The sequence below is a fragment of the Trichocoleus sp. FACHB-40 genome, from assembly GCF_014695915.1.
GTDB lineage: Bacteria > Cyanobacteriota > Cyanobacteriia > Cyanobacteriales > FACHB-T130 > Funiculus > Funiculus sociatus.
In genome coordinates this window covers 57462-115132 of sequence record NZ_JACJPF010000041.1, presented here as the reverse complement: position 1 = coordinate 115132, position 57671 = coordinate 57462, and the positions used below count along the sequence as shown (strand labels likewise).

Here is a 57671-nt window from a genome sequence, read left to right as displayed (position 1 = left end):
GGGAACACCATCAATCAAAATGGAAGCGTTACGACCCCGCAAAGTTTGACCATTTGAACGGTTTTGTTGATTGGGAGGGCCAAATCCGGGAACTAACTTGGCAATAGTTTCCCCTAAGTCCCTCGTCAAGGCTGTCTGGCGCTGGATCTGCTCGCTGGTGATTACGGTGACAGAACGCGGTACATCTTCTAGGGCTTCTTCTGTGCGCGTTACCGTTACGATTACTCTATCCGGCAATATTTCGTTACTTCCCGGTGTCCCCCCTGGTCGAGAAGCATCCGGTACAGTTCCAGCAGGTGGCGGCGTTCCCGGTTCAGTTACCGGAGTCTCGGTTGAAGGTGTTGTCGGAGTTCCAGTTGAAGGTGCTGTCGGAGTTTCGGTTGAAGGTATTGTCGGAATTCCAGTTGTTGGTGTTGTCGGAGTTCCAGTTGTTGGTGTTGAAGGTGTTGTCGGAGTTCCAGTTGTTGGTGTTGTTGGTGCTGTTGGAGTTCTGGTTGCAGGTGCTGTCCTTCGCGGAGGCACAACAGCTGTCCCTGATGGTGGCGTTAAATTGAAAACTAAATTTTGGTTGCTTTGAGTTAGTTGTGCTGTAGGTATACCATCTGTACCGATAACTTTAATCCGAATACTATTAGCATCTAATTGCTGTACTGTCACCGATGCAACATCTTCTGTGGGGTTACTGACACTAAAGCTTTGTCCGGTGGGTAACTTTAGTCGAGTGTTGATGACATCAGTAAAGAACGTGTTGCCATAACGACCAGTAAAGCTTTGCGCTTCGTTGCCATTGTTAGTTTTGAGGATGACTTGCAAACCATTCGCCGTTTGCTTGAGTTGCACACCTGTTACTTGTACTGTTTGCGCGATCGCAGAAGTGGCCGCTAACAGGGTAGCGGAGCCTGTCAGCAACAGGCTAGAGAGTAATTTATGTAGTTTCAATCCGGTTTCCTCAACACCAATCGATATAGTCAGGTCATAGTGGATGACCCGGCTACTTATTGAAAGTTATTTGCACTAACTTAGTAAAAATAAAATGACTCTACTACCAATGTCAATGGTTATACAAATTTATTTTATTGAGAATTACTATCAGGGTGAGCTGGGGAACCTGCTCACCTCATCCTCTAGCAGCTTTGAACTACTAAAAGAGCTAAGACTGATGGACTGGCACTTTTAACGTTCCAATTGTGGGGAGCCAAACAGATAATTTCGCCAAAAAGAAGCCGAAATGAGGCATTAAGGAAGTTTTTCGAGTCTCTCTTTTAAAGACAATTGGTGAAGAAGTGTTAACTAATCAGATGCGATTGCCCAAATCCAAAAAATGGCTGGGTAACTTTTCCTTGAAGAAGCCGACACCCCCAAAGGGACTGTGGCGCGGCGAATAGAGCCGCGTTTGCCACGAAGGTAAAGAAAATCCATTTACTCTTAAACTTATTACCTAGCATCTACCAAAAGATGTAGAAGATTTAGAATAGCCAAACTCGATTATATTGAATACAAATGATAAAAATTATCTATTGCTAGTTGCCAAAAGGGGATAAAGTTGTTTACTGTAATTGAGACTTATCGAAAATTAGTCGCAATAAGAGCAAAGAATTCACGGTAAAAAACTATCAAGCACTAGGATTGGCTATGACGGCAGCATCGCGAATCCCTGCGATGCCCACTAGCAAGCTTTCATCGATACAGCGCTACAAAAAACCTAGCGACACAGTAGCGTCTCCAAATGGGAATTGCTCCAATGGCGCAATTGTTCAAAAAACGTGAAGCGTCAAGCTAAGCGCTTCACACAAAAAGAGATTTTCTAGGCTTTGAAGAGATTTGGTTTGACTAGAGTCGCCGCATCCGCTCAGGGTTGCATAGAGTACCAACAGCAATATGGCTCAAGCTTTTAATAACTTTCCCAGAATCCCCCACAGCTGTTCAACTTTAGTAGAGTTACTGCGCTACAGAAGTGCTACACAGCCGGAGCAAATAGCTTTTACCTTCCTCCAAGAAGGCGAAACTCAGGAAATTAGCCTAACTTATCGAGACTTGGACGGAAAAGCACGAGCGATCGCATCCCAACTTCAGACTTTGGGTTTAAGCGGCGAAAGAGCCTTACTGCTTTACCCACCAGGTTTAGATTATATTGCTGCGTTTTTAGGTTGTTTGTACGCGGGAGTAATTGCTGTTCCCGCTTACCCACCGCGCAACCAACGCAACACCCCCAGAATTTTGTCGGTGTTGACAGATGCTCAAGCCGCGATCGCGCTGACGACAACAGCCATCCTCTCCAAAGTACAATCCCTAATTATCAAAACTAACCCAGTCCTCAAGTGGCTCGCTACCGATAACCTCACCCCCGAAATGGAAACCACTTGGCAAGAGCCTTTGATTGAAGGGGATACTCTAGCGTTTTTACAATACACTTCCGGTTCTACTGGAACGCCAAAAGGCGTAATGGTAAGTCATAGCAACTTGCTACACAACGCCACCATGACTTACCAATTCATGGGAAATTCGCCCAGCAGTATATATGTCTCCTGGCTACCTGTTTACCACGACATGGGACTGATCGGCTGCGTACTGCAAGCCCTGTATGGCGGTTTCCCCTGCATTATGATGTCGCCAGCTTCATTCCTCCAGTCTCCTTACCGCTGGCTACAGGTAATTTCCCATTATCGGGCAACCACCAGCGGCGCTCCTAACTTTGCCTACGAACTGTGCATTCAGAAAATTACCCCCGAACAACGGTCAACCCTAGACTTGTCCAGTTGGAGTGTTGCTTTTAACGGTGCTGAACCAATTCGTCAGGAAACTTTAGAGCGTTTTGCCCTCACCTTTGCTGAGTGCGGTTTTCGTCCAGAGTCCTTTTATCCGTGTTACGGAATGGCAGAGGCAACTCTGATGGTTTCTGGTGGTGCTAAGGCGGCGTTACCGATAACCAAAACTGTTCAAAAAACTGCTTTTTTAAGCAACCGTATAATTGACGCTCAACCTGATGACCAGAATTCCCAGCGTCTAGTTAGTTGCGGTCAAACTTTACCAGAACAGCAGATTCTTATTGCCAATCCGGAAACCTTAACCAGTTGTTCTGAGGATGAAATTGGCGAAATTTGGGTTTCTGGCCCTAGTATTTGTCATGGCTATTGGAATCGCCCTTTTGAGACAGAGCAAACATTTCACGCTTATCTTTCAGATACAGGTAAAGGGCCGTTTTTGCGGACTGGGGACTTAGGGTTTTTGCAAAATGGCGAACTATTTGTTACAGGTCGAGCCAAAGATTTAATTATTATCCGGGGTCGCAACCTCTACCCGCAAGACATTGAACTGACAGCAGAACGCAGCCATCCAGCGTTGCGTTTGGGTAGTGGTGCAGCCTTTTCAGTGGAAGTAAAGGGCGAAGAACAGCTGGTAGTCGTCCAAGAGTTGGAGTTTCGCGCTAAACCGAATGTTGAAGAAGTTATTGCCGCAATTCGTCAGGCAATAACTGAAGAACATCAGGTGCAAGTTTATGCAGTAATTTTAATTAAAGCGGGCAGTATTCCCAAAACTTCTAGCGGTAAAATTCAACGTCGCGCTACTCGTGCAGCATTTTTGGCAGACACCTTGGAGGTTGCCGGAAGCAGCATTTTAAACAGTACCCATTTAGGGAAAGAAATTAGGCTGACCCGTGAATCTTTAGTTGCGATCGCGTCCGAAGAACAAGCATCAGCTCTGACAACTTATCTTCAGGAAGTAGTCGCCCAAGTCTTGGGAGTTCCGCCATCCCAAATCAATCCTCAACAGCCTCTTAGTAGTTTAGGACTCGACTCTTTAAGAGTTTTTGCGCTCAAAAATCGGATTGAGAGCGACCTAGAAGTTATTGTATCTGTATCAGACATATTTGAAGGCTTGTGCATTACTCAACTGGTGGCGCATATCCTCAGTCAACTGACAGGGGAAGCTTCTCGTGCGTCGCTGCTTTTTCCCATTGAAAAGCCTGCTTCAGGACATCCACTTTCCTTTTCTCAACAACAACTGTGGTTAGTCCATCAGTTGGAACCGAATAACCTCGCTTATAACATTCCTATAGCCATTCACCTCAAAGGTGAGTTGAATGTAACAGCATTAGAACAAAGTTTAAACGAAATTATCCATCGCCACGAAATTTTGCGGACAAATATTAGAGTTGTGGACGGTCAACCCGTGCAAGCGATCGCGCCCACGCTTAGCTTAAACTTGCCAAAGATAGACTTGCGATCGCTATCTCAGACTGAACGGGAAACCGAAGCACAACGCCTCACCATTGAAGCAGCTAAAATTCCCTTCGACTTGTCACGCGATCGCCTTTTTGTCGCTAAACTTCTGCACCTTACGGAAACAGAATACATTCTAATTCTCACCTTGCACCACATTATCTCAGATGGTTGGTCAATGGGAGTATTACTCAAAGAACTGATAGAAATTTATACAGCTTTTGCCACTGAAAAAACCTCCCCACTCCCCAAACTTCCGATTCAATATGTAGATTTTTATTATTGGCAACGACAGTTGCTACAAGGTGAAATTTTAGCGTCTGGGCTAAACTACTGGACGCAACAATTAGCCGGAAACCTTCCCGTCCTGAATTTGCCCACCGACCGTCCCCGACCAGCTATTCAAACCTTCAAAGGTGCGCGACAAAAGTTTATCTTGCCCAAAGCGCTTACTGAGGCAATTAAGCTACTAAGCCAGAAGGAAAATGTCACCTTATTTATGGCTTTGTTGGCAGCTTTTAAAACGTTGGTACATCGATATACAGGGCAGGAAGATATTATTATAGGTTCGCCGATTGCCAACCGCAATCGGGTTGAATTTGAACAGTTAATTGGCTTTTTTGTCAACACCTTGGTGTTGCGTACTGACCTCGCTGGAAATCCCAGTTTTCGGGAGCTTCTGCGACGGGTACGCGAAGTTGCACTGGGTGCTTATGCCCATCAAGATTTATCCTTCGAGCAACTGGTGGAGTCGCTGCACCTGGAGCGGAACCTGAGCCATAATTTTCTGTTTCAGGTAATGTTTATTCTTCAACCTGCTCTAAAGTTAACCGCAGAAATTTCGGGGTTAACTTTGGATATTGAAGAGATTGATAATGAAACAGCCAAGTTTGATTTGACGCTATCAATGGAGGAATCCCAATCAGGATTAACCGGGTTTGTAGAGTACAACACTGATTTGTTTGATGTCACTACCATTAGTCGAATGTTAGGGCATTTCCAAACTTTGTTAGAAGGGATAGTTGCCAATCCTGACCAACATCTCTCGGAATTGCCTTTACTAAAGGTAGTTGAACGAGATCAACTGCTAGTCGAGTGGAATCGTACTCAAACTGATTACCCCAAACAATGTATCCACGAACTATTTGAGGCTCAAGTAGAGCGATCGCCAGATACCGTTGCCGTCTGTCAAGACCAGCAATTGACCTATCAAGAGCTAAACCAACGCGCCAATCAACTAGCACACCATTTGCGAAGTTTGGGCGTTAGTACGGAAGTGCAGGTAGGGATATATGTAGAGCGATCGCTTTCTATGGTCGTAGGGCTTTTGGGTATTCTCAAGGCGGGTGGAGCCTATGTACCGCTAGACCCTGCCTATCCACAGGAGCGATTGAATTTCATCTTGCAGGATTGTCAAGTGTCAGTGTTACTGACAACTCAGCATCTAGTCGAACGGCTTCCGCAACATGAGATGCAGGTAGTCTGCATAGACGCATGGGATTACAGCCAACACAGTAAGGAGAATCCAGTCAGCAAGACTACAGCTGACAACTTAGCTTATGTGATCTATACCTCTGGCTCTACCGGAATGCCCAAGGGAGTCCTGGGTTTACATCGAGGTGCTGTTAATCGCTTTCATTGGATGTGGGAAACCTATCCCTTTATGCCGGGAGAGGTTTGTTGCCAGAAGACATCTTTAAGCTTTGTAGACTCAGTGTGGGAAATTTTCGGCCCCTTACTACAAGGCGTGCGGACAGTGATTATTCCCGACCGAGTTATCAAAGATCCGCAACAATTTATCGAAACCCTGGAACGCGATCGCATTACGCGGATTGTCCTCGTACCCTCCTTGCTGCGTGTGCTATTAGATACCGACAGCAACATCCAACGCTTGCCCAAATTGAAGTTTTGGGTGGTCAGTGGAGAAGCGTTAAGTGTCGATTTATGGCAGCGCTTTCGAGAAAATCTGCCAGAGAGCATTCTCTTAAACCTTTACGGTTCCTCAGAAGTTTCTGCTGACGTTACTTGCTGCACAAATCAACAAAGCAGCCTTTCTATTGGTCGCCCCATCGCTAATACACAGGTTTATTTACTAGACGCTCATTTGCAACCTGTGCCGATTGGAGTTCCGGGCGAACTCTACATCGGCGGTGCCGGATTAGCTAGAGGATACCTGAACCGTCCCGATTTAACAGCTGAAAAATTCATCCTGCATTCCTTCACTGATGAACCCAAAACTCGGTTGTACAAGACTGGCGATATCGCCCGCTACTTGCCTAATGGTGATATTGAATACATCGGGCGAAGTGACCATCAGGTAAAAATTCGCGGCTTCCGCATCGAGTTGGGAGAAATTGAGGTAGCTCTCAGACAACACCCAATGGTCAAAGAAGCTGTAGTTCTAGTAAAAGAAGATAAACCGGGCGATAAGTACCTGGTAGCTTGTGTTGTCCCGACAGAGGAGACACCGACAATTAGTTGCCTGCGTCGCTTCTTGAAATTGCCAGAATACATGATTCCAGCAACGTTTGCGATGCTGTCGGAACTACCGAGGACACCCAACGGTAAGGTTGATCGTCAGGCGTTGCAAGCACTGGAGACAAGACGGCAACACTCAGATTTTGTGGCTGCGCGCACCTACTTAGAAGAAATAGTCGCCGGAATTTGGGCGAAGATTCTGGGACTGGAACAAGTAGGTATCTATGACAACTTCTTTGAATTAGGCGGACACTCCTTACTAGCTACTCAGGTGGTCTCTCAGTTGCGGCAAGTCTTGGAGATAGAACTACCTGTGCGCTGTTTGTTTGAGTCGCCGACAGTCAGCGAACTCTCCCATCGCATCGAGGCGACGATGAAGCTGGGGCAAAAACTGGAGATGCCTATTGAGCGCGTTTCACGGACAATCAATTTGCCCCTATCCTTTGCTCAAGCTAGATTGTGGTTTCTAGAGCAATTGCAGCCTGGTACTGCTGTTCATAACATTCCCGCCGCCGTGCGACTGAGTGGTTCGCTGAATGTAGCGGCGTTGGAGCAGAGTTTTAACGAAATTATCAAGCGTCACGAAGCCTTGCGAACGGTTTTTGTAACGGTGGATGGACAACCATTTCAAGCGATCGCTCCCAGCTTAACCTTAACCCTACCTGTGGTAGACCTGCGCCGGTTGCCCACAATAGAGCAGGACAATGAAGTTCAGCGACTAGCCACCCAAGAGGCGCAGCGCCCCTTTGACCTAACACAGGGAATGTTGCTGCGTGGCACTTTATTGCAACTCGATGAGACAGAATATGTGCTGCTATTGACCATGCACCACATTATCTTTGATGCTTGGTCGATTGGAGTGCTGATTGGAGAGTTAGCAGCTTTATACAAAGCTTTCTGTGCAGGCGTTCCCTCACCACTCCCCGACCTGTCAATTCAGTATGCAGACTTTGCCGTTTGGCAGCAGGAGCGATCGCATCTTGAAGTCTTAGAATCTCAGCTTGCTTATTGGAAAAAGCAGCTGGCGGGATTGCCCGTGTTGGAGTTACCTGGCACCAAGCGACCAGCTTCATTAACTAATCAGGGTGCCACTCATTCCTTCCTCGTCTCCTCTGTCCTATCACAAGCGCTCAAGACACTTTCGCGCCAGGAAGGTGTCACCTTATTTATGACCTTGCTGGCAGCATTTGAGGTACTGTTACAGCGTTACACTGGTCTAGAAGATATCGTTGTAGGCACTGATGTTGCTAACCGTAACCGAGCTGAAACAGAACCACTAATTGGTTTTTTTGTCAACTTGCTAGTCTTGCGGACTAATCTAGCTGGCAACCCAAGTTTTCGAGAATTGCTAGGGCGAGTGCGTGAGGTAGCGCTACAAGCATACGCCCACCAGGATCTACCCTTCGCAAAGCTGGTAGAGGCACTGCGGCCGGAGCGCAAAGGAAACCACACACCCCTATTTCAAATATTATTTGTTCTGCAAAATGCCCCGATGCCAGCCTTAGAGCTTCCAGGCTTAAGCTTGAAACTGTTGGATATCGACAGTGGCACGGCGAAGTTTGATTTGGCTTTGCTTGTGAGCGAAACCGAGCAGGGAATTGTTGGCACTTGGAACTATAGAACCGACCTTTTCGAGAAAAGCGCGATCGCTCGGATGTCAGGTCATTTAGAAACGCTACTAGAGTCCATTGTGGCTCAACCAGATGCCCGAATAAACACCTTAGAAATGCTTAACGTCGTGGAAAGAACTCAACAAGCTGCTTCCAAAAAAGAGCGCAAAGAATCCAAGCTCAAGCAGTTGATGAACATCCAGCCCAAGGCTGTTAGTTTCTTACCGGAGAAATTAATTCAAACAGAGTTTTTAGGTACTGAAGAAACCCTCCCTCTGGTGATCAAGCCAAACGTTGACGATATCGATCTCATCGACTGGGCTAAGAGCAACCGGGAATTCCTAGAAACAAAATTGCTGCATCACGGTGCGATTCTTTTCCGCAACTTCCGCATCGCTTCTGTGCTTGAATTTGAAAGTTTTGCTCAGGCAATTGCCACAGAATTGTTCGCTGAGTATGGAGACTTACCGCGTGTGGAAGTCAGCGGCAAAGTTTACGGCTCAACACCTTATCCGCCGGAACAACCTATTTTGTTCCATAACGAAAGTTCCCATCTGCATTGCTGGCCCTTGAAAATCTGGTTCTTCTGCGTGCAACCAGCGCAGCAGGGCGGCGAAACGCCAATCGTGGACTGTCGAAAAGTTTACCAGTTGCTTGACCCCAGGCTGCGAGAAAAATTTCAACAAAAGCAACTAATGTATGTTCGCAACTATACCGAGAACTTTGACGTAAGTTGGCAAGAATTCTTTCACACCAACGATAAAGCTGTAGTAGAGGAATATTGCCATCAAGCGGGCATCGCTTTTGAGTGGCTTTCGGGCAATGGTTTGAGAACTCGCCTGGTTCGTCCAGCAGTGGCTAAGCATCCGAAGACGAATGAGTTGGTGTTTTTTAATCAGTTGCAGTTGCACCATGCCTCATGCCTAGATCCAGCAGTCCGCGAATCCTTATTATCCTTGTTCGGAGAAGACCAGTTGCCACGTCACGTTTATTACGGAGATGGTTCGCCCATTGAAGACTCGGTAATAGCAGAAATTCGAGCGGTTTATCAAGAAGCCGCGATCGCTTTCCCTTGGCAACAAGGAGACGTATTGATGCTAGACAATATGCTCGCCGCACACAGTCGCAACCCTTATGTAGGTTCCCGGAAGATTGTAGTGGCATTGGGGGAATTAATGCGTAGCGCAGAAATTAAATACAAAGCAATGGTGAAAGCAAATGCACAGTAAAACCCTCGGCGGCTTTCGGCTTTCTCCTCAACAGAAGCGTCTTTGGTTGTTACAACAAGATAGCGCTGCTTACTGCGCCCTTCTTCTAGAAGGCAATCTGAAAGTAGATGTCTTAAAAACAGCTTTAGAGCAAGTCGTCAATCAACATGAGATTCTGCGGACAACCTTCCACCGCCTACCTGGGATGAAGATTCCAGTTATGGTTGTAGCGGATAGCAGCGTTCCTTTGTGGCAAGAAATTGATTTAAGCGATCAGGAACCCCAGCAGCAGGAAGCCAAAATTACGGCACTTTTTCAAGAAGCGAAACGGGCAAATTTTGACTTAGAGCAAGTTTCATTACACTTGTCTTTATTAAAGCTATCAGCAGAAAAGTATATTTTGCTGATCAGTTTGCCTGCACTGTGCGCGGATAGCTGGACGCTTCAGAAATTGGTTGAGAAAATCAGCTTGGCTTATGCTGGGGATTTTTCAACTGAGGAAGTGCAATATGTCCAATTTTCAGAATGGCAGCATCAATTATTAGAAGAAGAGGATGCGACAGGTAAGGAATATTGGGAACAGCAGGATTTTTCTAGTTTAGACAGGATTAAACTACCTTTTGAGCGCAATCTGAAAACCTCAGAATTTGCAATTGATTGTGTTAGTTTAACGCTTGATTCTAAAGCGGTTGCTAAGCTGGAAAAATCTGATATTGCTCTCGATATCTGTTTGCTAGCATCTTGGCAAGTTCTGCTGTGGCGGCTCACCGGAGAGGAAAATATTGTTGGCGCAGCGGTGGATGGCAGAGAATTTGAAACGCTGCATTCGGTTTTGGGACTATGTACAAAATGGTTGCCAATTAAGAGCTGTTTAGCGGTAAAATTGCGCTTTCAAGAAGTTTTGGAACTGGTAAGCCAAGCACTGCGCGAGGCTTCTGAATGGCAGGAGTATTTTGTCTGGGAACCTTTTGATGGGGTGACTAGCAAGGCGCAATTTGCGGTTGGTTTCGAGTTTGAGCAAAGCGTTTTAAAACGTTTTGGCGCAGGGGTGTCATTTTCGTTGTTGAATTTCTATAGCTGCATTGAGCGGTTCAAAATAAAACTGGTTTGCACTCGCGAAAAGGCAGATTTTTACTATGATTCCAACTTGTTCTCAGCCGAGACAATTCAACGGTTGGTAAAGCAATTTCAGACATTGTTTGCCAGTGCTACGGAGAATCCGGAAGTTGCAATTAGTCGGTTAGAGATTCTACAGCCTAGCGATCGCGCTCAACTTTTAGCCCATAACAACACTCAAACCGATTACCCCGAACAGCAATGTATTCACCACCTGTTTGAAGCCCAATCCGCACAAACGCCGGATAATATTGCCGTTGTTTTTGAAGATCAACAACTTACCTACCGCGAACTCAATGCTCGTGCCAATAAAATTGCCCATCACCTACAGATGTTGGGAGTAAAACCAGAAGTGGTGGTGGGGCTTTGTTTGGAGCGATCGCTAGATATGGTGGTGGGAATGTTGGGCATCCTGAAAGCAGGCGGAGCCTATCTTCCCCTCGACCCGGCTTTACCCCAAGAGCGTCTGGATTTCATGTCGCAAGTCGCTCAGATTGTATTGACAAAAAGGCGATTTTGTGGTAAGAGTTATGAGGGAAAAACAACGGTATGTTTAGATGAAGATTGGGAAGCGGCTCAACAGAGCAATGCCAATCCCACCAGCGAGGCGAACAGTAAAAATTTAGTTTATGTGCTGTTTACCTCTGGCTCAACAGGCAAACCCAAGCCAGTTGCCATCGAACATCAGCAACTCCTCAATTACCTGAGAGCGATTCTAGACAAACTGAATTTACCGACTGGTGCCAGCTTCGCACTTGTATCGACCTTCGCAGCAGACTTAGGTAACACCGTTATATTTCCCGCCTTGTGTACGGGCGGGTGCCTGCATATAGTGTCCGCAGAACGCGCTACCGACTCAGCCGCCCTAGCAGACTACTTTGGCCGCTATCCGATTGACTGTCTGAAAATTGTTCCTTCCCACCTAGCCGCGCTTTTGGCATCTTCGCACTCAGCGCAAATTTTGCCACAGCGTTTAGTTTTGGGTGGTGAGGCGTTGAGTTGGCAACTAATCGAGCAAATTCAGCAACACAAACCTGAGTGCCAGATTCTCAATCACTACGGCCCTACAGAAGCCACTGTCGGCGTACTCACTTATCAGGTAGACAAAGCCGATCGCCCTGATTCTGAGACTGTTCCCCTCGGTCGTCCTCTAGCTAACACCCAGGTCTATGTGCTAGATCGGCATCTCCAGCTAGTGCCAGTCGGCGTTTCCGGCGAATTATACATCGGCGGTGCGGGGTTAGCACGGGGTTATCTCAACCGAGAAGATTTGACCGCCCTCCGGTTCATATCAAATCCCTTTAGCGACACCGAGGCGCGGCTTTACAAAACTGGCGACCTGGTTCGCTACTTACCGGATGGCAATTTGGAGTTTCTTGGTCGGACTGACGACCAAGTGAAAATTCGAGGCTTCCGCATTGAGTTGGGAGAAATTGAGACACTGCTGAGTCAAGACCCATCTGTTCGCCAAGTTGTCATCTTGGCGCGGGAGGATCAACCGGGAGATCGGCGGTTAGTAGCCTATGTAGTTCCGCATCCGGGACAAGTTACCAATACCAATGATTTACGCCACTTCCTGCAACAGAAGCTGCCAGAGTATATGGTGCCATCTGTCGTAATATTGAAGGCTCTGCCACTGACAGCTAATGGGAAAGTAGACCGTGGAGCTTTGCCAGTTCCAGACCAGATCCGACCTGAGTTGGGAGATTTTGTTGCTCCTGGTACTTCTACAGAGCAAGCGATCGCTAAAATCTGGGCGGAAGTCCTGGGTATCGAACAGGTGGGTATCCACGATAACTTCTTTGAGTTGGGCGGACACTCTCTACTTGCTACCTTAGTTATTTCTAAGTTGCGCCAAGCGTTCCAAGTAGAACTACCTCTGCGCGACTTTTTTGAAATGCCAACTATTGCTGGAGTCGCCAAGAAAATTGAGGAGGCGAAGGACAAAGGTGCCTACCTTAATGAACCAGAAATCGTAGCAGTTTCGCGAACGGCGCACCGGGTGAAGCTTTCTTCTTTGAAAGATGGTGATCCTCTCACCTTGTGACTTACGCACTCAACGCTGGGAAATTGATTTCCCAGCGCAAAGCTCAAGTCAGTGGAAACTGACTGAAAACGCAAAAACAACCCATTTCAATGGGTTTTAGCTTTCAGCCGGAACTTCAGTTTCCGGGAAGACAGCTTCACAGCTCAAGTCAGGTATGGTGACGATGAAAGTAGATTTTTCCTCTGATGTTAATACTTCCGAAGAAGATGTCTTTGTATTTCCGGCCTCTTTTGCCCAGCAGCGGTTGTGGTTTTTCGATCGATTGGAGCCAGGTAGCCTTCAATACATTAGCCCTGTCGCCATACAACTGACGGGTGCGCTTGACGTGCCAGCGTTAGAGGAAAGTTTAAACGAAATTGTGCGCCGTCATGAAGCCTTGCGAACTACGTTTGTTATGGTTGATGGGCAACCTGTTCAGGTGATTGCGCCAAGTCTGAGGTGGAAACTTCCGCTGGTGCTTGTGCGATCGCTGTGTGATCGCGATCGCGATGTTCAGGTGCAAAACGCGATCGCACAAGAAACCCAACAACCTTTTGACTTGTCCCAAGGGCCTTTACTGCGGACAAAGTTGCTACAGCTGGATGAAGAACAGCACGTATTGCTGCTAACGATACACCACATTATTAGCGATGGTTGGTCTAAGGGTGTGCTGGTTCGCGAAGTAGCCGCCCTCTATGAAGCCTTTTCTCAAGGTCGTCCTTCACCGCTTCCCGAACTGCCCATCCAGTACGCTGATTACGCTATCTGGCAGCGGCAAAGGTTGCAGGGACAAGTGCTAGAAGCTCAGATGTCTTACTGGAAGCAGCAGTTGAGTGGCAACTTATCCGTACTAGAGTTACCTAGCGATCGCCCGCGACCGACAGTTCAAACTGGTCAAGGTGCCACCCAATCTTTCGGATTACCTACTAACCTCTCTGAGCAACTCAAGACACTTTCGCAGCGAGAAAATGTCACCCTGTTCATGACAATGCTTGCTGCATTCAAAACCTTACTTTACCGTTACACTAGGCAAGATGATATCCTTATCGGCTCCTCGATTGCTAACCGTAACCGAGCTGAATTTGAGGGGATAATTGGATTTTTTGTCAATACTTTGGTGATGCGGACTGACCTATCAGGCAACCCAAGTTTCCGAGAAATTTTGCATCGAGTCCGCAAAGTAGCTTTGGAGGCATACGATCATCAAGATTTGCCTTTTGAGCAACTGGTAGAAAAACTTCAGCCAACACGTAACCTGAGCTATCATCCGCTGTTTCAAGTGTGGTTTTCGTTGAATAATGCCCCGATGCCAGCCTTGCAGCTTTCAGGTCTAAGCGTGAGTTTGTTAGAGGTTAAAAGTAATACGGCGCAGTTCGATTTGAGCTTCGACATAATGGAGACACCACAAGGGCTTATCGGGACGGTGGAGTACAGCACTGACCTGTTTGTTCCCGCTACAATTAGCAGCATATTAGGACATTTTCAAACTTTATTAGAAGGCATTGTTGCCAATCCTAACCAGCGTCTATCAGATTTATCCTTGCTAAAAAAATCTGAGCAGCACATTACTTTCGTGTTAGAAAAAGAAGCGACTTTTAACTTCGATTTTGCTCTTAACTAATTGTAGGTTGGGTTGAGGAAGGAGTCCCAATACTAATCAGTAATTGTACTAACGAAACCCAACATTAACCAGCCTAATTAAGCTTTTGTTATTCCCTCTCACAGCGACCCAATTGCCCAAGGAGAAGAATTAGATGAATATCTTTGAAGAACGCGAGTCAAATGTCAGAACTTATTGTAGAAATTTTCCCGATGTTTTCCATAAAGCTGTAGGTTCTACCGTTTATTCGGAATCAGGCGTAGAGTTTATCGACTTTCTTGCTGGTGCTGGCGCTCTTAATTATGGACACAACAATCAATACATAAAACAAAAAGTTATTTCATATTTAGAATCGGATGCGATCGCTCATGGTCTAGACTTACATACAATGGCTAAACGCGACTTTTTAGAAAAGTTTTCCGAAGCCGTTTTAATACCCAAAAAACTCGATTACAAGATTCAATTTTGTGGTTCTACCGGAACAAATGCTGTTGAAGCCGCTTTAAAACTGGCAAGAAAAGTCAAGCAAAGAACTGGTATATTCTCATTTATGGGAGGATATCACGGCATGACTTTAGGCAGCTTAGCTATTAGTAGCAATAACGGTATTCGCTTAGGGGCAGGAGTAACATCAAACCATGTAACTTTTATGCCGTTTCCCTATGGATATATGGAAAATTTCGACACCATAGAGTATATGGAAACGGTACTGACTGATGTTAATTCTGGGGTGGAAAAACCAGCAGCAATTATATTTGAAACGGTACAAGCTGAAGGTGGTGTTGTTGTAGCACCGATCGAGTGGATGCAAAGGCTCAGGAATTTGTGCGACCGCCATGATATTTTATTAATTTGTGATGATATTCAAGTCGGCTGCGGTCGCACAGGCCCGTTCTTTTCGTTTGAAAGAGCGAATATTGTTCCTGACATAGTAGCTATCTCAAAATCTATCAGTGGTTACGGGTTTCCCATGTCTTTGTTATTGATTAAGCCAGAGTTTGACATTTGGGAACCAGGCGAACATACAGGCACTTTTAGAGGAAACCAATTGGCATTTGTGGGAGCATCGGCGGCTATAGAGTACAGAGAAAGTATTAATCTTGAATACGAGGTCAAACTTAAAGAATCTTTTTTGAATACTTTCCTTAATAAGGAGATAGCTTGCTTAAGTGAAAAAATAGTTATTCGCGGGATCGGCATGATTTGGGGAATCGATCTGTCGGATAGAGGCGCAAGTTTTGCGAAAGCGATCGCGCAGCGTTGCTATGAACTAGGATTAATCGTTGAAAGGGTGGGAAGAAATGATACGGTGATTAAAATTTTGCCTCCTTTGAATATTGAAATGCCTGTTTTAAGAAAGGGCTGTTCAATTATTAAGCAAGCTTTTTTTGACTGCATTAACTAGCAATCCGATTTTATTTATGAAAGCTGCCTTTTTTTAATAATCGCCTTGGCGTGCGCTTAAGGTAATTGGTGAAGATTAATGAACGGCAGAACTGACATTTTTAGGCAGGAGATAGACGTAAACGATGACTAAAAATATTAGAAATATTCCTCTTTCTGAAGACTTGTTTACTCAGAAAATATATTGGTTACACAAGTTATCCGGAGAATTACCGGAAACTACTTTGATTGCGGATTATCTAAGACCAGTACCTTATGGCAAGAAAAACCAATCTATCAGTTTCGAGTTGTCAGAAAATTTATCGGAGGCAATTTTTAAGTTAACTAATCGTTCCTATTTGTCTATCTATTTAGTTCTTTTATCAGCGCTGAAGATATTGCTAAACAGATATACTGGCAATGATGATGTAATTGTCGGTTCACCTGTTTATAAAATAGGAGAGGGTAAGAAGTTAAATAATAATTTTGTTACCCTGCGATCGCAGGTAGCAGATAGCCTGACCTTTAAAGATTTTCTTCTACAAGTAAAAGATACTGTTATTGGTGCTTATAGCCATCAAAACTATCCTTTTGGTGAATTAGTAGGCTTGTTAAAGCTGCCGCAAAGTGAGAATCGGTGTTCAATATTTGACATCATCCTTTTGTTGGAGAACATCCACAATCAGCCTTGCTTGGCAGAAATAAAAAATGATATTACATTTTCTTTTGTAGTTACTGAGAATGGCTTGAAAGGAAAAGTTGAGTATAGTTCGCTTCTTTTCAAAGAGGAAACTATCAATCAAGCGATCGCGCACTATATCAACATTCTTGAAATCGCTCTTTGTGACATAAACATTCCTCTAGCACAGCTTGATTTTCTAACAGCAGCCGACAGAAAGCAATTATTAGAAGAGTTTAATGATAATACCAAACCTTATCCCGTCACTAAAACAATTCATGCTTTATTTGAAGAACAAGTAGAAAAAACACCGGATCGGATTGCGGTGGTTTTTGAAAACACTCAATTAAAATACTGCAAACTGAACGACCAGGCAAGTCAGCTTGCTTTATTTTTGCGTAAACTGGGAATCACAAATGGTAGCTTTGTTGGAATTTTAAAGGAACGCAATCCAAATTATTTAATAGCAATACTGGCTATCTTAAAAGCTGGCGCAGCTTACGTACCTATTGATGTAACTTATCCAGCGGATAGAATCAGATATATGCTATTGAATAGCGAAGTTCAGGTTCTATTAACAGAGTCTTCATCTCTGAATATATTGCCGGAAGTTATATCTGAATGTTCTTGCTTACAATCAATTATTTGCCTAGATGCTATTTCCGATGAGAGCAACCAAAAAATAACCGGAGTAAATTTATATCAGCAAAGCGATTTCCAGCATTTACCGACAGCGATAGATGCTATTAATCGGGGAATCGATGCTGCTTACATGATATATACTTCCGGTTCAACTGGATTTCCTAAAGGTGCAATTATCAGACATGGTGGCGCTATTAATCATATTTATGCCCAATATGATGCTTTAAATCTTCCGGAAAACCTTAGATTCCTGCAAAGCGCCCCGGCTTCATCGGACATTTCTGTATGGCAATTTTTAGCGCCAATCTTAATTGGTGGGACGACAGTTATTGTAGACACGGAAACAGTCTGTAATCCTGAGAAATTGTTTCATGAGATTAAAAATAAAAAAGTTACTATTATTGAAATCGTCCCAGTTGTTTTAACAAGCTTACTAGAATATACTTCCCAACTGTCGAGCGACCAAAGACTGTTACCAGATTTGAAGTGGATGATGGTGACAGGAGAATCTGTTTCGGTAGATCTGGTAAATCAGTGGCTTAGTCTGTATCCCTCAATTAAAGTTGTAAATGCTTACGGCCCTACTGAAGCAGCAGATGATATCACTCAGTTGATAATAGACAAGCCTTTAGAGGAACGAACAGTTTCAATTGGTAAACCTTTAGCTAACTTAAATATCTATATTCTTGACCGCAAAATGCAGTTAGTACCTGTTGGGGTTCCTGGGGAGATTTGCGTATCAGGATTTGGTGTTGGTGTGGGGTATTGGAAGAATGAAAAAAGTACCCAGTTAAGCTTTGTTCCTAATCCTTTTCCAAATACTGCAAAATGTTTGCCTGGTACTAATAAAGATTTAATTTATAAAACAGGAGATTTAGGAAGGTGGCTTCCCGATGGAAATATTGAATTTTTGGGACGCATTGACCACCAAGTAAAGATTCGTGGCTTCCGGATTGAACTTGGAGAAATTGAGGCTCTACTGAGTCAACACCCAACTGTACGACAAACTGCGATCGCATTCAGGGAAGATGTATCAAACCAAAAGCGTTTGGTAGCTTATGTTGTTCCGAGTCCGGATAACCAAGTGCAAAGCGATCTAGTATCGCAGCTTCGGAGCTTTCTGAAACAGAAGCTACCTGAGTATATGGTGCCATCTGCGTTTGTGCTGTTAGAGACTCTACCCCTGACACCCAGCGGCAAAGTAGACCGTCGAGCTTTGCCAGCACCAGATCAAACGCGGTTAGCACCCCAAGAAACGTTTATGTTGCCTCGCACTCCCGTTGAGGAAATCTTAACTCAGGTTTGGGAGCAGGTTTTGGGTATCGAACGGGTAGGCATCCATGACAACTTTTTTGAATTAGGCGGCGATTCTCTTCTCAGCATTCAGGTGATTGCCAAAGCTCATCAAGCAGGAGTTCAGCTGACCCCGAAGCAAATGTTTCAGCACCAGACAATTGCAGACTTAGCAACGGTCGCTGACACAACTGGCGCAATTCAGGCAGAACAAGGTTTAGTTGTGGGTTCCCTACCACTTACACCGATTCAACACAGCTTCTTTGAGCAAAATTTACTTGACCCGCACCACTGGAATCAATCTCTGTTGCTAGAAGTGCAGCCAGATGTTGACCCGAAACTGTTAGAACGGGCTGTGCAGCAGTTGTCAATCCATCACGATGCTCTCCGCCTGCGGTTTATACAAACTGAGTCTGGTTGGCAACAAATTAATGCTAATTCTGATGATTTGGTGCCTTTCTCCTACGTGGATTTGTCAGACTTGCCACCAGAAAAGCAAAAATTCGCTCTGGAGACAGCCGCCACTGAACTACAGAGCAGCTTAAACCTATCGCAAGGGCCTCTGGTACAAGCGGCTTTCTTTAAACTGAGTGGAGAAAGTCGCCTGCTGTTAATAATTCACCACCTGGCGATAGATGGTGTTTCTTGGCGAATTTTAGTTGAGGATTTGCAGACAATCTATCAGCACAACACAAAAGCGAGTGCCAACGACACAGCAGCGCTTGCCTTACCATTGAAAACAACCTCCTTCAAGCAATGGTCGCAACAGTTGCTTGAGTATGCTCGCAGTAAGGCTTTGCTGGAACTGGATTATTGGTTAGCGAAAAAGAGCAAATCGGTTTCACGTCTACCAGTGGACTTTCCTGGGGGGTCTAATACAGTAGGTTCCGCCCGGATTTTATCAGTTTCCCTGAGTGTTGCAGAAACCAAAGCTTTGTTGCAAAAGGTGCCTGCTGCCTATCACACCCAGATTAATGATGTGTTGTTAACGGCGTTGGTGCAAGCATTTGCACAGTGGAAGGGAGAACAATCGCTACTTGTTAACTTAGAAGGTCATGGACGGGAGGAAATTTTTGACAATGTGGACTTGTCCCGTACTGTGGGCTGGTTTACATCAGTTTTTCCAGTGTTGCTGTTGGGAGATGCTGATCCTGGGGAAGCGTTGAAAGCTATCAAAGAGCAGTTGCGGAGTATTCCCAATCGAGGGATAGATTATGGTATTCTGCGCTATCTGAGTAATGATCCTTTTATAGTCGAATCGCTGCGATCGCTTCCTCAAGCTGAGGTGTGTTTCAATTACTTGGGTCAGTTTGACCAGACGCTTTCATCACCTCTATTTAAGTGGTCTTCAGAACCTCGCGGGATAGAACGCAGCTTGCGAGACAATCGCAGCGAACTCTTAGAAATCAATGGTTTTGTAGTTGGCGGTCAGTTGCAACTAGATTGGACTTACAGCCAGAGTGTTCATCACCAATCCACAATTGAGGCTTTGGCGCAAGGGTTTATCGAGGCGTTGCGATCGCTTATCGCCCATTGCCAATCTCCGGAAGCTGGAGGCTATACTCCTTCTGACTTCCCATTAGCAAAACTGGATCAGCAAACACTTAATGAGTTGTTTGTCCAATCGCAGATAGAGGATATTTACCCGCTTTCGCCTATACAACAGGGGATGCTTTTTCATACCCTTTACGATCCCGACTCCGGAATTTATTGCGAACAGTTTAGCTGCACCCTCAAGGGAAACTTAAATATCTCAGCCTTCAAGCAAGCCTGGGAGAGAGTTGTAGACTTATACCCAGTTCTGCGAACCTCTTTTTACGGAGAAATTGATACACCGCTTCAAGTCGTCCATCGACAAGTGGAATTACCTTGGGAACAGCAAGATTGGCGGGGATCTCTAACCAACCAGGAACGTCTGGAAGCTGTTCTAAAGCGCGATCGTCAAGGCTTCGATTTGTCGCAAGCACCGCTAATGCGCCTAATTTTAATCCAGCTGACCGACAACACCAGCCTATTCATCTGGAGCCATCATCACCTATTGCTAGATGGGTGGTCTATGCCCATCGTTTTCAAAGACGCGATCGCATTTTACCAAGCATTCTCTCAGGGACAAGACTTAAATCCCAAACGCCCCCGTCCTTACCGGGACTACATTGCATGGTTACAGCAGCAGGATCTATCCAAAGCTGAGGTATTTTGGCAGCAAATGCTCAAAGGTTTCACAACACCAACCCCCCTAGAAATCAATCCAGTTTCCCAAAAATTGCCCAGCTTAAAAGAAAGCGAAAATAAACAGCAAATCCAGCTTTCAGAAGCCACCGCCGCCGCCTTACTACTGTTTACCAAACAGCATCAATTAACTCTAAATACCTTAATTCAAGGAACTTGGGCTTTGCTGCTGAACCACTATAGCGGTGCCGAAGATGTAGTTTTTGGTAGCACCGTTTCCGGCCGTCCGCCCAACCTCGCTGGTTCGGAATCAATTGTCGGGGTTTTTATTAATACTTTGCCAGTGCGAGTACAACTGATTCCTGAAGATTTTTTTGTCTCTTTGCTCAAGAAAATTCAGTCCCAGCAAGTTGAAGCCCGTCAGTACGAACACACTCCTTTAGTGCAGTTGCACAAATGGAGCGATATGCCAAGGGACTTGCCTCTATTTGAAAGTATTGTTGTCTTCCAAAACTATCCAGTAGATCCATCCTTACGTCAAGGCTTCCGAGAATTTGAATTTGGCAATATTCGCTCTTCCTCAAAAAATAATTATCCTCTGACTGTCAGAGTTCTGTTACCGGACTTGTCGCTGCAAATTTTATACGATTCTTGCCGCTTTCAGCCGGACGCGATCGCTCAAATTTTAGAACATTTCCAATTTATGCTACACCGGGTTTCGGAACAACCTGATGCTAATATTCGCGCCCTTAAAGAAGCACTGATAGAAGGCGACAAACAACAACAAATTCTGAAACAGAAAGATTTCCAAGCGGTTCGTCGTCAAAAAATAGGAAATGTCAGGCGCAAGACGATCAGCGTTGCAACTGAACAATTAGAACGGGATAACCACTGATGAAAGAATCTACAAACCTCAACACGATGAAGCCAAGCAATGTCAGGCGAAAAACCGTCAGCATCTCCCCAGAGAAATTAATTCAGATAGAGTGCCTTCAGCCTGAAAATCCTCTACCCTTGGTAATTAAGCCAGCGGTAGATGGGTTGAATTTGATTACTTGGGCAACAAATAATCGCTCATGGATCGAGACACAGTTATTAAAACATGGTGGCTTATTGTTTCGGAAGTTTGATCTTAAAGAATTACCCGAATTTGAGCAATTTATCCAAGCAATTTCCGGAGAATTACTCGAATACTACTATCGGTCAACACCCCGAACTCAAGTAAGTGGCAACATATATACGTCAACTGAATATCCTGCCACCCAAGTTATTCCTTTACATAATGAGATGGCTTATTCCTTAGAATGGCCTTTGAAAATTTGGTTCTTTTGCGTCAAATGTGCCGAACAGAAAGGAGAGACACCGATTGCCGATAGTCGTAAGGTTTTTGAACGCATTGATAATAAAATTAAAAATAAATTTATTCAGAGAAAAGTGATGTATGTCCGCAATTATGGTGATAAACTAGACCTTGACTGGCAAAATGTTTTTCAAACAACAAATAAAACTGAAGTTGAAAATTATTGCCGGAGTAAGGGAATTGAGTTTGATTGGAAGGGAAATCAGCTAAGAACTCGTCAGGTTTGCCAAGCTGTCGCCACCCATCCCAAAACTGGCGAACTGGTGTGGTTTAATCAAGCTCATTTGTTTCACGTCTCAAGCCTAAATCCAGAAGTTTATCAATCCCTGCTGGCAACCTTTAAAGAGGAAGATTTACCTCGTAATGCTTATTACGGTGATGGCTCTCCGATTGAAACTTCTGTTTTAGATGAAATTCGGGAAATTTATCAGCAGGAAACAGTTATATTTCCTTGGCAAGAAGGAGATATATTGATGCTGGACAATATGCTAACGGCTCATGGACGTATGCCGTTTGTTGGCTCCCGAAAAGTAGTAGTAGGGATGGCAGAACCTTTTACTAATCAAAACAGCGGAGCTTAAGGATATGCAAGAATTATCTATAGAGGGGTTTGAGCTTTCCCCACAGCAAAAAAATTTGTGGTTGTTACAGCAAAACCAGAGTCAGCCTTATCGGGTTCATTGTGCTGTTTTAATAGAAGGAAATCTTAAGATAAACGTTCTAGAGGCAGCTTTACAAAAGGTTGTAGAAAGACATGAGATACTCCGGACAAGTTTTTGCTGCCTAAGCGGGATGTCAATTGCTTTACAAGTAATAAGCGATCGCAATCTACCTGAAGTTAACAAGTGTGATTTAAAGCACTTAGAATTTGAGGAACAAGAAGCAAAACTAGAGGTACTTTTTCAAGAAGCAAAAAAGCATCCTTTCGATTTATCTCATGGCTCAAACTTACAAGTATCTTTAGCAATTATTTCCCCGGAAAAGCATATCTTATTACTTGGCTTACCAGCTCTTTGTGCAGATAGGATAGCAATTAATAATTTAGTAGGTGAAATTAGCCAATCTTACGCAGCTTGTATCCAGAATAGTCCTCTGGGTGACGAACCTTTGCAATATGCAGATATTGCGGCATGGCAAAATGAGCTGTTTGAAGCTGAAGAGGCAGAAACGGGAAAAGAGTATTGGCGCAATTTGGATTTAAACTTTATCCAAAATACGCTTCCTAATGAAAAGCCGTTGATATCAGTATTTAAACCAGAGTCTATTTCCTTAAAATTAAATACTGACATAAAGACAAAAATTGCAGCTTTAGCGAATAAAGAGACATATACTGTTTCCAGCTTTTTACAGGCTTGCTGGCAGATATTACTGTGGCGTATTACGGGTAAATCTGAGATAGGAATTGCTTGTGCTGGCAGAAACCATGAAGAGTTAGAACCTGCAATAGGTTTGCTGGCAAAATATTTACCAATCCAGGGCTGTTTGCAGGGAGAACTTAAATTTTATGAAGTGTGGCAGCAGCTTAACAAGATAACCAGCGATGCTTTGAAATGGCAAGAATCCTTTAATTGGGAATATCTTGTTAAAAGTAACATCCAAAATAAAGAAACACCGTTTTTCCCCTTTTGCTTTGAATTTGAATCCCAGCCCCCTCAATATTCTGCGGCAGACCTATTATTTTCCATTTACAAGTCTTACACCTGCATCGACCGATTCAAAGTAAAACTTTCTGTAAAAGAGCAGAATGATTCTCTGACAGCAGAATTGCACTATGACGCTAACTTATTCGAGACAGAAGAAATCGAGCGGTTAGCGGCACAATTTGAAACCTTGCTAACCCATGCCATTGAGAATCCAGAAGTAGCGATCGCGCAATTAGAAATCCTCAACAGCAGCCAACGACAGCAACTATTAGTCGAATTCAACAATAACAAAACCGCTCCTCCCCCCTATTCCTGTCTTCACCACTGGTTTGAAGCACAAGCACAGCTTACACCCAACAACATTGCCCTTGTGTTTGAAGATCGGCAACTCACCTATGCCGAACTCAACATTAAAGCCAATCAACTTGCTCATTACCTACAGCGACTCGGAGTTAAACCCGAAATCATCGTCGCCCTGCACCTGGAAAGATCCCCAGAACTGATCATCGGTTTGCTGGGAATTCTCAAAGCAGGCGGAGCATATTTACCTTTAGATCCGGCATTACCCAAAGAAGCCTTAGCCTTGCGAATGCAAGAAGCACAGGCAACCATCCTGTTAACACAACAGCACCTTATTGAACTTCAACCGCAAGCGCAAGTAGTGTGTCTGGATAATTGGGATGCGATCGCTAAAGAAGACCACTCCAATCCCATCAGCCATACCACCGCCCAAAACTTAGCCTACGTCATATACACCTCCGGCTCCACTGGCAAGCCCAAAGGAGTTGCTATTGAGCATCGGCAACTCCTCAATTATCTCAACGCCATCCTAGAAAAATTGGTACTGCCAAGTGGTGCCAGCTTCGCCACCGTCTCCACCATCGCCGCCGACCTCGGCAACACAGCCATCTTCCCAGCCCTGTGTACGGGGGGATGTCTGCATATCATCTCTCAGGAAAGAGCTACCGACCCAGTAGCACTAGCCCAATACTGCCGCCGCCATCCTATTGACTGTCTCAAGATAGTCCCAACCCACCTAGCAGCCCTGCTAACGACCGCCCATCCAGAGCAAATTCTGCCCCGTCAGTGTCTAATCTTGGGCGGTGAAGCCGTCAGCTGGAATTTGATCTCACAGGTGCGACAACACTCCCCATGTCAGATTCTCAACCACTACGGCCCGACGGAAACCACCGTTGGCGTACTTACCTATTCAGTAAAAAGCTTGCCAACCGAGGCGAATAGAGCAACCGTTCCTTTAGGCCGTCCCCTAGCCAACACCCAGATTTATTTATTAGACACCCATCAGCAACCCGTGCCGATTGGCGTACCGGGCGAACTCTACATCGGCGGTGATAGCGTAGCCAGAGGCTACCTGAATCAACCTGAACTGACTGCCCAGAGATTTATACCCAACCCCTTTAATCAGGAAACTCAAGAACGACTATACAAAACTGGTGACTTAGCAAGATACCGACCAGATGGCACCCTAGAATTTTTGGGTCGCCTAGACCGTCAAGTCAAATTGCATGGCTTCCGCATCGAATTAGAGGAAATTGAAGCCGTACTGAGTCAACATCCAAAAGTGCGCGAAGTTGTCGTACTGGCGCGAGAGGATGAGCCTGATCACAAGCGTCTTGTCGCTTATGTTGTTCCGGATTCCCATACCGCTACCATCAGCGACCTAAGTAGCTTTCTGAAGCAGAAATTACCTGAGTATATGGTGCCTTCTGCCTTCGTACTGCTCAAAGCCTTGCCCCTAACACCCAATGGCAAAATAGACCGCCACAACCTGCCAGCGCCGGACGCGACTAAGCCAGAATTTAATCCAGGTTTTTCCGCACCTCGCAATCCCCAGGAAAAGGTGTTGGCGGAAATTTGGGCGCAAATCTTGGGTTTAGAGCAAGTTGGTATCTATGACAACTTCTTTGAGTTAGGCGGAGATTCCATTCTCAGTATTCAGGTAATTGCTAGAGCCAATAAAGCAAACTTGCGGCTGACCCCCAAGCAAATATTTGAACATCCGACGATTGCCCAATTAGCAGCAGTGGCGGATATCACCCAAACCATCGAAATTGAACAAGGTCTGGTAACGGGGTTTGTTCCTCTTACCCCGATTCAACACTGGTTTTTTGAGCAAAATTTACCCGATTCCCATCACTGGAATCAAGCTGTTCTCCTGCAAGTACAGCATTTAGATCCCAAGCTATTAGAGCAAGTGGTGCAGCATTTGCTGAAACATCACGATGCTCTGCGTCTGCGGTTTATTCCAGAAGCATCGGGTTGGCAAGCTGTTAATACTGATTATCAGCGAGTAGTGCCAGTAACTGTGCTGGATTTATCGACACTCTCACCCAGCGAACAAACCGCAGCTATTGAAGCTGCTGCTGGGGAACAGCAAGCTAGTCTGAATCTGTCAGCAGGATCGTTGATGGCCGTAACGCTCTTTAACTTGGGGCCTTCTAAACCGAGCCGCTTGTTACTGATTATCCACCACTTAGCTGTTGATAGCGTCTCCTGGCGGATTTTGCTGGAAGACTTGCAAACGGCTTATGAACAGGTAAGCCGGAATGAAACGATACAGCTGCCAGCGAAAACAACCTCGTTCAAGCAGTGGGCTGAATGCTTGCAGGAGTATGCACAATCAACGACTCTACGAAAAGAGGAAGATTATTGGTTAGCTCCCCGTCAGCGATCGCATTTGCCTGTGGACTTTCCAAACCGCGCGAATACGGTGGAGTTAGCTCGCACAGTTTCCGTATCGTTGAGTGAGTCCCAGACGCAAGCACTGTTAAAAAAGGTGCCATCGGCGTATCAAACGCAGGTGAATGATGTGTTGCTGACAGCACTGGTGCAGACTTTTGCCGATTGGACTCAACAGCGATCGCTTTTAGTTAATCTTGAAGGTCACGGACGAGAGGAAATTATCAAGGATGTGGACTTGTCGCGCACAGTCGGCTGGTTCACGACTTTATTCCCGGTGCTATTGGAGTTAGAAGCAGCGTCTGAACCGGGAGAGGCGTTGAAAGCTATCAAAGAGCAATTGCGCCAGATTCCAAATCGAGGAATTGGCTACGGTGTGCTGCGATATCTCCAGCCAGACACGTCAGTAAAAGAGCGATCGCGCCAGCTTCCTCAACCCGAAGTTTGTTTCAACTACCTGGGCCAGTTTGACCCAGCTTTACAACAGTCCTCTTTGTTTACCTTAGCCCCGGAATCGACCGGCGCGGCGCGGAGTCCCCAAGGAAATCGCCCTCACCTGCTGGATGTCACTGGCTTTGTTGTCAACGGAAAGCTGCAACTAGATTGGACATACAGTGCCGCAATACATAAAGATTCAACTGTGTCAAGCCTAGCGCAAAAATTTCTCACAGCTTGCGCGTCGCTCATTGCTCACTGCCAATCTGCGGAAGCGGGAGGCTACACCCCAACTGACTTCCCAAAAGCCCAACTGAATCAAAAAGACCTGGACAAGTTGCTTGCCAAAATCAACCGCACCAGTGAGAAGAAAGCCAAATGAAAGTAGAAAATCTTCAAGATATTTACGAACTATCACCAGCACAGCAGGGCATACTCTTTCACAGTTTGTATACCCCCGAATCTGGAGTATATTTCCTACAGTTGCACTATACCTTGCAGGGTTATCTTGATGTTTCTGCCTTCGAGCAGGCATGGCAGAAAGTCATAGCTCGTCACCCCGCCTTGCGTACTAGCTTTCATTGGGAAGACCTAGAAAAGCCATTGCAAGTCGTACATCAACATATTAAAGTGCCGCTGGTGCAGCATGATTTACAAAAGCTTTCTCCCTCAGAACAGCAAGAACATCTCCAAACCTTGCTAGAAATAGATCGTCAAGGCTTCGACCTGTCCGAAGCACCTTTAATGCGCTTGAATTTGCTGCAACTTGGCGAAAAAAGTTACCAGTTCATCTGGAGCAAGCACCATCTAATTCTGGATGGATGGTCAACAGCATTGGTACTCAAAGAAGTCGTTGAAATTTACGCAGCCCTTTCTCAGGGACAACAGGAGCCAGATTTGCCCATCAGTAGCTATGGGGACTACATCGCTTGGTTACAGCAGCAAGACTTGTCAAAAGCCGAGGCATTCTGGCGAGAAAAGCTCAAGGGATTTAATCCATTCACAAAGCGCTTAGGGTTAGATGTTAGCTCCCGCCTCCAAAAAGACTGCAATCAACAAGTGCTTCAGCTTTCGTCAACTACCACAGCAGCCCTGCAATCCTTGGCACGACAGCATCAACTAACCCTAAATACCCTAGTTCAGGGAGCATGGGCGTTGCTTCTGAGTCGAAGAAGTGGCGAGAACGACGTAGTTTATGGAGCCACGGTCTCTGGTCGTCCAGCCGACTTAGCAGGAGCCGAGTCTATGGTAGGGCTGTTGATCAATACCCTGCCTGTGCGGGTACAAGTAAAGCCGGAACAGCCTCTGTTGGCTTGGCTCAAGCAACTTCAGGCTCAACTGGTGGAGATGCGTCAGTACGAGTACAGTCCCCTGGTAGAGGTGCAAGGGTGGAGCGAAGTGCCACGAGGTCAACCTTTGTTCGAGAGCATTTTAGTGTTTGAGAACTACCCAGTAGATCGAATTTTACAGGAGTGGAAAGTCAATCTAGAAATTCAGAATTTTACTGTCTTTGAAAAGACGAATTATCCTCTAACTGTATTCGCCATCCCAGGTTCAGAGTTGGAGCTGAGGATATTGTACGATTGCTGCTGCTTTGATGCCGCCGAGATCATCCGGATGCTAAATCATTTCCAAACTTTACTCGCAGGCATGGCAACCAATCCCCAACAGCGCTTGTGTGACTTACCGCTGTTAACAGAAGCGGAAGTTCATCAACAGCTAGTTGAGTGGAACAACCAAAAGGCAGATTACCCGAAAGAATGTTTGCATCAGCTGTTTGAAGCTCAAGTAGAACGCACACCCGATGCCATTGCCGTGGTTTTTGAAGACGAAAAACTGACTTACCGGGAGCTAAATGAGCAGGCTAATAAAATAGCGCACTACCTGCTGCGGCTGGGCGTGAGAACAGAGGAATTAGTTGGCATTAGTGTAGAGCGATCGCTCCATACTATCATCGGCATATTCGGCATTCTCAAGGCTGGAGCAGCTTATGTTCCCTTAGATCCCGCCTACCCCAGTGATCGTCTAGCTTTCATGCTCAACGATGCTCAAGTGTCAGTTTTACTAACCCATTCTGCACTCAAAGATCGATATTCTGACAAAATTCCTTCATCCTGCCGTTCTGTGTGCCTAGATACCGACTGGGACAGGGACATTGCCCAAGAAAGCTTTCAAAACCCTACTAACCGAGTGACATCTGACAATCTAGCTTATGTCATTTATACCTCTGGCTCCACCGGAACTCCCAAGGGTGTCCTCGGTCGGCACCAAGGCGCAGTCAATCGCTGTTACTGGGCAGCCTATCCCTTCAACACAGATGATATTTGTTGCCAAAAAACCTCTTTAAACTTTGTAGATTCTGTCTGGGAAATTTTTGCCCCATTACTGCACGGGTTGCGAACAGTAATCATTGCTGATGAAGTTGTAAAAGATCCGTACCAGCTAGTACAAACTCTCTCTGAACAGCAGGTTACGCGCATCATCTTAGTTCCGTCGTTGCTGCGCGTCATCTTAGACACGTTCGCCGATTTGTCCAGCCGCCTTCCCAAACTGAAGTATTGGGTCAGCAGCGGCGAAGCCCTTAGCATTGAACTATGCCAACGCTTTCGCCAGAGGATGCCTCAAAGCCGACTGATCAACCTTTATGGCTCCTCGGAAGTGTCTGCTGATGTTACTTGGTACGACACAACAGAAAACGCGCTAGATTCTTGCGTTTCCATCGGTCGCCCGATTGCCAATACGTGTTGTTTTCTGCTGGATAGCAACCTGCAACTTGTCCCAATTGGCGTACCGGGAGAGCTATATATCGGCGGTGATGGCTTAGCACGCGGCTACCTAAACCAGCCTGAACTGACCGCCGAGAAATTTATTCCCAACCCTTTTAATCAGGCAATCAAAAGTCAAAAGTCAAAAGATTCTTCCCTTTTAGTTTCTTCAGACCGCTTGTATAAAACTGGAGACTTGGGGCGTTACCTGCCCACTGGGGATATTGAGTTCCTCGGTCGGCTGGATCATCAGGTGAAGATTCGGGGGTATCGCATCGAAGTCGGCGAAATCGAGGCGTTGTTGGTTCAACACCCAGCAGTTCAGGAAGCGGTAGTTCTGACACGGGAGGACGAGACTGGTGACAAGCGGCTGGTAGCTTATGTTGTTCCTGACGACCAACTCATCAATTCAAAATCGAGCCAGCTGCGCCAATTTCTCAAAGAGAAGCTACCAGAGTACATGGTGCCATCAGCTTTCGTAATCCTTCCTGTCTTGCCGCTAACGCCCAACGGAAAAGTGGATCGCAATTCACTGCCAGCACCAGAAACTTTCTCAGCCGAACGGGAAACAGTTTTTGTAGCCCCGCAAACTCAAACTGAAAAAGAACTTGCCGAAATTTGGAGCGCAGTGCTAGGGGTACAGGCGGGAATTTATGACAATTTCTTCGATTTAGGGGGTCATTCTTTGATAGCAACGCAGTTGTTATCGCGGGTACGAACCAATTTTGGTGTAGATATATCATTGCGAAATTTTTTCGCGTCTTCCACGATTAAGAATTTAGCTGAGATGGTGGAAGAAGCTCTTTTGCTATCAAGTTCCACAGATATCGATAAAATGCTAGACCAATTGGAAGGGCTAGAGGAAGACGAAATACAGAAGATTTTAATTGATTGTCAAAATGAGGGAAATTAGCAAGTAGTTGAGGTAATAAGACCCAACAAACCTAATATTAACGTTGGGTTTTTATTACCTCAAACGCCGCGCCCCTCAACGTAGATTTTTCCTGTAAGTCTTATAAATTTTGTAGTTTTAGCTTGAAAAGGAAGTGTCTTTAGATGAAAGAAACAATTAAAGTGCCAAGCTTACCAAATGAAAAACTAGCTTCTGAACGCAACTTGGAGCAAGTCGAAAGCCAATTAATGGAATTATTTTCGGTTTCCGAAGATGGAACCCCGACAGAAATAGAAGCCCGAATTACAGCGATCGCGCAAAGTTTTCTGCATACTAAAAACGTCAGCACTGATATTGAGCTGGATTCAATAGTCGAAAAATTTACAGATAGTAAAATTCCGGTCGAGCCATCTGATGTGGGAGATTATATCGATTACTTGACTGAAAGTGTAGTTGCCCATTCAATTCATACATCCTCCCCACGATATATCGGTCACATGACCTCGGCACTGCCCCATTTTGTCCTGCCCTTGGGGAAGCTGATCGCAGCCATGAATCAAAACGTAGTTAAGGTAGAAACTTCAAAAGCTTTTAGCCCTTGCGAACGTCAGGCTTTAGCGATGATGCACCGATTGATTTACAAATTTTCTGATGATTTCTATCATCAACATATTCAAGAAAGCGAGAGTACCTTGGGCGCGATCGCAACTGGCGGGACTCTGGCAAATATAACAGCAATGTGGTGCGCTCGTAACGCTTCATTAGGGTCAAAAGATGATTTTACTGGGGTTGAAAATGAAGGCTTACCAGCGGCTCTAAATTTTTATGGATACAAGGAAGCGGTAATTATTGGCTCTACCTTGATGCACTACTCTTTTGAGAAGGCTGCGGGGATGATGGGCATTGGCGATCGCAACTTGATAAAAATCCCTGTAGATCGTAACCATCGGATTGACTTACTCGCTCTACGGCGAACTGTTGCCGAGTGTCGCGCCCGTAACCAACTTATTATCGCCATCGTGGGTATTGCTGGGTGTACGGATTCGGGAGCGGTAGATCCACTTTTAGAGATGGCGGAGATTGCCCAAAACGCAAATGTTCACTTTCATGTAGATGCGGCTTGGGGTGGGCCAGTTCTTTTTTCAAAGCAACACCAACATAAACTAGCTGGCATCGAAAAAGCGGATTCTGTCACCATCGACGGACATAAACAAATGTATCTGCCAATGGGAATTGGTATGGTATTTTTCCGCAATCCCCAAATGGCAAATGTTATTGAAAAAACAGCCCGCTATACTGTCCGCAAAGGGTCAATTGATTTAGGAAAGCGCACCTTAGAAGGCTCTCGTCCGGGAAACAGTTTATTTCTACAAGCGGCGCTGAATATTATCGGACATCAAGGTTATGAATTTTTGATTGATAGCGGTATCCAGAAAACTCAATACATGGCAAATTTAATTTGTCTGCGACCTGAATTTGAATTGCTGGTAGAGCCGGAAATTAATATTCTTCTATATCGCTACATTCCAGAACCTTGGCGACAGAAAGTTGCTAAAGGCGAGTTAACTGAAGCCGACCAACAATCAATTAATCAATTTAATGAACTGCTTCAGAATGCTCAGCGCCAGGCTGGTCATACATTTGTTTCGCGGACAACATTAGATACCACCTGCTATGGGAAAGGTAAATCTATTGTGACGTTGCGTGCAGTGTTGGCAAATCCACTCACTACTGAAAGTGATATTGATGCAGTTTTAGACGATCAGATAGCGACGGCTGCAAAGCTACCCGTGTTAACAGGATATGACCAGCTGGCGAGGAGTGTTGCTAATGACGACTAACGATCGCTTAGAACGGCTAAAAAATCTCTCGCCAGAGAAACGCGCCTTGGTGCTTAAGGCATTGCGAGAACAAGCTGTGCGAACTGAGGAGTCTAAAGTTATTCCTCGACGCGCTCGCCAGCAGCCTGCGGTTCTTTCTTTTTCCCAGCAGCGATTGTGGTTTCTCGATCAATTGGAGCCGGGACGCTTTACCTATAATATTCCTGCTGCTGTGCTACTCTTGGGTTCGCTGAATATAGCGGCATTGGAGCAGAGCTTTAATGAGGCGATCCAGCGTCACGAAGTTTTGCGAACCACGTTTGCAACTCACCAGGGGCAACCGATTCAGGTAATTGCCCCCAGTTTAAAGTTAACTCTACCTGTGGTAGACCTGCGGCATCTGGCGAAAAGTGAGCGAGATGCAGAGATCCAAAGGCAAGCGACGCTAGAGGCACAGCAACCCTTTGATTTAGGGCGCGAACCTTTACTGCGTGGTACTTTGCTCCATCTGGACGAAGCCGAGTATGTGCTGCTGTTTACAATGCACCACATCGTCTCTGATGGCTGGTCAATTGGAGTCCTGATCCGAGAATTAGCGGCACTCTACGAAGCTTATGTTGACGGTCAGCCTTCACCGTTACCGGAACTGCCGATCCAGTATGCAGACTTTGCTGTTTGGCAACGGCAATGGCTTCAGGGAGAAGTGCTGAAAACGCAGCTATCCTACTGGAAGCAACAGCTTAGGGGCAATTTGCCAGCCTTGCAGTTACCGACTGACCGACCGCGATCGCCTGTTTCGACTTTTCGGGGTGCCAGCCAATCTTTCGTGTTACCAGCGAGTCTTTCTGAGGCACTGAAGGCGCTCTCGCAGCGGGAGAATGTCACCCTATTTATGACTCTGCTGGCAGCGTTTAAAGCTCTCCTGTACCGCTACACGCGACAGGATGACATCCTGGTAGGCACACCAATTGCTAACCGCAACCGAGCGGAAATAGAAGGGTTAATTGGTTTTTTTGTGAATACTTTAGTGATGCGTACTGACATTTCTGGCACCCCCAGTTTTCGGGAGTTGTTGGGGCGAGTACGGGAGGTAGCTTTGGGAGCGTATGCCCATCAGGACTTGCCTTTTGAGCATTTGGTAGAGGAACTTCAGCCAGCGCGAGACTTGAGCTATCACCCGCTATTTCAGGTGGCGTTTGTGCTACAAAATGCTCCAAAAGAGGTGCTGAAGCTGCCAAACTTGAGCCTCAGCTTTTTAGCGGTGGAAAGCGCGATCGCTAAGTTTGATTTAACCCTAACGATGTCTTTCGCCGAGGAAGGACTGATCGGATCGTTAGAGTACAACACTGACTTATTTGATGCCACAACAATCAAGCGGATGTTGGGGAATTTCCAAACAATGCTTGCAGGTATTGTTGCTAATCCGGAAGCCCGGATTTCGGAATTACCCCTGCTGACTGAAGCTGAACGTCAGCAACGACTGACGATAAATCAGACTTTGCTAGTTCCGCCTTCGTTGTGTTTGCATCAGCTGTTTGAGGCGCAAGTAGAGCGATCGCCCGACGCGATCGCAGTAGTCTTTGAAGAGGAGCAGTTAACCTATCGGGAACTGAACCAGCGGGCGAACAAAATCGCTCACTACCTCCAGTCGTTGGGAGTCGGTGCAGAGACATTGGTAGGGATATGTGTAGAGCGATCGCTTTACACAGTAGTCGGGCTAGTGGGCATTCTCAAAGCTGGTGGCGCATATGTTCCCTTAGATCCCGCCTATCCCAAAGAGCGTCTAGCTTTCATGCTAGAAGACTCGCAAGTGCCAGTGCTGTTAACTCAGCAGTCGTTGGTAGAAGCTTTACCGACATCTAAAGCTAAAGTAGTCTGTTTGGATACATGGGGCATTGGCCAAGAAAGCGACGCTAATCCAGTCAGTCAGACGACAACTGACAACCTGGCTTATGTTATCTACACCTCCGGCTCTACAGGACAGCCGAAGGGCGTATTAATCCCGCACGGGAATGTCGTCCGGCTGTTTGACGCGGTGCAGTCGTGGTATCAATTTAGCGATCGCGATGTGTGGACGCTCTTTCACTCCTATGCTTTCGATTTCTCTGTTTGGGAACTTTGGGGCGCTCTCCTTTTTGGTGGGCGGTTGGTGGTAGTCCCTTACTGGGTGAGTCGTTCGCCGGAATTGTTTTACGACTTATTGTGTAAGCAGCAGGTAACTGTCCTTAACCAAACTCCCTCAGCCTTCCGCCAACTAATTCGAGCAGAAGAATTGGCTAATCCGACACAGGCGTTGTCTTTGCGTTTGGTAATTTTTGGTGGGGAAGCTTTAAACCTCCAAAGCTTGAAGCCTTGGTTTGACCGTCATGGCGACCAGTTTCCTCAGCTAGTCAATATGTACGGCATTACAGAAACCACCGTACACGTAACCTATCGTTTGCTGACAGCTGCCGATCTGAATCTGGTTTCCGGAAGTGTAATTGGTTGTCCAATTCCAGATTTGCAAATCTACATACTCGATAGTCATCAGCAGCCAGTTCCTATCGGAGTTCCGGGCGAGATGTACGTTGGTGGCGCGGGTTTGGCGCGGGGATATCTCAACCGTAGCGATCTGACTTCGGAACGGTTCATCTCCAATCCCTTCAAAATCCACAATCCACAATCGGAACGCCTTTACAAAACTGGCGACTTAGCACGTTATCTAGCCAATGGAGACATTGAATACTTAGGACGAATTGACGACCAAGTCAAAATTCGCGGCTTCCGGATTGAGCTAGGAGAAATTGAGGCGGTGTTGACTCAACACCCGGCTGTTTCTGAAGGGCTGGTTGTAACGCAAGGCGAAAATTCTGGGGAACAACGTTTGGTAGCTTATGTTGTCCCTTACCCAGAACAAGCGATTACTATCAGCGAACTGCGTAGCTTTCTAGCTCAATTGCCCAACTACATGATACCCGCCGCCTTCGTACTACTCGAAGCCATACCTCTAACGCCGAATGGTAAGGTAGATCGGCGGGCATTGCCAACCCCCGTCGCCACACCTGAGCGGGATGTCGCCTTTGTCGCTGGGCGCAACTTTGTTGAACAGGTACTTACCGAAATCTGGGCTGAAGTTCTGGGCGTGCAGTCTGTGGGCATCCATGATAACTTTTTTAACTTGGGGGGAGACTCGATTCGGAGTATCCAAGTTCGCACTCAAGCTCAGAAAAACGGGATAGATTTTTCTATCGAACAACTATTCCGTTATCAAACGATAGGCGAACTGGCTCAACACGCCAATCGGACAGAATCCAGCTTACCTATATCAGACACAGAACCATTTAGCCTGATTTCCTCAGCAGATCGGTTAAGTTTGCCGGAAAATGTGGAAGATGCCTATCCCCTGGCGATGCTTCAGATGGGGATGCTGTTCCACAGTGCCTATAGCCAGGATTCTACTCTCTTTCATGACATCTTCAGCTTCCACCTGCAAACGCCTCTCGACCTTCAGGTTTTGACGGCGGCTATCGAGCAATTGTTAACCCGTCATCCTGTACTGCGTACTTCTTTCAATCTGACAAACTTCTCCGAACCCCTGCAACTGGTGCATCGGATGGTGGAGATTCCTTTGCAGATAGAAGACTTGCGCCACCTCTCACCCGCCGAGCAAGAGGAAGCGATCGCTGGTTGGATGGAAGCGGAAAAGAAACAGAATTTTGATTGGAATTGTCCTCCTCTACTGCGTTTTCAGGTTCATCGCCGTGGTGAAGCTACCTTTCAATTTACGCTGAGCTTCCACCATGTGATTCTCGACGGTTGGAGTGTAGCATTGTTACTCACAGAGTTATTTGAGCAATATTTCTTCCTTCTGGGTAAAGAAATTGCGCCGCCGTTACCGAACCAAGCGATCGCTTTCCGAAATTTTGTAGCTTTGCAGAAAAATGCGCTTCGGTCGGAGGAATGTAAGCGGTATTGGATTCAAAAACTCAGTGACAGCACAAAGACAACATTACCTCGCACTTCTGTTTCCCAAACAAATACAGAGGCGGTTCGCGTACTAGAGATTCCAGTCAGCGCAGAGATTTCCCAAAAGCTCAAGCAGCTGACTCAGGTTGCTGCTGTTCCACTCAAAAGCGTTTTGGTAGCCGCACACCTGAAAGTGATCGCAACTTTGAGCGGTCAATCGGACATTTTAACAATACTTTCAGCAAATGGTCGCCCGGACAGTGGTAGCGATCGCTCTCTAGGACTTTTCCTTACTCCTTTGCCATTTCGGATGAAACTTTCCGGAGGTACTTGGCTTGACCTGATTCGCGAAGCTTTTGCAGCTGAGCGCGAATTATTACCTTTCCGATGGTATCCAATGGCTCAAATTCAGAAAGATTTAGGAAGACAGCAGCTCTTTGAAACTTGTTTTAACTTCACTCATTTCCATGTTTACCAACGTCTAAAATCATTCACCGATTTGCAGGTTTTAGATGATATGCACTTTGAAATGACCGATTTCGCCTTATTAGCTGATTTTGGTTTGAATGTGACTACATCTCAAATCAAACTTTTCTTAAAGTGCCATACCTCTGAATTATCCCAGCAGCAAATTGAAGAGATTGGTCATACTTATTTTCAAACTCTTACCACTTTAGCCAACGAACCAACTGAATCTTACCAAGCGCAGGAACATAAAAAACCATCCTTGTTGCTCAAACAAGAGCAAATAGAATCAACCAGCTTACAAAAGCTAAAAACCGCCAAAAGAAAAGCAATTCGCGGTTGAAAATATTCCGGAGCGTAATAAAGTATGAAAAAAATAAACTCCCAAATTCCCTTTAATAAAAGGTCGATTACTCGCAAACCCTTCCACCTCTCCCAAAATGAGTTAATTGAAACCGAGTATCTACTCCCTGGTAAAAGCATTCCTCTACTTGTAAAACCAGCCGTCCTAGGTGTCAATTTATTAGAGTGGGCTACAAGTAACCAGGAAACGGTTAAAACCCTGTTACTAAACTACAGAGCCTTACTTTTTCGGAATTTTAATATAAATTCAACGGATTTGTTTAACCAGTTTATCAAAACCACTTCCACCGGAGAACTGCTGGAATATCGCGATCGCTCATCGCCACGCCATGAAATCAGCGGCAAAATATATACTTCAACTGATTACCCCGCCGAACAAAGCATCTTTTTACACAACGAAGGAACCTATTGGCTAACTTGGCCTCTAAAAATATATTTTGGCTGTCTTATAGCTCCGCAGCAGGGAGGAGAAACCCCTATTGCTGACTGTCGAAATATTTTTCAGCGCATCAATCCAAAAATTAGAGAGCGTTTTATCGAAAAAAAAGTTTTGTATGTCCGAAACTATAATGATGGATTTGGATTAAGTTGGCAGACAGTTTTTCAAACTGAAGATAAAACTGTGGTAGAGGAATATTGCCGTCGTAATGGGATTGAATTTGAGTGGAAAAGTGGTGATCGTCTCAGGACTCGCCAAGTCCGACAAACTGTTGCCAAACACCCCCAAACCGGAGAAAATATCTGGTTTAATCATGCTACTTTTTTCCATGTTTCTACACTAGAGCCAACGATGCGCGAAACATTGTTGGCGGAGTTTAAAGAAGAAGACCTTCCCAATAATACTTATTACGGTGATGGCTCTTCAATTGAAATATCTGTATTGGATGAACTTCGCGAAGCTTATCTGCAAGAAAGAGTAATTTTCCCCTGGCAAGAAGGCGACGTATTGATGTTAGATAATATGTCAGTCGCTCATAGTCGTACACCTTTTGTAGGTTCGCGCAAAGTTGTAGTGGGAATGGCTGAACCATTTACTAATTCAGAAATATAGGGTACACAAAAGGAGTTAAAGAGATGCAAAGCGTAGACACAAAAATGCCAGATGAAATCGTGGAAGGTTATCGGCTTTCCCCTCAGCAAGCTCATCTATGGTCATTACAGCAAATTGACTCTAGCCTACCTTATCGTGTCCAATGTACCTTATTGCACCACGGGCTGGATAAAAACATCTTAAAAAGTGCCTTACAAGAGGTAGTAAATCGACATGAAATTCTTCGCACGAATTTCCGTTCTCTATCCGGGATGGAGCTTCCTTTCCAGGTAATTACTCATAGTGTTACACCCTCAATCAATTACTACGATTTAAGCGAGTTACCTCCCGCTACACAAGATGAGAAAGTTGAGGCGCTTTTTAATGAAACTCTAGGTTTTCCGTTAAATTTTGAAAAAGATTTCCTTTTACATCTATCTCTGATTTCCCTATCGTCAAATAAGTATATATTGCTGGTAAGCTTACCAGCTATGCTTGCAGATAGGGTGACATTGAGAAATTTAGTACAGGAAATCAATGATGCCTATGCAGTTTGTTTGCGTGGCGAGAAATTCTCAGATGAACCGCTGCAATATGCAGATATTGCTGAATGGCAGAATGAGTTACTTGAGGGAGAAGGAGAGTTAGAAAGAGCATATTGGCATCAAAAAGATTTATCGGGGTTGTCAAACTTAAAGCTGAGTTATGAGAATGAAATTTCTAAAAATATAGAATTTCAGCCGCAAGTTTTGACAGCAGCTATTCCTCCAAATTTGATAGCCGCTATAGAAACCTTAGTGGGTAATGATACTTCGGTTTCAGAATTTTTATTGGCTTGCTGGCAAGTTCTCCTCTGGCGTTTGATTGACTATCCAGATATTACCGTCGGGACAGCATATGAAGGGCGGAAATATGAGGATTTACAGCAAGCACTAGGGTTGTTTGCTAAATATTTACCCATTCAAACTCATTTGTCAGAGAATTTACCTTTCAGCAAAGTTTTAGAACTGGTTGATAATTCTGTCAATGAAGGCTATAAATGGCAAGAATATTTTACTTGGCAACAACAGGTAAATCATTTAGATACACCTTTTTTCCCGTTTACTTTTGAGGTTGAAGAATTTGAGCGAGATTCAAACGAGAACAAAGTATTTACAATTAACAAAGAGTATGCCTGTATAGAACGATTCAAAATCAAACTTTCTTGTATTCGTAGGGACGATTTAATTGCAGAATTCCACTACGATAGTAACTTATTCGCTCTAGAAGATATCAAACGCTTATCAGAGCAATTTGTGAAATTGTTAGAAAGCGTTACTAACAACCCTGACGCATCGATAGCTCAGTTAGAAATATTAAGCGATCGCGAACGACAGCAACTTTTGGTTGACTTCAACAATACCCAAGCTGATTACTCACAAAACCAGTGCATCCACCAGCTTTTTGAAACCCAAGTAAATCAAACACCAGACAACATCGCAGTTGTGTTTGATACTCAAGAATTAACCTATCGCGAACTGAATCAACGGGCGAACAAATTAGCTCATTACCTACAGAAACAAGGCATAAAACCAGAGGTATTAGTAGGAATCTGTGTAGAGCGATCGCTAGAAATGATTGTTGGGATTTTGGGCATTCTCAAAGCTGGCGGAGCCTACATACCCCTCGATCCAGCGTATCCCCAAGAGCGTCTAGCCTTCATGTTAGAGGATGCTCAGGTATCAGTGCTGTTGACTCAACAGCGGTTAGTTGAATTACCCAAACATCAAGCTAGTGTAATTTGCTTAGATGCAGATTGGGAAAATATTGCCTTAGAAAGCGACGAAAATCTTACCCATGAAGCCAAGTCCGATAACTTAGCTTATGTTATTTATACCTCCGGTTCCACAGGCAAACCGAAAGGAGTAGCGATCGCGCATCAAAATTTAGTTCACTCAACCAGTGCGCGTTTAGCTTACTATCGGGAACCATGCGATCGCTTCTTGCTGCTTTCATCATTTGCCTTTGATAGTTCAATCGCGGGTATATTCTGGACTATTACTCAAGGAGGAATGCTCGTTCTTCCCCAGGAAGGTGTACAACGGGATCTGTCACAAATCCTCGGTTTAATTAGTCAACATCGTATTTCCCATTTCTTAAGTCTGCCATCTCTTTACGCTCTCCTGTTAGAACAAGCTCAATCAGAACAGCTTGTTTCACTGCGTACTGTCATCGTCGCCGGCGAACTTTGTCCAAAAGAATTAGTTTCCCGTCACCTAGAACAGCTGCCAAAAACATCTTTGTTTAACGAATATGGCCCAACCGAAGGCACAGTTTGGAGCAGCGTCTACCATTGCCAGTCACCAGAATTAATTCGCCTTCCCATCGGTCGTCCTATTACCAACACGCAGATTTATCTACTAAACTCCGATCTTCGTCCCGTACCAATTGGCGTACCGGGAGAAATATATATCGGCGGTGCTGGCTTAGCTCGCGGCTACTTAAATCGCCCCGAACTAACTGCCCAAAAATTTATCAACAACCCCTTTAAAGCTGATACACAGCTTTACAAAACTGGCGATTTGGCGCGTTTCTTGCCAGATGAGAACCTGGAATTTTTGGGGCGAATTGACCACCAAGTAAAAATTCGGGGTTTCCGGATAGAACTCGAAGAAATCGAGGCGGTGTTAAAACAATACCCAGGTGTGCGGGAAACTGTAGTTGTGGCGCGAGAAGATGTAGTAAGCGATCGCCGCATAGTCGCTTATTTCGTCCCGTCCCCAGAATCGACATTCACAATTAGCAACCTGCGCCACTTCTTGCAAGAAAAGCTGCCGGAATACATGATCCCATCAGCTTTTGTGCGGCTGTTGGCTTTGCCACTGCTGCCCAACGGCAAAGTAAATCGCCAGCAATTGCCAGCCCCGAATTCCACTAGCGAACAGCTCCCAGAATATACGGCCGCTAAAACCCCGGTTGAAAAGCTCCTAGCTGGCATCTGGGCGCAAATCCTGCGCGTTGAGCGAGTGGGCATCCACGACAACTTTTTCGATTTAGGCGGCGATTCTATCCTCAATATTCAGGTAATCGCCAAAGCCAACAAAGCCGGACTAGCCCTAACTCCCAAGCAGCTTTTCGAGGCTCCGACAATTGCCCAATTAGCTGCTCTTACTGGTACTACCCATACTATCCAGGCAGAACAGGGGATGGTAATTGGACAGGTGCCTCTGACACCTATTCAGCACTGGTTTTTTGAAGACAATCCTCTCGATCCGCACCACAGCAACCAAGCTGTCTTGTTAAAAGTGCCGCCCGATTTAGACCCGCAGCTTTTGCAAATAGTCGTGCAGCATTTGCTTAGACATCACGACGCACTCCGTCTGCGTTTTATTCAAGAAGGCGACGCTCCTCAACAAGTCAATGCTAGTTTCAATGAGGTAGTACCATTTACCTGCCTAGATTTGTCGGCGCACTCCCCCGATGCACAAAAAGCCGCCTTAGAATCCGCCGCCGCCGAAGTACAAACTAGCTTGAACCTATCACAAGGGCCGTTGGTCAGAGTTGTCTTTTTTACCTTAGGTAACAACCAGCGGAATCGCCTGTTGATTGTCATCCACCACTTAGCTGTTGATGGTGTCTCCTGGCGGATTTTACTAGAGGATCTTCAGACAGCTTATGAGCAAATTAGCCGGGGTAAGACGATCCAACTGCCACCCAAAACAACTTCTTTCCAGCAGTGGGCGCAACGATTGCAGGAATACGCCCACTCATCAGAACTCCAGCAAGAGGAGAATTATTGGTTGACCCAGCTACGGAAACCAGTTTGTCCTCTACCAGTGGATTTTTCTGGAGGTGCCAACACTGTAGCGTCAGTTAGCACAGTGTCCGTAACCCTCTCTCAAGAAGAAACTCAAGCTTTGTTGCAGCAGGTACCAGCAGCTTATGGAACTCAGATCAATGATGTGTTGCTCACAGCGCTGGTGCAAGCCTTCGGACAGTGGACAGGGGATTCGTTATTAGTGGATTTGGAAGGTCACGGGCGCGAAGAAATTTTCGACGATGTAAACTTATCGCGTACAGTCGGCTGGTTTACTACCATCTTCCCAGTGCGGCTGAGCTTAGAGGAAGCTTCTAACCCTGGAGATGCTTTGCAGGCTATCAAAAAGCAACTGCGTAGTATCCCAAATCGGGGCCTTGGCTATGGCGTGCTGCGCTATCTAAGCAAAAATCTGGAAAAGCCTTTGCAGTTGCAAATGCCTCAAGCGGAAGTGATTTTCAACTACTTAGGTCAATCCGATCAAGTATTTCAATCATCGCTGTTGGCTCTAGCCGAGGAATCCAGCGGTCTTGTCCGCAGTCCAAGAGGGCATCGGCGTTACCTGTTAGATATCAATGGGATTGTTGTAGGAGGTCAGCTGCGGCTGAATTGGACGTACAGCGAGGCCGTTCATCGCCGGGTGACAATTGAGAGTTTAGCGGAAGATTTTCAGGAGAGATTGCGATCGCTCATCACCCACTGTCAGACTATGCGATCGCCAGTCTACACCCCTTCTGACTCACAACCAAAGCTAAGTCCCCTGGAAACGCCCCTTCCGGCAAACCCCACCACCACTAGCAAGGAAATTACTATTGAACAGTTACTTGCTGATGCCATCCTAGATTCCGCCATCCGCCCCAATACTGCACCTGTTAAGGATTTAACTGATCCAACTTGTATTTTTTTAACGGGAGCAACGGGCTTTTTGGGAGCTTTTCTACTTTACGAACTGCTACAACAAACCCAAGCAGACATTTATTGTCTAGTTCGTTCTCCTAATATCGAATCCGCCAAAAAGAGACTTCAAAGCAACCTGGAATCCTATTTAATTTGGAATGAATCTCTCAGCTCTAGAATCATTCCCGTCTTAGGAGATTTATCCCAACCCTTGTTAGGTCTTTCCCAGGAGCAATTTCAACTTTTGGCAAATAAAATCGATGTGATTTATCACAATGGGGCGGCAATAAATCTTGTTTATCCCTACTCAATGCTCAAAACACCTAATGTTTTGGGGACGCAGGAAATCTTGAGATTGGCTTGTCAAACCAAAGTGAAGCCAGTGCATTATGTTTCAACTCTTGCTACTCTATTATCAGCGGACAATGATGTACCAAAGAGTGGCTATGCTCAGACTAAATGGGTTGCGGAACAGTTGATAATGAGTGCGCGATCGCAAGGTCTTCCCGCCTCTATTTACAGAATTGGTAGTGTATCAGGACACAGCCAAACTGGTGCTTGTAATCCAAACGATCATCTGTGCAGAACTATCAAAGGCTATATTCAACTCAAAAGCGCGCCCGCCGAAAATGGAATATTAAGGACGGCTCCAGTTGATTATGTGAGCCAAGCCATTCTGCATCTATCGCAGCAAAAAAACTTACTCGGTGAAGACTTCCATTTATCAAGTCCACACCCAATCCTAATCAGCGATATTTTCAAGTGGCTGAGTTCATTTGGCTATTCAATTCAGCAAATTTCCTATGCAGAATGGCAAACCAAACTCTCAAATTATGCCGAACATTCTCAGGATAATGCAGTCTCTTCGCTCCTACCTTTATTTGAGCAAAGCTTATCTAATCGTGCCAGTAAAGCGGAGTCCTCAACACCAAAATCAAATTCTGTGGAAGATACCAATTTCCAGAATACTCTCGATAAACTTGCCAGCGCTTCAATCTGTTGTCCACCAGTAGATGACAAATTCCTTCATACCTACTTCTCATACCTGATTCAAATCGGCTTTTTAGATGCGCCGCAGCCGAGCGAAATTTAGCGTTAATTATTCGAGGATGTCTGAAAAGTCATAATTGAGACGCTGAGACGGTCTAAATCCCCCTTTTCAAGGGGGACTAAGACTTAATTCTCCCCCCTAGAAAAGGGAGCTGGGGAGTATCAAACTAACTTTTGACACTTCTGGGACATCCTCTTAGGTCAGGTATTGTCCACCTAGCCCAGTAAAGGTAAGGAAAAAAGGAAAATTATGCCTTAACCTCTACATTTTACCTTCGTGTTCTTTGCACCTTCGCGGGTTAAAATCCCGAATAGGCGAAGAAAATTATCAGATTTCACTTAACCCCTTGGCAAGACTAACAACGCTTACCCTAACCCTAAAATAAAACAAAAAAGGAGATAAGTTTGATGATCTCTCAAGAAACAAATTTACAACAGAAATATTTACAAGCCTTTATAACTCGTTACAACCAGCGCACAAAAACATCAAAACAGATGGCGCAGACTTATCGCCCAGCCCTGGCTGATAGTAAAATTTATACAGGATTCCATAATCTTTTTAAAGAAATGGTTTATCCAATTGTAGCCAAGCGTTCTCAAGGCTCTAAAACTTGGGATGTCGATGGCAACGAATATATAGACTTAATGATGGGATTTGGCGTAAATCTCTTTGGTCATAATCCTCCTTTTATTAAAGAAGCACTGCAAGAGCAACTTGATAAAGGCATACAACTAGGCCCACAATCAGAGTTTGCTGGTGAAGTAGCTGAGTTAATCTGTGAACTAACGGGGATGGAGCGGGTAGCATTTAGTAATACAGGCACAGAAGCTGTGATGACAGCAATACGCTTGGCAAGAGCAGTAAGAAATCGCCACAAAATTGTAATTTTTTCAGGTTCTTATCACGGTCATTTTGATGGCACATTAGTTAAAGCTCAAACGGAAAACGGGAATTTACGTGTATTACCTCTTGCTCCGGGAATACCACCAAATATGGTTGAAGATGTTTTGGTTTTAGAATATGGAAATCCTGAATCACTTGAAGTAATAAAAGCTCATCAAGAAGAAATAGCAGCTGTTCTAGTTGTACCTGTGCAAACTAGCCGCCCTGACTTCCAGCCTAAAACGTTTCTCATGGAACTGAGAGAACTCACAAAAGAATCAGGGATGGTATTAATATTTGATGAAATGGTAACTGGTTTTCGCATTCATCCGGGTGGCGTACAGGCATGGTTTGGCATTGAAGCAGACATAGCCACTTATGGGAAAATTGTCGGTGGCGGTATGCCAATTGGCATTATTGCTGGAAAAGCTGTCTACATGGATGCAATTGATGGTGGTATGTGGAATTATGGCGATTCATCTTACCCCCAAGCGAAGACAACATTTTTTGCAGGCACCTTTTGCAAGCATCCATTAGCTATGGCTGCTGCACGAGCCGTTCTTAATTATTTAAAAACTCAGGGGCCTGCCCTTCAACAGGAGTTAAATCAACGTACATCCCAATTTATGGAAGCATTAAATACTTACTTTGAAGAAGATAAAGTACCTGTCCGAATGGTGAACTTTGGTTCGCTTTTCGGCTCCGCTTCTTCAAGAAATTCTGTAGCTGCGGAAAATCCTGCTGCCTCAACAAGTATGGATTTGTTACGCTATCACCTGCTTGACAAGGGGATACTTCTGTTGGGAGGAGGCGGGTACTTATCTACAGCACATACAGATGAAGATATTGCTTACATAATTCAGGCTGTTAAAGATAGTGTCAAGGAACTGCGAGAAGGGGGATTTTTACCAGATCCAGCTAAGATTTCATAAAAACGCGATCGCTTCCATTAATTACTCCCTTACGGCTACAGAATAAATAATCTTGTAGCCGTAAGGGAGTAGCCACTTAGAATACTTCGCGCTTTTCCAGATGGGCCACGATATCCTGACGCGCTCGCCAAACCGGACGCAACTGTTTTCGAGCGAACATCTGCAACTGCTCGCCAACATGGGGCGAACCCGGCTGGGTTGCATTACCGTAGCTTGTAAGTGCCATCGCTTTTACTGGGTTGGAAAACTCGATTGCAGCAACATAGGAATCGCCATCGAAAGCTGAAAATCGCTCATCTGACGCCGGAGCGAAATTGAGAACCCGGAAAATCCCAAGACTTCCCGGCCCACCATTGGCAGCAAGATCCACATTATTAGACCGCAGCCGGAAGACATCACCCCAAGGTACATCAAGCGCCTTATAAGCCGCCTCCACCTTCGCCGCAGCGGTAGAAAGCGCCTTAGCTGCGCGAGGAGGATCTGCCAAACCGTCTGGCGTGGTACGTGGGGAATTCTGGTTCCACGGGGTGCTAAATGCGCTGTCGAAGTCCATCTCTTCAGCCCAGAAGGAAAAGAGTACGGCACCCCGGCTATCTGCATTTGCTGATGCGTCCCAAGCCTCAAGTACATCGGCGGCTCGACGCGCTAATTCATCCCCATGCTTCCGTGCAGCGGGAATCAGGTCATCCAGAAGACGATCTGCCAGTTCCATGCGTGTTGAGTGTTTGTACTTAATCATTTCCTCGAAAGAAATCTTTTTATCCTCATCCAACATCCTCGCGGAACGTTGCGCTCGGAAAGACATAAACTGCGGTGCCATATAGGGCGGGAAATCTGCTGGATTTAGCGCCGCTGGGAAAGTCGTTGTCCAGGGTGGATCGTTTGCATTTTGTAACCAGCCGCTAGGCGGGTCAACTACTCGCGGTAAATCGGTATAAGGGTGAGCTTTTGTCCACAACGTTGTAGATGTGTCACCAGGGATTATGCCTTCCCAGTATTTAAAGTCTCCCTGAGAGCGGATTGGCACTTGACCGTTGAACAGGTGCATGATGTGTCCCTGGCGGTCTGCATACATTACCGTGAACATCGGAATCTGCAAGCGCTTTAGGGCAGTCTCAAACTCAGAGAGTTTGGTTGCACGCGCCATATCCCACCACTGCTCTAATGCACCAGGTTGTTCAAGTCCCACAACCCTCAGCGCTAGGGCTTTTCCATCCTTTTGCTCTACAACAGGCCCGTGTATCGAGCGTTGCACTACAAGTGGTATGGAGCGCAGTGTGCCGTTATCCTGTTTCACCTTCAAGATTTTCTTTTCTGTCTCAAAGGCTTGAACCTTGCCATCAAAGCGGTAGCCGCCGTCTTTGAGCTGCAATTCGTAAGCATCCCATCCATCATGGGTGTTGACTGTGTGAGTCCATCCCAAGTTGTTGTTGAATGCGATCGCTAATACCGGAAGTCCGACAAGTGTCGCCCCGTAAGCATCGATTCCAGGCGCGGTAATCTGGGCTTCATACCAAACAAATAAATCTGACCAAGGGAGGTGCGGGTTTGCCAGTAGCATCGCGTTCCCACTTGCAGAACGTGCTGGTGCGATCGCCCAACCATTAGAACCGACGGGGTTAGTGCGATCGCTAGTTTCTTTTACACTCTTTGGATTCACAATAAATGTGAAATTCATCACGCGCTGCTCGTGAGCAATTATATCGACTGGCCGGACTGGCAACACCATCTCAACTTCATCATCAATCAGCTCAGGATGTTTCAAAGCATAGGCATTTATCCCAGCAGCAAAGGCATCTAAATAACTCCGGAAAGCTGGATTTTGCGCTTCATACCACTTGCTGGCACGCTCAGGAATCCCCATTGTTTGTACCCATTGATCTGATTCTAGGTACTCTTTTCCCCAGTATTCTGCACCCTGTCCGCGTGCCTGACCGTAGAGGCGTAAAATCAGGTTTCCATGACTTTGCATCTGCGCCCAACCAAAGGACTGAAATGCACTTTTCGCATCCTTGCCGTAAATATGCGGTACGCCGTACGTGTCCCAGAGTATTTCAGTTGAGGAAGGTGATGAGCTATTACTTTGACTCCCCACAAGTAAAACCAGCATGAACCCAAATATCAACGGTAGCAGTCGGAATGATTTCCCTTTCAAACCCCTGACTTTATAGCCTATACCACCCTTGAAAAAACCATCAAGAAAACGCCAACGACTTTTTAGAAAACACCACTTTAAAAGAGATTTAAACATCACCTTTTCGATAAATTAATAATGTATAGACAACACAGTTTCATTTCTTAAAAATTTGATTGTGCCTTAACAACTCGTTTTACCTGATTATTTTCGCAACTTCCCTCTTGATGTCTTTTCACTTTATTGACCATACATATGTTGAAACCAATACAGACCTAAGGATTCAGCTCCCTCCCCGGAATAGGCAAGGGAAAATTAGCCCCTTCCCTTGCAGGGGAGGGGTTGGGGAGAGGTCAGAGTGTACTGCATCCAAACGAGAATTGCTATATTGTCCGATGTCTGCCAATCTGGTACAGCCTCAATGTTTTGAAGGCCAAGGCCGCCTCCTATCTCCACTAAATGAGAAATCTTATCATTATTAATGAAAGATATATGCAAAATATTCTCATTTGTGAATAAACTACATATGTGCTAACCGGGTTCATTAGCCTGTCAACGCGCAGTCTATTTCTTACCCTCGGCTTCTGACGCGCGTTCCGGCGGGAGCGTTTTACTATTGCCTTTGCTGGTCGCTCCGTCTATGACGCAAATAACATGGCAGGACATGGCAATGCCATGTCCTACGTAGAAAAACCCAACAAATGCCTATGTTTTGTTGGGTTTCACATTCTGGGGACTAACTTACGCTAACTAGCCAACTGTTCTTCAGAAATCCATGCACCGTGGAAGCCGTAAGGGACGCGCTGAGGAATGAGAACCCGCGCCACTGGTTGAGATGTCACATCTTGGGCATTCACGACTACCAGTTCAGAAGTGTTTGCTTCCCGATCGTGAACGAAGGTGACAAGCCAACCATCATCTTCAGCAGTAGCATTAGGACGGGGAACAAATACCGCCTCACCGCCATAGCGTCCCCGTCCGAATTTGTGAGTTTCGGACTTACCACTGCTGAAGTCATACTTGATAACACCTTCAAACAAAGGCATAGGATTATTTGCCATCTTTCCGGTATAACCGTATTGCATCGGTCGTCCCATTAGCTGTTCGTTCAGACGGGGAAAATCTGATGGCGCATCATCCAGCATTTCCTCTTTTACAGTACCCGTCTTGAGGTTAAACCGCCAACGGTACAGACGCGCAGCGTCTCCCTCATTTTCACCGGGTGTCATATCAGTCGTTAAGACACTGGTGGAACTCATGCGACAAGCGACAAGCACTACTTCATCCTCTTCCTCGTAGGCGTTGAGGGTATGGAAGACGTAGCAGGGAGGGCTTTCAAACCAGCGGATGTTGCTATTGTCGCCATGACGGGGGACAATGCCGAAACGACTAGGGCGATCGCGTTCAAACATCAACCCTGGTTTACCCTGCTGCATTCGTACCATGCTGAAGGTTAGCGGCAGATCCATAAAAATCGTGTAGTGTTCGGTGATGGCAAAATCGTGCATCATCACTCCCATCGGCAAGTCGATGGGAACTGTCCGCAAAAGCTCACCACTTGCTGAAACGACGCTGTATTTAAGGTAAGGCGGAGCAAACGAGTAGCCAAAAAACATCATTTCGCCAGTTTCGGCATCTACTTTGGGATGAGCGGTGAAACCAGAAGCCAGTTTGCCGTCGTAAGTGTAAGTGCCTGATGTCTCTAAGCTGGGAACCTTAATAGCGTGAGGTTCACCGCCTTCCCAGAGCGCCAGCAGTCGCCCATCGTGCCACACCAGAGCCGTGTTAGCAGTATTTTTAGGAAAATTGTAAGGATTGTTGCCTCGTGACGGTTCCATCATCCCCGTCCAAATCGCCTTACCCGCTTCGCGCTCAATATTAAATCCCCGCGTCCGGATGTAACGGTTGCGATATTCAGCTTTACCGTTGTTGATTCGCACTCCGTGCAACATCCCATCCCCATCAAACCAGTGATAGTTACCGATTGGTGAAAACTGCGGATTTGGGCCATTTCGCACGAACATCCCGGATAAATCGGGGGGTAGTTCGCCGATTACTTTCAGGTTATCTGCTGCTATTTCTTCCCGTACTGGCGCAAAGTTACCTTCTAGATAGAGATTGACTGCTGTTGTGGTCATGCGTTGTGCTGAGTCAGTTGTCTTTTCTATATTTTGATTGTGCCAAGGCGATCGCGTCTCGCACTATGGTTGTGGAAACACACTGCTGATGTGGTTGGGGTGTGTTAGCGCTTAGAAGTGAATGCGATCGCATCCATCTCTACATGGATGAAAGCAAATCACTGTATCCCGAACAAGCTGCGCTGCGATTATTGCCTATCATCCAACAGCAAAATACTTCAGCGTTTAAGTGCCAGAGGTCTGATGTTATACCTACTGTCACGGGTAGGTAGCTAGCTTATTGATTTGTAAACTGTATAAGATCGCCACTGTATGAAAGATTGTTTGCTTTCTGTATGGTTATCGGTAACTTTGTTGGTTCAAAGATATTCTGAGAATACGCTTTTGTAAGCCAATAAACTTCTTCTGTTAGTTCTGTGATTTGTTTATAACCATATATTCTCCTTATTTTTAAAGGCTTAGGTGCAGTTTTTGTTTTTAATGACTGGTCATTGGTTATCAAGTAGGATAAATTTTCTGTATAAACATAGTATCCTTGGAAACCGTCTAAATATGTTTTGTGACCTCGATAGTTTGAATAAAAACCAATTAACGGTACTCCAGTTTTTATAACCTCTACTAAATTGTATTGATTGATGTTAATTTTTTTCATTACTTTATGTAAATCCCCCACCTCTTTGAGTATGCCATCGCGATGTATAGTCAATTGCTGGTTTTTATTTAAAAATTTATGAGAAAGATATAGAAAGGCTTCGAGCAAAATTTCATAATCAATAACTTCATTGAGTTGCAGCCCCTTCTTAGTAAATTTGTCAATTAACCAGCCTTGATTATCAATCGCCGTTACTGTAAGATTAGTAGATTTTGTTTTATGGTCGTGTCCCAAGTCTATACCAATAAAGATATGTTGGGGATCTTGAGGATCAATACTATTTATTTTCCAGGGGATAGCTTTATTCTTCATGCCTAGTTTAAGTAACACATTTGCCAGGGTATACTTATTTAAATCATTGAAGATTATGTATTGACTATATTTATTTTTTAGGGCTTTTACAATTTGCTTATTTACGGATTCAAATTGGTTTATACCTAAAATATCAGACTGTTTAACATGAAGAGGATTAATTAAATGAACAATATAGCTAGAATTGCTGCTCTTGATGTTTTCAGATATTTTATTTATATCAAATGTTTCATAATCGAATAAAATAACATCTTCTTTCGTAAGTGGCGAAATATTCTCTTTGTATAAAAAAAAGTCTGGCATTAACATTATCAAGAATCTTTTCAATGCCTTCCCTAAAAACAATTGCGGTTGATATGATTAATTTAATCGGAAACGTAATAGGCATTTGCAATAAACCTGAATTTATCAAACCTTCGACGGGAGTGTAATGAATTTTACCATTTGCAAAAACGAATTTTTTACTATTTAGAATAATATTCGCGGAATAAGGTATTTGATTGAGGTTAGTAAAATTAACAAGGCTTGTTATATTACTATAATTAGCCTGCAGCTCATTTATTAATTCTATTGTTTCTCTCAAGTTCGTTTGCTCAAAATAAAATTTTTCTTGTGAAAAGCGAATATTTCCGAATCTCTCTTCAAAGGCTTGAGCTGTATCAAAAGTTTCAAATATATTTTCAGAATCTTTTATTTCTGATATAGTTTTAACTTCATGAGATAGAGATTTACCTGTCTTTATGTTTATCAGCTTATGTTTTTTGTGGTCAATAGGATTTTGCAACTTTAATTCTATAACTGGTTTAGTTGTTCTGCATAAGTTGGTGTAACTCAAGTTTATATGTATTCGACCTTCTATGAATTCAACAGAATACTCAATACCTTTCTTAACTATTAGCTTATTGTTGCCATCTGCCTTTACCCTTGAGTTCAAAATAATTGAATTACATCACCTGGTAAGTCTAAATTCCAAGTTATTTTTTCCCAAAAAGTTTTTAAGAAAACTTTTTCGTATATCTTCGCTAGTCTGATCTGTGCTTCTGTTAACTGTAACTAATCTAGTTAAGCTTACAGGAAGAGCAGTAACCAAGGTTTGGAAAGAACTATCAAATATTTGATATTCTTCTTCGAGTTTCTCTAAGTTGATTAATGATTGTTTGAAATTCTGAAGCTTAAACGACTCAACAAATAAATTAATAATGTTTGGACTTTTTATTGTCAAGTATTGCTGCAAAAACAATTTATGTTCTTCGTTGGCAACTGGTTCGTTTCCATATATTAAGAAAAAACTTAATACTTGAGTATCTACAGACTTCTGAATTAAATATCTACACTCATTTAATTTAACCTCTTTGCGTGATAAATATTTGATTTGAAGAGAGTAATCTTTTTCAATACTAAAAGGACAGTTGGGAACATAAACTGCTCCTTTAGCTGGGTAAAGAAAAAACATATTGCTTTAGCTCCATTACTTATATAGTGAAGGTGATATTTCTGTCAGTTAATTAGCCATAGGGGGCTTTGAGAATACAGGATTGACTGACAAATCTCAGATACTCTATACCTAGAGTTCCCAGAAATTTCACTAAAGTAACAGGTTCAAAAATCCCAAACTAACAGGGCAAACGCATCTAAAATCTATAAGTCCTACTGGCTAATGGGTTCAAAAAAACTAAGCAAAAATACTCAAAAGCCGAAATCCTTATTCAGTGGGTGTTTCAGAATAAGATGTGTTTGCCAAGCCCAAGCTCAGATGAACGTCGTTGCTCTACATACACGCTTCAGAAGAACATCTGTGGCTAGAATTGCTAAAGCAATCAAGGCAAGAAAGTTTCACCTATCCAGTGGTGCCGATGGCGTCCCTACCTTTACCTCACTCCATCTCATCATCTAGATAGGGTTCAACGTCAAGGTCGCGTAGTTGTTCTGCTAATCTCTCAAGCCGTTGACTTTCTCGCTCTTGCGGAGTAATAATCCAGTTACTATTAGCATCATACCAGCGCAACCAGTTGCGATCGCTTTCCACGATGACCAAGCTGGGAAAGTAAAAATTTCAACTTATATTTATTTTGATTGAGCAAATGCGATCGCGATCGCGCATTGTGATTGTGGAAAACAGCCAGCTAAAGTTGTTCGGGGACGAAAGCCGTAGCCTGAAGAATCTCTGAGTGCGATTATTGTTCTTCGCACAACGGCAAAATATTAAGCGTGCTTAATCCCAAAGGACGACGCATCTTTCAGCGACAAAGCGCTAATCTACTGGGATTAGCAGGGTTGACTAACAGGAAGTTGCAATTTTACCAATTTAAGCAATTTGCCAGTTACCCCTACCAATCGTCAAAAACTCGCAGTAAAGACGATGAAACTTAAAAGTACAGCTTTTTCTGCCGATGGTTTAATACCGTCTAAATATACCTGCGACGGCGCAGACATTTCTCCTCCTCTGAGTTGGACTACCCCACCAACAGGTACTGAAAGTCTTGCTTTAATTGTTGATGACCCGGATGCGCCAGCAGGAATTTTTGTTCACTGGGTTCTCTACGATTTGCCAGCGGAAATTCTCCAGCTACCCGAAGCTGTGTCCACTGAAGCCAACGTGAAATATGGCGGCTCTCAAGGAAAAAATGATTTTGGTAATTTAGGTTATGGTGGCCCTTGTCCTCCCAGCGGTACGCATCGCTACTTCTTCAGACTCTATGCTTTAAATCGCGTCTTAGATTTGGCATCGGGTGTAACTAAAAGCCAGTTGGAAGCGGCAATGGATGGTCATATTCTCGCCGCCGCCGAACTAATGGGACGCTATAGCCGCAACCGATAACTGACTAGAAACAAGCTCAAAGTCTTAGGTAGGGTGATTAGTATAAAAAAGCATTTTATATCCTCTTCCTGGAGCAAGGAGAGGTTGCCTTGGAGGTAATTAACCAGAAATTTATATACAAAAAAAAGCACTTTAAAGTGCTTTCAAAAGTGCCAAAAACAAGCTTAAGGATTTGATTTTTTACTCAAATTCCTATGTATAAGTGCGGGGGGTACGCGCACCAATAGAAGAACCAATCAATGATGCTGCTAAACCTAATAGAGAACCAATTGTAAACGACCAACCTGCTTTAGCTGTGTTACCAGCAATGTTACGAGCTTGCTGAGCACTTACGCCCACATTAGGTGCATTGTTAGGTATATCAACGCCGCCTGGTTGTTGTACTTGATTAACAATTTCTCCAGCGTTTGACCCCAGGATGCCGAACGCACCTGTTACTCCGCTAGCCAATAACCATGAACTTAATGCCAAAGTAGTAGCCCAAAGAATAGCTCCATTAAGCATAGCTGTGTTGCGGTTCATCGGGCCACTGGCACGGGCTGCTACCCAACTACCAACTAACAATGAAAGGAATAAAGATATAATCGACCAGATTCCCACTGCTTGACCAACATCAGGTGCATCACTTCTAGGTGCGCCTGAACCTGCAATGTTAGTAGCACCAATTGCAATTCCTATGCCGCTAAGAATCAGTTGAGTAGCCAAAGCAGTGACAATACCTGCAATGATTGGGCCCCATCTTACACGGTCATGGTACTCAACAATTTGATTGCCTACAGGAGCCTGAACAGCAACCCTATCTTCCCGATTTGCGTATGACATAACTGATTTATCTCCCTTGCCCTTTTAAAGTTACTTCTTCTTGCTCTTCACCCGTTGAGTTAAATTTAGGGCGTTATTTTATTTGCTGCATCTGCCAGTCGGAAGAAGTATTAGGTCTATCGTTAGAAATAACAATTTTATAGGCTATATCTATCGTTAGAAACAAGGGTTATTAAATGTCTATACATCTTGAGAAATAAGTTTTTGATTGAGTGGGAAATTTGTTAGCTATAAGTAATAAAATTGCCTGAGCTTTACAGCACTTCTTGTGGCGGGAATGAGCAACAAATTACCGGAGTGTTAATAAATGTATCCGGATGGGGTAAAATGTAAGCCGGGCAGGGGCTTAAATCCCGTTGCGGGTAAGCACTACGATTGTGTGTGGCGGGATTGAAATCAATTGCAATTACGGCATCGGCTCCCCTTTTTAAAAGAGGCGTAGGACGAATTACCAGGAGAAGCGATCGCGTCAAAGCTGTTCCGGTTCAAATACACAGCGAATAACCAAGAGTGCGATCGCACTCTTGCCTCCCGAATCCCAACAAAAAATTACAGATGCCTGAATGACATCAGTTATTGTTACAATCATTTACTGTCCTCAAAAAACCTTCTTTGGTAAATTTAGGACATAGATCCAGATTTTGCCATTATGGGTTCAATGCGATCGCAGTCGTAGCACTGAGCAATAGTAGAAACTTAAGATAAGATTGACCGTGCAAAAACAGACCATCATAGCAGCCAGTTCCTTGTTGTTGGCAGGAATCGCCACTGTACACCCCCCAGTCGTTCACGCTTCTGAAGCGATGAACTCACTTCGTGTAAAAAGCAACCAACAGGTGAATAACCTGCTGCGCCAAGGGCGTAAGTTGGTGGATGCAAAAGAGATCGCCAAAGCATTGAAAGTTTATCAACAAGCCGCCGAACTGGATAAGAACAATCCCCGGATTTTTTCTGCTATCGGCTATTTAGAGGCACTTCAGGGAAATTACCGCCAAGCAGCTAACGCTTATCTACAGGCTGTCACTCTCGAACCTAAGAATGCTGATTTCCAGTATGCACTGGGCTACAGTCTAGGGCAGTTAGGAGACAATGCTGGTGCTGCTGCTGCTTACGCGCGTGCTACTGGGCTGGACAGTAAAAATCTCAATGCTTATCTGGGGTTGGGAGTGGTGCTACAGCGTTTAGGAGATTATAACCGGGCGATGCAAGCCTATCAAGGCGCGATCGCGCTCGATCCGCAAAATCTGGAAGCCCACAAGTTTATTGGCTCCACCCTGATGAAGCAAGGGCGTTCCAGAGAAGCTGTTCAGGCTTTCCAGCGAGCTGTGGCGCTGGCTCCCAAGGATACCAGCTTGCAGTTAAGTTTGGCAAGCGCTTACTTGAAGCAAGGCAATGTTGCAGATGGAGTTGCGGGCCTACAACGAATAGCGCAGATGGAACCGCGCAATCCTCAAATAAATCTCCAAATTGGCAAACTTTTACAAGAACAGAATAATTTGAATGGTGCTTTAGAAGCTTATCAACGAGCGGCTTCGTTGCAACCAGATTTAGTGGAAGCACAGGCTGGAGTGGCTGATGTTTTGATGAAGCAGCAGGATTTTCTGATGGCGATTGTCGCCTATCGGCGGCTGATTGAAATCTCGCCGCAGGATGCACAAGCTTACTATAATTTGGGAACAGCACTCAAAAAGCGCGATCGCATTCAAGACGCGATCGCTGCCTTTGAGCAAGCCCGCGATCTCTTCCGTCGTCAGGGACACAAGGAAGACTCTCAGAGAGCGGATTCCGCCCTCCGAGAACTGAAAAAAGAGCGGAGCTGAGGTTATATAACGTTTTCTGACCAATGGCTAACTAACAATTAAGAACTTGTTAAAAGTCTGCACTGATTGACATTTCTTCGGATAACTTAGACTGCAAGATACCTCCTAAGTGCTTCCTCAGCTCCACTGGTGTCACAAAGTAGAACATCAGCTGGGGCTTCTGTATTTTGGAATTTGGGCTATCAATTGAAGGGTTGGTTACTGCACAAAATTTAAACCTCAAAACTCTTTCAGCAATGCGGTAACACTAGCATCGGACAAATCTCGCAGAGAAAGCACCCGCTCTATTTTGGGGAAACAGCGGTGAATAGCATGGTTATAACTGGGGTCGTAGTGACACACTAACAAGTCTCCTACCAAATTTTCCCCTTGCTGGGCATCAATGAGCCTGTACCACTCCTTGATTTTTTCCCCACCATAGCGGGATTTCAGCTTTTCTAGTTTCCCCTTCACAACTTCTGGGTGAGCAATCAATTGGGGATATTCCTGCAATAGCCACTGAATTCTGGCATTTAAAGGTAGCTCAATTTCCACACCACTAGATTGTTGCATCTGTTTCCACAAAGATTTGGGCAAATAAACGCGCCCAATTTTGTTACTTTCCGCTTCCACCCATACTGGCAAGTTGGGGTCAAAGCTTTGCAATTGGTGCAGCAGAAGCGATTCAAAGTGTTTTTGCGAGGGCTGGGACTGGGGGCTGGGGGCTGGGGATTGGGGACTGGGGATTGGGGATTGGGGGGACAACGCTTTTTTTTCCTTGTCTTCGCCTCTCCCACTCTCCCACTCTTCACCCAGCAGGGAACCGCGATGGTTAGCCAAACCTTCCAAATCCAGCACTTGAACGCCAAGGGCCGCCAAGTGGCGCAGGATGTGGGTTTTGCCGCTCCCAGTCATTCCCGCTAACACCCGGTAGGTAAATTTTTCTGGTAGATGTTCCAGTTGTTCGCGCACATAGGCGCGGTAGGTTTTGTAGCCACCTTCGATGATGGTGACTTGCCAACCTATTTGGCTCACGACCATCGCTAAACTGTTAGAACGCTGTCCGCCACGCCAGCAGTAGATGAGGGGATGGTAGTCTTTTTCTTTGTCTGCAAAGTAAGTGGTGAGGTGCTGGGCGATGTTTTGGGCGACTAGGGCGGCTCCCAGTTTCCGGGCGGTGAAAGGGCATTGTTTATAGAGTGTTCCTACTTTGGCGCGTTCTTCGTCATTCAAAACGGGCAGGTTAATGGCACCTATAATACGATCTTCGGTGAATTCGCTTTGTGAGCGGACATCGATAATGTCACTATAGGTTTCTGTAAAAGGCAGCTTAGTATAATTAGGCGATCGCAACATTGAAATTTAGAAATGGGGAATGGAGAATGGGGGATGGGGAATATTGAGGAGTTATAATTCAAAACTCCTCACTCTCTTATTGTTGCGAAAGCCTTTTAACAGTTTGACCGCCGAGTAGCCGATGCGCGTCTTCAAGTAAGGCGGGAATCTGGTCAGCGTGGGGACTATGTGCCAGATATTGGCGCAAATCTAGTTCTCTCACTCGGTCTGCCTTTGCGCCTGGAAACCAGTGACCGCCGT

Annotated in this window: 27 protein-coding genes (2 of these 27 cut by a window edge); 15 read left to right on the top strand and 12 right to left on the bottom strand. The window is 45.0% G+C overall.

All coding sequences use genetic code 11. The features are described 5' to 3' along the window. Nucleotides 1-939, bottom strand: the start of a protein-coding gene (locus H6F63_RS07015; protein ID WP_190636055.1) for a TonB-dependent receptor. It extends 1857 nt beyond the left edge of the window; the window shows 939 of its 2796 coding nt (coding positions 1-939); its start codon is at nucleotides 937-939; its stop codon lies beyond the left edge, outside the window. A gap of 939 nt (nucleotides 940-1878) precedes the next feature. On the opposite strand from H6F63_RS07015, the gene H6F63_RS29920 reads away from it, so the two are divergent. The 13 genes from H6F63_RS29920 (at nucleotide 1879) to H6F63_RS06950 (ending at nucleotide 45400) form a co-directional block, all read left to right on the top strand. Continuing rightward, complete coding sequence (locus H6F63_RS29920) at nucleotides 1879-9537, top strand: non-ribosomal peptide synthetase (RefSeq protein ID WP_190636053.1); 7659 nt, start codon at nucleotides 1879-1881, stop codon at nucleotides 9535-9537. Beyond that, nucleotides 9527-12679, top strand: a complete 3153-nt coding sequence (locus tag H6F63_RS07005; RefSeq protein ID WP_190636051.1) for a non-ribosomal peptide synthetase — start codon at nucleotides 9527-9529, stop codon at nucleotides 12677-12679. Before H6F63_RS29920 ends, H6F63_RS07005 begins: the two co-directional genes overlap by 11 nt. Nucleotides 12680-12842: 163 nt before the next feature. After that, a complete protein-coding gene (locus tag H6F63_RS07000; RefSeq protein ID WP_242019572.1) occupies nucleotides 12843-14279 on the top strand; it encodes a condensation domain-containing protein in 1437 nt (478 codons plus the stop codon). 133 nt (nucleotides 14280-14412) lie between these two features. Then, nucleotides 14413-15663, top strand: a complete 1251-nt coding sequence (ectB, locus tag H6F63_RS06995; RefSeq protein WP_190636047.1) for a diaminobutyrate--2-oxoglutarate transaminase — start codon at nucleotides 14413-14415, stop codon at nucleotides 15661-15663. Nucleotides 15664-15787: 124 nt separating this feature from the next. Then, on the top strand, nucleotides 15788-21319 hold the full coding sequence (locus H6F63_RS06990) for a non-ribosomal peptide synthetase (protein ID WP_190636045.1): 5532 nt from the start codon (nucleotides 15788-15790) through the stop codon (nucleotides 21317-21319). Next, the gene (locus H6F63_RS06985; RefSeq protein ID WP_199297817.1) at nucleotides 21319-22365 is read left to right on the top strand and encodes a TauD/TfdA family dioxygenase; all 1047 of its coding nucleotides are present in this window, start codon (nucleotides 21319-21321) and stop codon (nucleotides 22363-22365) included. The genes H6F63_RS06990 and H6F63_RS06985 overlap by 1 nt, the downstream gene beginning before the upstream one ends. Before the next feature lie 4 nt (nucleotides 22366-22369). Next, nucleotides 22370-26944 carry a non-ribosomal peptide synthetase gene (locus tag H6F63_RS06980; RefSeq protein ID WP_190636042.1) on the top strand — a complete coding sequence of 1525 codons (4575 nt, stop codon included), beginning with the start codon at nucleotides 22370-22372 and terminating at the stop codon, nucleotides 26942-26944. Beyond that, nucleotides 26941-30240, top strand: coding sequence for a non-ribosomal peptide synthetase (locus H6F63_RS06975; protein WP_190636041.1), 3300 nt, complete (start codon nucleotides 26941-26943; stop codon nucleotides 30238-30240). Before H6F63_RS06980 ends, H6F63_RS06975 begins: the two co-directional genes overlap by 4 nt. A gap of 143 nt (nucleotides 30241-30383) precedes the next feature. Further along, nucleotides 30384-32060 (top strand): pyridoxal-dependent aspartate 1-decarboxylase PanP, encoded by a 1677-nt coding sequence (gene panP, locus H6F63_RS06970; protein WP_190636039.1) that lies wholly within the window; start codon nucleotides 30384-30386, stop codon nucleotides 32058-32060. Beyond that, nucleotides 32023-36792, top strand: a complete 4770-nt coding sequence (locus H6F63_RS06965; protein WP_190636037.1) for a non-ribosomal peptide synthetase — start codon at nucleotides 32023-32025, stop codon at nucleotides 36790-36792. Before panP ends, H6F63_RS06965 begins: the two co-directional genes overlap by 38 nt. Before the next feature lie 24 nt (nucleotides 36793-36816). Next, a complete protein-coding gene (locus H6F63_RS06960) occupies nucleotides 36817-37863 on the top strand; it encodes a TauD/TfdA family dioxygenase (protein ID WP_190636035.1) in 1047 nt (348 codons plus the stop codon). A 23-nt stretch (nucleotides 37864-37886) separates the two neighbouring features. After that, entirely contained in the window at nucleotides 37887-43628 is a 5742-nt protein-coding gene (locus tag H6F63_RS06955) for a non-ribosomal peptide synthetase (protein ID WP_190636033.1), read from the top strand. Nucleotides 43629-43993: 365 nt separating this feature from the next. Next, on the top strand, nucleotides 43994-45400 hold the full coding sequence (locus H6F63_RS06950; RefSeq protein WP_190636030.1) for an aspartate aminotransferase family protein: 1407 nt from the start codon (nucleotides 43994-43996) through the stop codon (nucleotides 45398-45400). Between the two features lie 76 nt (nucleotides 45401-45476). Here H6F63_RS06950 and H6F63_RS06945 read toward each other — a convergent pair whose 3' ends face one another. The 7 genes from H6F63_RS06945 to H6F63_RS30415 form a co-directional block, all read right to left on the bottom strand. After that, a complete protein-coding gene (locus tag H6F63_RS06945) occupies nucleotides 45477-47510 on the bottom strand; it encodes an acylase (RefSeq protein ID WP_242019570.1) in 2034 nt (677 codons plus the stop codon). A 770-nt stretch (nucleotides 47511-48280) separates the two neighbouring features. Next, nucleotides 48281-49672, bottom strand: a complete 1392-nt coding sequence (locus tag H6F63_RS06940) for a carotenoid oxygenase family protein (RefSeq protein WP_190636026.1) — start codon at nucleotides 49670-49672, stop codon at nucleotides 48281-48283. A 277-nt stretch (nucleotides 49673-49949) separates the two neighbouring features. Continuing rightward, nucleotides 49950-50939 (bottom strand): Piwi domain-containing protein, encoded by a 990-nt coding sequence (locus H6F63_RS06935; RefSeq protein ID WP_190636024.1) that lies wholly within the window; start codon nucleotides 50937-50939, stop codon nucleotides 49950-49952. Continuing rightward, on the bottom strand, nucleotides 50866-51570 hold the full coding sequence (locus H6F63_RS06930; protein ID WP_190636020.1) for a hypothetical protein: 705 nt from the start codon (nucleotides 51568-51570) through the stop codon (nucleotides 50866-50868). The genes H6F63_RS06935 and H6F63_RS06930 overlap by 74 nt, the downstream gene beginning before the upstream one ends. 15 nt (nucleotides 51571-51585) lie before the next feature. After that, entirely contained in the window at nucleotides 51586-52089 is a 504-nt protein-coding gene (locus H6F63_RS06925) for a hypothetical protein (RefSeq protein WP_190636019.1), read from the bottom strand. A 420-nt stretch (nucleotides 52090-52509) separates the two neighbouring features. Continuing rightward, entirely contained in the window at nucleotides 52510-52671 is a 162-nt protein-coding gene (locus tag H6F63_RS06920) for a hypothetical protein (protein ID WP_190636017.1), read from the bottom strand. Between the two features lie 29 nt (nucleotides 52672-52700). After that, entirely contained in the window at nucleotides 52701-52826 is a 126-nt protein-coding gene (locus H6F63_RS30415; RefSeq protein ID WP_277876359.1) for a hypothetical protein, read from the bottom strand. A gap of 169 nt (nucleotides 52827-52995) precedes the next feature. Here H6F63_RS30415 and H6F63_RS06915 point away from each other — a divergent pair, with 169 nt between their 5' ends. Further along, complete coding sequence (locus H6F63_RS06915; RefSeq protein WP_190636015.1) at nucleotides 52996-53454, top strand: YbhB/YbcL family Raf kinase inhibitor-like protein; 459 nt, start codon at nucleotides 52996-52998, stop codon at nucleotides 53452-53454. Between the two features lie 192 nt (nucleotides 53455-53646). On the opposite strand, the gene H6F63_RS06910 is transcribed toward H6F63_RS06915, so the two are convergent. Further along, nucleotides 53647-54276, bottom strand: coding sequence for a hypothetical protein (locus H6F63_RS06910; protein ID WP_190636013.1), 630 nt, complete (start codon nucleotides 54274-54276; stop codon nucleotides 53647-53649). A 254-nt stretch (nucleotides 54277-54530) separates the two neighbouring features. Continuing rightward, the gene (locus H6F63_RS06905) at nucleotides 54531-54749 is read right to left on the bottom strand and encodes a hypothetical protein (RefSeq protein WP_190636011.1); all 219 of its coding nucleotides are present in this window, start codon (nucleotides 54747-54749) and stop codon (nucleotides 54531-54533) included. 240 nt (nucleotides 54750-54989) lie between these two features. Between H6F63_RS06905 and H6F63_RS06900 the strand changes: the two genes are divergently transcribed. Next, the gene (locus H6F63_RS06900) at nucleotides 54990-56096 is read left to right on the top strand and encodes a tetratricopeptide repeat protein (RefSeq protein WP_190636009.1); all 1107 of its coding nucleotides are present in this window, start codon (nucleotides 54990-54992) and stop codon (nucleotides 56094-56096) included. 219 nt (nucleotides 56097-56315) lie between these two features. Here H6F63_RS06900 and mnmH read toward each other — a convergent pair whose 3' ends face one another. Together mnmH and H6F63_RS06890 are read right to left on the bottom strand one after the other, a co-directional pair. After that, nucleotides 56316-57431 carry a tRNA 2-selenouridine(34) synthase MnmH gene (gene mnmH / locus H6F63_RS06895; RefSeq protein ID WP_190636007.1) on the bottom strand — a complete coding sequence of 372 codons (1116 nt, stop codon included), beginning with the start codon at nucleotides 57429-57431 and terminating at the stop codon, nucleotides 56316-56318. Between the two features lie 76 nt (nucleotides 57432-57507). After that, a protein-coding gene (locus tag H6F63_RS06890; protein WP_190636199.1) for an aldo/keto reductase crosses the window boundary here: on the bottom strand, nucleotides 57508-57671 show its final stretch. It continues 1018 nt past the right edge of the window; the window shows 164 of its 1182 coding nt (coding positions 1019-1182); the start codon falls outside the window, past its right edge; it ends in the stop codon at nucleotides 57508-57510.

Excerpts from the sequence above, each read along its gene's own strand:
- H6F63_RS29920 (WP_190636053.1), top strand. The coding sequence starts at position 1,879 with ATGGCTCAAGCTTTTAATAACTTTCCCAGAATCCCCCACAGCTGTTCA.
- H6F63_RS07005 (WP_190636051.1), top strand. The coding sequence starts at position 9,527 with ATGCACAGTAAAACCCTCGGCGGCTTTCGGCTTTCTCCTCAACAGAAG.
- H6F63_RS07000 (WP_242019572.1), top strand. The coding sequence starts at position 12,843 with ATGAAAGTAGATTTTTCCTCTGATGTTAATACTTCCGAAGAAGATGTC.
- ectB (WP_190636047.1), top strand. The coding sequence starts at position 14,413 with ATGAATATCTTTGAAGAACGCGAGTCAAATGTCAGAACTTATTGTAGA.
- H6F63_RS06990 (WP_190636045.1), top strand. The coding sequence starts at position 15,788 with ATGACTAAAAATATTAGAAATATTCCTCTTTCTGAAGACTTGTTTACT.
- H6F63_RS06985 (WP_199297817.1), top strand. The coding sequence starts at position 21,319 with ATGAAAGAATCTACAAACCTCAACACGATGAAGCCAAGCAATGTCAGG.
- H6F63_RS06980 (WP_190636042.1), top strand. The coding sequence starts at position 22,370 with ATGCAAGAATTATCTATAGAGGGGTTTGAGCTTTCCCCACAGCAAAAA.
- H6F63_RS06975 (WP_190636041.1), top strand. The coding sequence starts at position 26,941 with ATGAAAGTAGAAAATCTTCAAGATATTTACGAACTATCACCAGCACAG.
- panP (WP_190636039.1), top strand. The coding sequence starts at position 30,384 with ATGAAAGAAACAATTAAAGTGCCAAGCTTACCAAATGAAAAACTAGCT.
- H6F63_RS06965 (WP_190636037.1), top strand. The coding sequence starts at position 32,023 with ATGACCAGCTGGCGAGGAGTGTTGCTAATGACGACTAACGATCGCTTA.
- H6F63_RS06960 (WP_190636035.1), top strand. The coding sequence starts at position 36,817 with ATGAAAAAAATAAACTCCCAAATTCCCTTTAATAAAAGGTCGATTACT.
- H6F63_RS06955 (WP_190636033.1), top strand. The coding sequence starts at position 37,887 with ATGCAAAGCGTAGACACAAAAATGCCAGATGAAATCGTGGAAGGTTAT.
- H6F63_RS06950 (WP_190636030.1), top strand. The coding sequence starts at position 43,994 with ATGATCTCTCAAGAAACAAATTTACAACAGAAATATTTACAAGCCTTT.
- H6F63_RS06945 (WP_242019570.1), bottom strand. The coding sequence starts at position 47,510 with ATGCTGGTTTTACTTGTGGGGAGTCAAAGTAATAGCTCATCACCTTCC.
- H6F63_RS06940 (WP_190636026.1), bottom strand. The coding sequence starts at position 49,672 with ATGACCACAACAGCAGTCAATCTCTATCTAGAAGGTAACTTTGCGCCA.
- H6F63_RS06935 (WP_190636024.1), bottom strand. The coding sequence starts at position 50,939 with ATGCCAGACTTTTTTTTATACAAAGAGAATATTTCGCCACTTACGAAA.
- H6F63_RS06925 (WP_190636019.1), bottom strand. The coding sequence starts at position 52,089 with ATGTTTTTTCTTTACCCAGCTAAAGGAGCAGTTTATGTTCCCAACTGT.
- H6F63_RS06915 (WP_190636015.1), top strand. The coding sequence starts at position 52,996 with ATGAAACTTAAAAGTACAGCTTTTTCTGCCGATGGTTTAATACCGTCT.
- H6F63_RS06910 (WP_190636013.1), bottom strand. The coding sequence starts at position 54,276 with ATGTCATACGCAAATCGGGAAGATAGGGTTGCTGTTCAGGCTCCTGTA.
- mnmH (WP_190636007.1), bottom strand. The coding sequence starts at position 57,431 with ATGTTGCGATCGCCTAATTATACTAAGCTGCCTTTTACAGAAACCTAT.